44 protein-coding genes and 2 tRNA genes (1 of these 46 running past the window's edge) are annotated in these 57,671 nt (G+C 57.4%); 33 read left to right on the top strand and 13 right to left on the bottom strand.

The genetic code is table 11. The features are described 5' to 3' along the window. From CJ255_RS03530 to CJ255_RS03510, 5 genes are all read left to right on the top strand, one after another. Positions 1 to 1,224: part of an RNA polymerase sigma factor region1.1 domain-containing protein coding region (locus CJ255_RS03530; protein WP_281257174.1), annotated on the top strand (this coding region is incomplete at its 5' end). Its footprint begins 1,841 nt before the window's first position; the window shows 1,224 of its 3,065 annotated nt. A 74-nt stretch (positions 1,225 to 1,298) separates the two neighbouring features. Further along, on the top strand, positions 1,299 to 1,646 hold the full coding sequence (locus CJ255_RS03525; protein ID WP_097642716.1) for a roadblock/LC7 domain-containing protein: 348 nt from the start codon (positions 1,299 to 1,301) through the stop codon (positions 1,644 to 1,646). Positions 1,647 to 1,744: 98 nt separating this feature from the next. After that, the gene (ndk, locus tag CJ255_RS03520; protein WP_097642715.1) at positions 1,745 to 2,200 is read left to right on the top strand and encodes a nucleoside-diphosphate kinase; all 456 of its coding nucleotides are present in this window, start codon (positions 1,745 to 1,747) and stop codon (positions 2,198 to 2,200) included. A gap of 70 nt (positions 2,201 to 2,270) precedes the next feature. Then, on the top strand, positions 2,271 to 3,404 hold the full coding sequence (locus tag CJ255_RS03515; protein WP_097642714.1) for an FtsW/RodA/SpoVE family cell cycle protein: 1,134 nt from the start codon (positions 2,271 to 2,273) through the stop codon (positions 3,402 to 3,404). Positions 3,405 to 3,577: 173 nt separating this feature from the next. Beyond that, complete coding sequence (locus CJ255_RS03510) at positions 3,578 to 4,453, top strand: DNA-methyltransferase (protein ID WP_097642713.1); 876 nt, start codon at positions 3,578 to 3,580, stop codon at positions 4,451 to 4,453. Here the strand turns inward: CJ255_RS03510 and CJ255_RS24060 are convergent. Further along, complete coding sequence (locus tag CJ255_RS24060) at positions 4,442 to 5,593, bottom strand: BsaWI family type II restriction enzyme (protein ID WP_217352393.1); 1,152 nt, start codon at positions 5,591 to 5,593, stop codon at positions 4,442 to 4,444. The two genes, CJ255_RS03510 and CJ255_RS24060, sit on opposite strands and share 12 nt — an antisense overlap. 167 nt (positions 5,594 to 5,760) lie before the next feature. On the opposite strand from CJ255_RS24060, the gene CJ255_RS03500 reads away from it, so the two are divergent. From CJ255_RS03500 to CJ255_RS03475, 5 genes are all read left to right on the top strand, one after another. After that, positions 5,761 to 6,744 carry a PstS family phosphate ABC transporter substrate-binding protein gene (locus CJ255_RS03500; RefSeq protein WP_097642712.1) on the top strand — a complete coding sequence of 328 codons (984 nt, stop codon included), beginning with the start codon at positions 5,761 to 5,763 and terminating at the stop codon, positions 6,742 to 6,744. A gap of 526 nt (positions 6,745 to 7,270) precedes the next feature. Beyond that, positions 7,271 to 8,269, top strand: a complete 999-nt coding sequence (gene pstC, locus CJ255_RS03490) for a phosphate ABC transporter permease subunit PstC (RefSeq protein ID WP_217352392.1) — start codon at positions 7,271 to 7,273, stop codon at positions 8,267 to 8,269. After that, the gene (locus tag CJ255_RS03485; RefSeq protein ID WP_097642711.1) at positions 8,266 to 9,120 is read left to right on the top strand and encodes a PstA family ABC transporter permease; all 855 of its coding nucleotides are present in this window, start codon (positions 8,266 to 8,268) and stop codon (positions 9,118 to 9,120) included. Before pstC ends, CJ255_RS03485 begins: the two co-directional genes overlap by 4 nt. A 20-nt stretch (positions 9,121 to 9,140) precedes the next feature. Next, a complete protein-coding gene (locus tag CJ255_RS03480; protein WP_097642710.1) occupies positions 9,141 to 9,893 on the top strand; it encodes a phosphate ABC transporter ATP-binding protein in 753 nt (250 codons plus the stop codon). 20 nt (positions 9,894 to 9,913) lie between these two features. Then, positions 9,914 to 10,657 (top strand): prepilin peptidase, encoded by a 744-nt coding sequence (locus CJ255_RS03475; protein ID WP_097642709.1) that lies wholly within the window; start codon positions 9,914 to 9,916, stop codon positions 10,655 to 10,657. Between the two features lie 6 nt (positions 10,658 to 10,663). Here CJ255_RS03475 and CJ255_RS03470 read toward each other — a convergent pair whose 3' ends face one another. Then, the gene (locus CJ255_RS03470; protein WP_097642708.1) at positions 10,664 to 11,824 is read right to left on the bottom strand and encodes an aminotransferase-like domain-containing protein; all 1,161 of its coding nucleotides are present in this window, start codon (positions 11,822 to 11,824) and stop codon (positions 10,664 to 10,666) included. Positions 11,825 to 12,050: 226 nt separating this feature from the next. On the opposite strand from CJ255_RS03470, the gene CJ255_RS03465 reads away from it, so the two are divergent. Further along, positions 12,051 to 13,445, top strand: coding sequence for a S41 family peptidase (locus CJ255_RS03465; RefSeq protein WP_097642735.1), 1,395 nt, complete (start codon positions 12,051 to 12,053; stop codon positions 13,443 to 13,445). A 102-nt stretch (positions 13,446 to 13,547) separates the two neighbouring features. Here the strand turns inward: CJ255_RS03465 and CJ255_RS03460 are convergent, their stop codons facing one another. The 4 genes from CJ255_RS03460 to CJ255_RS03440 form a co-directional block, all read right to left on the bottom strand. Beyond that, on the bottom strand, positions 13,548 to 14,513 hold the full coding sequence (locus tag CJ255_RS03460; protein WP_097642707.1) for a roadblock/LC7 domain-containing protein: 966 nt from the start codon (positions 14,511 to 14,513) through the stop codon (positions 13,548 to 13,550). A gap of 216 nt (positions 14,514 to 14,729) precedes the next feature. After that, positions 14,730 to 16,490 (bottom strand): aspartate--tRNA ligase, encoded by a 1,761-nt coding sequence (gene aspS, locus CJ255_RS03455; protein ID WP_097642706.1) that lies wholly within the window; start codon positions 16,488 to 16,490, stop codon positions 14,730 to 14,732. Positions 16,491 to 16,795: 305 nt separating this feature from the next. After that, a complete protein-coding gene (locus CJ255_RS03445) occupies positions 16,796 to 17,602 on the bottom strand; it encodes a sugar phosphate isomerase/epimerase family protein (RefSeq protein ID WP_097642704.1) in 807 nt (268 codons plus the stop codon). A gap of 213 nt (positions 17,603 to 17,815) precedes the next feature. Then, positions 17,816 to 18,880: a Gfo/Idh/MocA family protein gene (locus CJ255_RS03440; protein WP_097642703.1), complete on the bottom strand. Its 1,065-nt coding sequence runs from the start codon at positions 18,878 to 18,880 to the stop codon at positions 17,816 to 17,818. 291 nt (positions 18,881 to 19,171) lie between these two features. On the opposite strand from CJ255_RS03440, the gene CJ255_RS03435 reads away from it, so the two are divergent. The 4 genes from CJ255_RS03435 to CJ255_RS03420 all read left to right on the top strand — a co-directional run bounded on the left by CJ255_RS03435 (position 19,172) and on the right by CJ255_RS03420 (position 27,040). Continuing rightward, positions 19,172 to 20,407 carry an MFS transporter gene (locus CJ255_RS03435; RefSeq protein ID WP_165774550.1) on the top strand — a complete coding sequence of 412 codons (1,236 nt, stop codon included), beginning with the start codon at positions 19,172 to 19,174 and terminating at the stop codon, positions 20,405 to 20,407. Between the two features lie 66 nt (positions 20,408 to 20,473). Beyond that, positions 20,474 to 22,924, top strand: a complete 2,451-nt coding sequence (locus CJ255_RS03430; RefSeq protein WP_124681797.1) for a putative glycosyltransferase family protein — start codon at positions 20,474 to 20,476, stop codon at positions 22,922 to 22,924. A 239-nt stretch (positions 22,925 to 23,163) separates the two neighbouring features. Then, positions 23,164 to 24,792 (top strand): DUF2079 domain-containing protein, encoded by a 1,629-nt coding sequence (locus CJ255_RS03425; RefSeq protein ID WP_245863159.1) that lies wholly within the window; start codon positions 23,164 to 23,166, stop codon positions 24,790 to 24,792. 163 nt (positions 24,793 to 24,955) lie between these two features. Further along, a complete protein-coding gene (locus CJ255_RS03420; protein WP_097642699.1) occupies positions 24,956 to 27,040 on the top strand; it encodes a hypothetical protein in 2,085 nt (694 codons plus the stop codon). Between the two features lie 7 nt (positions 27,041 to 27,047). On the opposite strand, the gene CJ255_RS23300 is transcribed toward CJ255_RS03420, so the two are convergent. Beyond that, the gene (locus CJ255_RS23300; protein WP_165774548.1) at positions 27,048 to 27,221 is read right to left on the bottom strand and encodes a hypothetical protein; all 174 of its coding nucleotides are present in this window, start codon (positions 27,219 to 27,221) and stop codon (positions 27,048 to 27,050) included. A gap of 156 nt (positions 27,222 to 27,377) precedes the next feature. On the opposite strand from CJ255_RS23300, the gene CJ255_RS03415 reads away from it, so the two are divergent. The 3 genes from CJ255_RS03415 to CJ255_RS03405 all read left to right on the top strand — a co-directional run bounded on the left by CJ255_RS03415 (position 27,378) and on the right by CJ255_RS03405 (position 32,254). Then, on the top strand, positions 27,378 to 29,483 hold the full coding sequence (locus CJ255_RS03415) for a hypothetical protein (protein WP_097642698.1): 2,106 nt from the start codon (positions 27,378 to 27,380) through the stop codon (positions 29,481 to 29,483). Further along, positions 29,477 to 31,573 (top strand): hypothetical protein, encoded by a 2,097-nt coding sequence (locus CJ255_RS03410; protein ID WP_097642697.1) that lies wholly within the window; start codon positions 29,477 to 29,479, stop codon positions 31,571 to 31,573. Before CJ255_RS03415 ends, CJ255_RS03410 begins: the two co-directional genes overlap by 7 nt. Before the next feature lie 294 nt (positions 31,574 to 31,867). Further along, on the top strand, positions 31,868 to 32,254 hold the full coding sequence (locus CJ255_RS03405) for a hypothetical protein (protein WP_174714049.1): 387 nt from the start codon (positions 31,868 to 31,870) through the stop codon (positions 32,252 to 32,254). Between the two features lie 228 nt (positions 32,255 to 32,482). On the opposite strand, the gene gap is transcribed toward CJ255_RS03405, so the two are convergent. Beyond that, the gene (gap, locus tag CJ255_RS03400; protein WP_097642696.1) at positions 32,483 to 33,508 is read right to left on the bottom strand and encodes a type I glyceraldehyde-3-phosphate dehydrogenase; all 1,026 of its coding nucleotides are present in this window, start codon (positions 33,506 to 33,508) and stop codon (positions 32,483 to 32,485) included. 177 nt (positions 33,509 to 33,685) lie between these two features. Then, positions 33,686 to 35,047, bottom strand: a complete 1,362-nt coding sequence (locus tag CJ255_RS24300) for a hypothetical protein (RefSeq protein ID WP_097642695.1) — start codon at positions 35,045 to 35,047, stop codon at positions 33,686 to 33,688. Here CJ255_RS24300 and CJ255_RS03390 point away from each other — a divergent pair. Further along, positions 35,015 to 35,470: a hypothetical protein gene (locus tag CJ255_RS03390; protein ID WP_124681795.1), complete on the top strand. Its 456-nt coding sequence runs from the start codon at positions 35,015 to 35,017 to the stop codon at positions 35,468 to 35,470. The two genes, CJ255_RS24300 and CJ255_RS03390, sit on opposite strands and share 33 nt — an antisense overlap. Positions 35,471 to 35,586: 116 nt before the next feature. Here CJ255_RS03390 and CJ255_RS03385 read toward each other — a convergent pair whose 3' ends face one another. The 3 genes from CJ255_RS03385 to CJ255_RS03375 form a co-directional block, all read right to left on the bottom strand. Beyond that, positions 35,587 to 36,699, bottom strand: a complete 1,113-nt coding sequence (locus CJ255_RS03385; RefSeq protein ID WP_097642693.1) for a nucleotidyltransferase family protein — start codon at positions 36,697 to 36,699, stop codon at positions 35,587 to 35,589. A gap of 151 nt (positions 36,700 to 36,850) precedes the next feature. Next, complete coding sequence (locus CJ255_RS03380; protein ID WP_097642692.1) at positions 36,851 to 37,822, bottom strand: GDP-mannose 4,6-dehydratase; 972 nt, start codon at positions 37,820 to 37,822, stop codon at positions 36,851 to 36,853. Positions 37,823 to 37,963: 141 nt separating this feature from the next. Further along, positions 37,964 to 38,509, bottom strand: coding sequence for a DUF4351 domain-containing protein (locus CJ255_RS03375; RefSeq protein ID WP_124681794.1), 546 nt, complete (start codon positions 38,507 to 38,509; stop codon positions 37,964 to 37,966). Positions 38,510 to 38,822: 313 nt separating this feature from the next. On the opposite strand from CJ255_RS03375, the gene CJ255_RS03370 reads away from it, so the two are divergent. From CJ255_RS03370 to CJ255_RS03330, 9 genes are all read left to right on the top strand, one after another. Next, positions 38,823 to 39,770 (top strand): MerR family transcriptional regulator, encoded by a 948-nt coding sequence (locus tag CJ255_RS03370; RefSeq protein WP_097642690.1) that lies wholly within the window; start codon positions 38,823 to 38,825, stop codon positions 39,768 to 39,770. An 85-nt stretch (positions 39,771 to 39,855) separates the two neighbouring features. Further along, positions 39,856 to 40,854: a phytoene/squalene synthase family protein gene (locus CJ255_RS03365; protein WP_245863157.1), complete on the top strand. Its 999-nt coding sequence runs from the start codon at positions 39,856 to 39,858 to the stop codon at positions 40,852 to 40,854. A gap of 7 nt (positions 40,855 to 40,861) precedes the next feature. After that, entirely contained in the window at positions 40,862 to 42,133 is a 1,272-nt protein-coding gene (locus CJ255_RS03360; RefSeq protein WP_245863155.1) for a S1C family serine protease, read from the top strand. Between the two features lie 161 nt (positions 42,134 to 42,294). Beyond that, complete coding sequence (locus CJ255_RS03355) at positions 42,295 to 42,966, top strand: bifunctional nuclease domain-containing protein (protein ID WP_320410728.1); 672 nt, start codon at positions 42,295 to 42,297, stop codon at positions 42,964 to 42,966. A 566-nt stretch (positions 42,967 to 43,532) separates the two neighbouring features. Beyond that, positions 43,533 to 45,773: a 6-phosphofructokinase gene (locus CJ255_RS03350; RefSeq protein WP_097642687.1), complete on the top strand. Its 2,241-nt coding sequence runs from the start codon at positions 43,533 to 43,535 to the stop codon at positions 45,771 to 45,773. A 109-nt stretch (positions 45,774 to 45,882) separates the two neighbouring features. Beyond that, a tRNA-Ile gene (locus tag CJ255_RS03345) sits at positions 45,883 to 45,959 on the top strand. 61 nt (positions 45,960 to 46,020) lie between these two features. After that, a tRNA-Ala gene (locus tag CJ255_RS03340) sits at positions 46,021 to 46,096 on the top strand. A 300-nt stretch (positions 46,097 to 46,396) separates the two neighbouring features. Continuing rightward, entirely contained in the window at positions 46,397 to 46,615 is a 219-nt protein-coding gene (locus CJ255_RS03335) for a type II toxin-antitoxin system HicB family antitoxin (protein ID WP_097642686.1), read from the top strand. Continuing rightward, on the top strand, positions 46,615 to 46,800 hold the full coding sequence (locus CJ255_RS03330) for a type II toxin-antitoxin system HicA family toxin (RefSeq protein ID WP_097642685.1): 186 nt from the start codon (positions 46,615 to 46,617) through the stop codon (positions 46,798 to 46,800). Before CJ255_RS03335 ends, CJ255_RS03330 begins: the two co-directional genes overlap by 1 nt. Before the next feature lie 192 nt (positions 46,801 to 46,992). On the opposite strand, the gene CJ255_RS03325 is transcribed toward CJ255_RS03330, so the two are convergent. Further along, positions 46,993 to 48,174, bottom strand: coding sequence for a M23 family metallopeptidase (locus tag CJ255_RS03325; RefSeq protein ID WP_165774547.1), 1,182 nt, complete (start codon positions 48,172 to 48,174; stop codon positions 46,993 to 46,995). 556 nt (positions 48,175 to 48,730) lie between these two features. Here CJ255_RS03325 and CJ255_RS03320 point away from each other — a divergent pair. The 5 genes from CJ255_RS03320 to CJ255_RS03300 all read left to right on the top strand — a co-directional run bounded on the left by CJ255_RS03320 (position 48,731) and on the right by CJ255_RS03300 (position 57,482). Next, on the top strand, positions 48,731 to 51,577 hold the full coding sequence (locus CJ255_RS03320; RefSeq protein WP_097642684.1) for a glucosidase family protein: 2,847 nt from the start codon (positions 48,731 to 48,733) through the stop codon (positions 51,575 to 51,577). Between the two features lie 122 nt (positions 51,578 to 51,699). After that, positions 51,700 to 54,114 (top strand): glycosyl hydrolase, encoded by a 2,415-nt coding sequence (locus tag CJ255_RS03315; protein ID WP_097642683.1) that lies wholly within the window; start codon positions 51,700 to 51,702, stop codon positions 54,112 to 54,114. Between the two features lie 275 nt (positions 54,115 to 54,389). After that, positions 54,390 to 56,174 (top strand): hypothetical protein, encoded by a 1,785-nt coding sequence (locus CJ255_RS03310; protein ID WP_097642682.1) that lies wholly within the window; start codon positions 54,390 to 54,392, stop codon positions 56,172 to 56,174. A 99-nt stretch (positions 56,175 to 56,273) separates the two neighbouring features. Then, the gene (gene hisF, locus CJ255_RS03305) at positions 56,274 to 57,062 is read left to right on the top strand and encodes an imidazole glycerol phosphate synthase subunit HisF (RefSeq protein WP_097642681.1); all 789 of its coding nucleotides are present in this window, start codon (positions 56,274 to 56,276) and stop codon (positions 57,060 to 57,062) included. 15 nt (positions 57,063 to 57,077) lie between these two features. After that, positions 57,078 to 57,482 carry a MaoC family dehydratase gene (locus CJ255_RS03300; protein WP_174714048.1) on the top strand — a complete coding sequence of 135 codons (405 nt, stop codon included), beginning with the start codon at positions 57,078 to 57,080 and terminating at the stop codon, positions 57,480 to 57,482. Positions 57,483 to 57,671 lie beyond the last annotated feature (189 nt).

Here is a 57,671-nt window from a genome sequence, read left to right as displayed (position 1 = left end):
AGCGACGCAGAGCCAGAGTTGGCCCCCTTCTCGCTTGCCGACCTGGGGTTAACGCCGGAGGAGATCGCGCTGCTCGAACAGGCTCAAGCCGCGCCGCCCGATCTTCCGCCGCCTGCAGCGGAAGCGCCTGCGGATCCAGCGCCTGCTCCAGAGCAGCCCCAAGCCGCGCCACCCGCGCAAGCTGCGCCAAGCGAAGAGTCAGAGCTATCGCCCTTCTCGTTGAGCGACTTGGGCCTTTCGCCCGAAGAGATCGCCCTGCTCGAACAGGCCCAGTCGAGTGCTGATGAAGCGCCCAAGAGTGGCGAGAAGCAGACCATGAGCCCCTTCTCGCTCGCTGATCTCGGCCTTTCGGCCAACGAGATCGCGATGTTGGAGCAGGCAGCGCGGGCCGAAGCACAAGCGGAGGCTGAGGCGAAGGCTGCCCAGGGCAAGCCAGGGACTACGCCGTCAGTTGATGCGGCGGTGAGCGATGACATGTTCGACTTTGGCATGGCTGATGCTGCCCCGGTTGAGAAGGTGACGAAGCGCACTGCGCCGAAGATCGAGGAGCCAGCCCCCAAGGCTGATCCCGCCGATACGGGCTTCACCCCGGAGCCGCTCGACAACCTTGATGATATTTGGCACCTGCCGGATGTTGAGCCTGAGCCCGCCGGGCCGGCGCGGGTGGTCTTGCCCCCCTTGTCGGAGCGCAAAGCGGCGGTACGCTCACAGCCGCGTGATGCAATGGAACCGCCGCGCAATCGGGGCTTGAGCCGTGATGATGAGCGCTTTGCCCGCCGCGAGAGTTCCGGGCGGCGCGAACGCCCAGAGGGGCGTCCGCCCCGCAGTGAGCGCCGCGAGCGCCGCGAACGCCGTGGGGCCGGGGCTGCTGCACCCACCAGTTCGGTACAGGAGTTTATGAACTTCCTGCCAACCGGCGATAGTATGTTGGATGACTACTTAAACCAGTTGGATGCCGAACCCGATAACTACGGCCTGGCCTTAGCGATTGGCAACCTCTGCGCCCGCACCGGAAAGATTGAGATCATGAACCTCGCCTTCAAGCGCCTGATCCGTTCGGGCGAAGGGCTAGAGCATGTTGTGACAGCCCTGGAAGGGTTGACCAGTAACGTGAGTGAAGCCACCACCCGCACAGCCCTCTTCCGCTTGCTTGGTGATGCCTACTCGAAACAGGGACGCCTCAACGAGGCGATGAACGCCTACAATTCCACCTTCGCACAGTAATCGTACCGTGGTTGGGCCCAGGCCCGCGCCATGGGTACAGCAAGCCACTCTAGTCCTAATGAAGAGGTTAGCATATGCGCCGGATCGTCGAAGACCTGATTCGCGTTGAGGGGGTTATCGGCAGCCTCCTCGTGGGCAAAGACGGACTCGTCGTGGCTAGTACGTTGCTCGACGAGGAGGATGCCGAGATTCTCGGGGCCATGTCCGCCGCAGTCTTCGGCGAGATTGACAAGGCAACCAAGCGGATTGGCGTTGGCACACTGATCGACTCGATTATTGATGCTAAGGATGGCTCGATCCTGCTGCTTGAGGCGAAAGAGTTGATCCTTGTGGTGATCACGCAGCGTACCGTCAACTTGGGCCTGGTCAAGATGGAGATGCGCCGCGCTGCGAAACGCATCAGTGAGGCCGTGCCCATCTAGGCGGATGTGGTATACTGCCAGCGAAGTTACAGCAACCCATGCTAGGGGTGTCGCGGAGAGCCAAGCTCTCCGCGACACCCCTTCACAAAGAGGAGTTTATGGAGCGCGCATTGATCATTCTCAAGCCCGACGCAGTGCAGCGTGGCTTGATTGGCCCCATCCTCACCCGCATCGAGCAGCGTGGCCTGAAGTTGCAGGGGCTCAAGTTGATGCAGGTGGACGAGGCGCTGGCCCGCCGTCACTATGCCGAGCATGAGGGCAAAGGCTTCTTTGGGAGCCTCGTAGACTATATTACCTCTGCGCCGGTGGTGGTTGCGGTTGTGGGTGGTAAGACCGGCACAGTCGAAATGGTTCGCGCCATGGTAGGGGCCACCAACCCAGCCAAAGCTGCACCTGGCACCATCCGTGGCGACTTTGGGGTCGAGATTGGCCGCAACCTCATCCATGCCTCCGATTCACCTGAGAGTGGCGAGCGTGAGACAGCGATCTTCTTCCAGCCCGCTGAGTTGATTACCGATTGGCCACGGGTGAGCGATCCGTGGATTTATGAGTAGGCTGAATCTAAGCCTTCCGACGGGGATATGGGGGAGGCTGCGCCTCCCCCATATCCCTTTTTAGATTGATATGCAAAGTAGACTTTGGCGCGAATATAACTGGCCACTACTGATCTGTGTAGTGGTATTGCTGGTCTTTAGCGCCTTGGCGCTCTATAGTGCCACCCTCAACGCCATGGCGCGCACAGGCATACCGTTGAGTCGCATCTACCCGTGGCACCTGGTCTACATCGTTGCAGGCTTGGCCGCAATGATGGTGATGACCTTCTTCAACTACCAACTGCTCTCAAGCTTGGCCCGTCCGATCTACATTGGGGGCATCGTACTGCTGCTCTTGGTCTTAACGATTGGGCGGGTGAGTGAGGGAGCACGCAGTTGGCTTGAGATTGGGACGCGCACCTTTCAGCCGACTGAAGTGGTGAAACTTGGGGTGATTATTGCCTTAGCAGCCTACTGGCAACACTTTGAAGCTCAATCTGGACGTTGGTTGATCCAGTTGGGGGGGCTGCTGATTGCGGCTGTGCCCACCCTAATGGTACTCATTCAGCCTGATCTTGGCAGTGCGGTGGTGATTGTGGCAATATGGGCGGTGATGGCTTGGGGGGCCGGTATGCGCATGAGCCAGGTGCTTGCACTCTTTTTGCTGATCGCCCCGGTACTCTATGTAGGCTGGGCCACCGACCAACTACTCGATGATTACCAAAAGCGCCGCCTCTTCACCTTCTACTACCTGTTGGTCGATCCGTCGCAGGCCGATTTTAACGATAGCTACAATGTCGTGCAAGCCCTGAATGCAATTGGCCAAGGGGGGCTCTTTGGGGCCGGTTTAACCCACGGCCTCTTTAGTCAGGGCAATTATGTGCCGGTGCAGCATACCGACTTCATCTTTGCCGTGGTTGGCGAAGAGATGGGCTTTATTGGAGGGATGATGCTGATCATCTTCCAGGCCTTGCTGCTCTGGCAGACGCTCACAATTGCCCAGCAAGCACGCGACAAATTTGGACGCCTGATTGCCCTTGGCATCTTTGGGATGTTCTTCTGCCATATGGTGATCAACCTTGGCATGAACCTGAGCCTCTTGCCGGTTACGGGGCTGCCGTTGCCCTTGATTTCGGCTGGCGGAAGCTTCATGATCACGGTGTTGGCTGCGATTGGCATCTTGCAGAGCATTGCGCTGCGACGCCAGCGCTTGAGCTTGGCGTGAGGAGCGCTCATATTTCTGCTAGGTACGTGGGACTCCGGTCCGCATGCGAGCCTGAGTTTCACGTACCTCGTGTGTTGCTTACCCCCAACTCTGAACAATTACCTTGACGGGGTGGCTTGATTGTGATACCATTTTAACTCAAGAGTTCTTATTTTTGTTTCTAGAGGTCGCATATGCAGCTTGCTAATGATGACTTAAACCGTATACATAACATTGGATGCCTTGAAGGCATGATGAGGCTTCCTAATGATTGTGTGGATATTGTCGTTACTAGTCCACCATATTGGGGGCAGCGAGGAGATCATGGTATAGGGTTAGAGGAAGACCCTAGAGAATACATATCTAATCTAACCGATATATTTCTTGAAGTAAAGCGGGTATTGAAACCTGAAGGATTAATCTGGTTGAATATGGCGGATTCTTATAATACCCCGATTAATTGGAAATTCGAGGATTACAAATATAGTACTCTCGGTGCTGAAGGCACTGGACTCGCCCCTCACAACTCTGCTTACACTAAAAATCGAGGTAAAAGAAGAGCTTTTATTAGAAGGGAAACAGCTTGGTTACAGTACGGAAATTTATTAGGACTACCCTATAGGCTTATTCTTAATCTATGCGATGCTGGGATGCTTTTTCGTGGGGAAGTCATTTGGGCGAAGCGCAAATCCATGCCAGAAGGTCGCTGTCGTCGTCCTCACCGGAAGCATGAATCTATCTATATCCTCACAAAAAGCGAGAGTCATTCATTTCAAACTCATCCACCGATCTCTTCAGTGTGGGATCTACCAGCAGGGAACAATATGACATCACATACAAGTACGTTTCCGGTAGAGTTACCAATAACTTGTATTAAAGCTACTGGTATTCAGCAGGGGGTGGTATTAGATCCATTTATGGGAAGCGGTACAACTGCCTTAGCTGCTCTCAAGCTTGGATACAAATACATAGGTTTCGAGTTAAATCCATTAATACAAAACGAAGCAGAAGAAAGAATACGAAAACATCATGCTGCTACACTACGCTCCCAATTACAGCTAGAGCTTTGACTTAAAATTAAACCATCTTTCAATAACGTATTTCGGGAAAAGATCTACATCTCTCTCTAATGAAGAGACGTAGATTCTTTTTGAGCTTCTTGTTGGATGAATACTAGGATTCGTTCGTAAATTGTAGGAGAAGCAGGTATCAAAGTCTCCATGATCTTCAATGTACCTCCGCTTATCGGAGGGGAAATCGTGACTACCTAATTCTCCTCGATTGACTAAATCTCCGTGAGGAGGAGGAAATGATTTCGAGTCAAAGGTGTAAAGTATGCTAGCATACCCCTTTTGCATCATTGCGCGGCTACAAGGCACATCGTCCGATACTCTTTCAGCAAGAGAAGCCTTACTATGAACTCCTCCAAACACAATGTTTCTACCGTTATGATTACCCACTAAGACCAAATCAAGCTTTGAGTCACCTACTAGACCAGCCAATCCCATTTGTTGCAAAGCATCTGCTTTAGCTTCCCTTGAGAGCAAGGCTTTAAGACTAACATTGTTCTCTGCTAGTATATCCCTGTACCTTTGTTCGATAAATAACTCCATTGCTTCACCACCAGCACGAACCCAACTCTGCTCAGGTTTTGATTTCTTATACTCCCGCAAATATAGACGGTAGATTATGTGTTGATAAATATCACTAGGATTAAGGCGAGGCAGTTCATTAACTGCGTACTCTAGAGCTTGTGCAATGGCTTCACGATTTTTCATTGCTTTTGAGTGGTTTAATTTCCCAAACAGTTGCGATATTTTCTGCTCTACTTTATTATACTGTTCACTGGTAATACCTTCAAGGAATACTTTAAACTTTTGATCCTGCCAAGCGAGTATCAGAAAAATTCCTTTCTCAGCTTCTTCCACAACTCCTCGAATAGGAACGGGTGTATTAATATTTCTTTCCTTCAATTGGTCAATCCAGCCTAGTTCAAAGAAGAACTGTTGCCGATCATAATGTAGTGCGTCAAGCCAGTCGAGAAGTTCCAAGATGTCTAAGCGACGTTCTAGTCCTTCAACTTTTGCAATGTAAGATTGGTGTTGACCTAGCCGCTGTGCAAGTTCGCTCTGGGTTATATTCTGCCTGCGACGGATTTCTCGTAAGGACTCGATGATTTTTGTATAGCGTGAGTCATGCATGGTGTTCATAGAACGCATGTTGACATGATTTAAGAAATATCCCAAAATAGGATAATCATGGTTTTGTTGCGTGCCCACCAAGTGACAGTTGAACGTAGCCTGAAACCATATCCATCAAGCTGAGATTTTTCTTCTGAATTCTTCTCTGAAATCCTCCCAGAAGCAAGGCTCCTCTGATGATCCGCTGTTGCTCGCGTTTGCTCATGCTCTTTAGCCTATGTTTGTTGCTCTTGGTTGCCTGTAGCCAAGCGGCCCAACCAGCGCCGGGTGATGCGCTGGATGCAAAGCCACCTGTGACGCTGCGCGTCTCTGGGGCCTTTGCGCTCTTTCCGATGATGGCGGTCTGGGCTGAGGCGTATAGCCAGCAGTATCCCCATGTTACCTTTGATCTGCAGGGTGGTGGTGCCGGGAAGGGTATGGCGGATATGCTGACGGGTGTGGCTGATCTTGCGTTGCTTTCGCGGCCCGTGCGGCAGGAGGAGTTGCACCAAGGGGCTTTTCTGATGCCCGCTGCGGTTGATGCGGTTGTGGCTACGGTCAATGCCCATAATCCGCATTTGGAAGAGCTTTTGGCTACCGGGTTGACGCCTGAGCGGGCGGCAGCACTGTGGCTGCACGAGGAGTTTACGACGTGGGGGCAATTGCTTGGGAATGATGATCCCACGCGCATCACGGTCTATACCCGCTCCGATGCGAGTGGCGCTGCTGAGGTCTGGTCGCTCTTTCTTGGTGGTAGTAGCCAGGAGGAACTGTTGGGTATTGCGGTCAATGGTGACCCCGGGCTGGCTGAGGCGGTGCGCCAGGATGTGTATGGCATTGGGTTTAATAATATTGTCTTTGCCTACAATATGGCTACGAACCAACAGATTGAGGGGCTGCGGGTCGTTCCGCTTGATCTGAATGGCGATGGCACGATCACTGCTGATGAGGATTTCTACGCCGACCGCTTGGTATTGAATCAAGCGGTGGCTGCAGAACGCTACCCCTCCCCCCCAGCACGCCCGCTCTACTTGGTGACGAAAGGGCCACCTTCGGCGGAGATTGCGGCGTTCTACCGTTGGATGCTGACTGAGGGACAGACGTTGGTGGAAGCGGCTGGTTTTGTGCGCCTGAGTCCTGCCATGGTTGAGGAGGGGTTGGCGTTGCTGCCTGCACCGTAGGGGACGCGAAGACGCGAGGGCACGAAGACGCGAGGGCGCGAAGACGCGAAGACGCGAGGGCACGAAGACGCGAGGGCGCGAAGACGCGAAGACGCGAGGGCACGAAGACGCGAGGGCGCGAGGGCGCGAAGACGCGAGGGCACGAAGACGCGAAGACGCGAAGGCGCGAAGACGCGAGGGCGCGAAGACGCGAAGATGCGAAGGCGCGAGGGCACGAAGACGCGAGGGCACGAAGACGCGAGGGCGCGAAGACGCGAAGACGCGAGGGCACGAAGACGCGAGGGCGCAAGGGCGCGAAGACGCGAAGACGCGAAGACGCGAAGACGCGAAGACGCGAAGACGCGAGGGCACGAAGACGCGAGGGCGCGAAGACGCGAAGACGCGAAGGCGCGAGGGCACGAAGACGCGAAGGCGCGAAGCCAACGCCTCCCGCATCCTCGCCTCCCGCATCCTCGCCTCGCATCCTCGCCTCCCGCATCCTCGCCTCGCATCCCGCATCCTCGCAAGGTGGAAAGAGTCCAGGCGCATGGATCGCCAGCAAGAACCAAGGAACGCTTCACAACCTGCTGGGTTGCGGGTAGATAGCATGCATCATCGCATGCGCCGTTGGCAAGATCGGATCGGCCAAGCCATTATGGGGGCGTTGGCATGGTCGCTTTTGGGGCTGTTGCTTGCAATTGGGGGGGTGCTGCTGCTGCGGGCGCTGCCGATTCTGGAGCGTGCGAGTGTGCCCGAATTGCTCTTCTCAACCACTTGGCAGCCGATGCGCGGGTTGTTTGGCATGGCCCCCTTTATCGTTGGAACCATTGCGGTGACGCTGGTGGCGATGCTGGTGGCGGTGCCCTTGGCGATTCTCAGTGGGATCTATCTGGCCGAATATATGACCAGTCGCGCACGGCTATTCTTCAAGCCAGTGACCGATCTGCTGGCCGGGATTCCGCCAGTGGTTTATGGGCTCTGGGGGGTGCTGGTGGTGGTGCCGTTTGTACGCAATGAGCTTGCGCCTTGGGCGGATCGCAACTTGGCAGCATATTGCTCATGCTTTGCCAATACCAATCCATCGGGCTATAGTATTGCTGCCGCTGGGCTGGTATTGAGCCTTATGGTCTATCCCATTATTGTGACCATCACCGAAGAGGTGTTGCGGGCGGTGCCACGCGAATTGCGCGAGGCGCTCTTTGCCTTGGGTGCAACCCGCTGGGAGGTTACGAAGGTGACGCTGCTGCGTGCAGGTTTGCCTGGCGTCGTGGCTGCGGTTGTACTCGGCTTTTCGCGGGCCTTTGGTGAAACCCTCGCGGTCTTGATGGTGGTTGGCAATGTGCCGCGCATGCCAGGTTCGATCTTTGATGGCAGTTATACCTTGGCGGCCCTGATTGCCAACAATTATGGCGAAATGATGTCGGTGCCGCTCTACGAGAGTGCTTTGATGGGCGCTGGGTTGGTACTCTTGCTGGTGGTGGTAAGCTTTAATCTGGGGGCGTGGCTCTTTCTGACCCGGCGGCTCAAGCGAGGGGGCGAAGCATGAGGCGCAAACAGTGGCGCAAGTTGGAAGAGGGCTGTTTCATCTGGCTGATGCGCTTGGCATTATTGATCGCGGTGGTTGGTTTGGGATCGATCCTGTTTACGATCACCAGCCGTGGTTGGGCCGCGCTCAGTTGGGAGATGGTGAGCCAGCCACCCTCAGCGGGGTTTTATCTGGGCGGGGGTGGTGGGATTTTACATGCGCTGCTTGGTTCGCTCTATCTTGCTACGGGGGCTACGCTGCTGGCGCTGCTAATTGCGGTGCCGGTGGTTCTCTATATCAACACCTATGGGCGTGGCAGCAAGACGGCAGAAATGGTGCGCCTGGTCTTAAATATTCTCTGGGGCATGCCCAGTATCGTCTTTGGCGTCTTTATCTTGGGATTGCTGCTGGCCTTGGGGCTACGCACCTCATTGTTGGCTGGGACCATTGCCCTGGCCCTCGTCATTGTGCCCATTTTGGCCCGTACCTTCGATGAGGTCGTGCGCCTTGTGCCCCATGAACTGAGCGAGACGACGTTGGCTTTAGGCACAACGCGGCTTGAATTGAGCATTATGCTGCTGCGCCAAACCATGCCGGGGCTGTTGGCGGGCCTCTTTTTGGCCTTTGAGCGTGCGCTCGGCGATGGGGCGGCGGTACTCTTCACCGCAGGCTTTACCAGTTCGATGCCCAGTTCACTCTTCCAACCTGTCGCTTCGTTGCCACTTGTGATCTTCTTTCAACTGGCCACCCCCTTCCCGGAAGTTCAAGCGCGGGCCTATGCGGCGGCACTGATCCTGACCGCAATTGTGTTAACCTTTGGCATGCTAGGCTATTTCTTCCTGCACCATGTGGGCAAACATGTGATTCGTTGAGGTGCCAAAGGAGCACGTCTATGCCAGGCATCGCCATCCGCAAGCTAAACATCTGGTATGGCAATACCCATGCGTTGCGCGAGATTAACCTTGATCTGCCCGACGGTCAGATCACCGCGATCATTGGCCCTTCCGGGTGCGGTAAATCAACGCTACTGAAGAGTATCAATCGGCTGCTCGATTTGAACGAGCATGTACGGATTACTGGTCAAATCTTGATTGATGGTGCCGCGATCTACGGCAAGCAGGTAGATGTCACCGAAGTACGCACCCAAGTTGGCATGTTGGCACAGAAACCCTTCCCACTGCCAATGTCAATCTATGATAATGTCGCCTATGGGCCGCGGATCCACGGCCTGGCGCGTGGTAGGCAACTGGCCCAACTGGTCACCGACAGCCTGAAAGCAGCGCGGCTCTGGGATGAAGTCGGCCACCGGCTCAAAGAATCGGCCCACAAGCTCTCGGTAGGGCAGCAGCAGCGGCTCTGCCTGGCCCGTGCGCTGGCGATACAGCCGGCAGTGCTGCTCTGCGATGAATCTACCGCCTCGCTTGATCCGATTGCGGCACGGGGGATTGAGGAACTCCTGAGCAGCCTCCGCCAGCGGTATACCCTGGTGATGGTGACCCACGACATTGAGCAGGCGCGGCGCCTTGCGGACTATGTGGTCTTTATGTGGCTAGGCGAAGTGGTTGAACATGGGCCAGCAGCGGCCTTCTTCCAGCATCCGCAACACAGCTTGAGCCAAGCATATTTGGCGCGTGAAATTGGGTAAGATGGTACAATTAGGGAGCTATGCTAACCTCAACTGCTCTTTTCCTGATCGGTCTCGGCTTCGGGACGTTGCTCAACATCTTGATTGTGCGCCTGCCGCGTGAACGGAGGTTGCTCGGTTGGCCACGTTGTACCCGCACGGGTGAGGCGTTGCTCTGGTGGCAACTGTTGCCGCTGGTGGGCTGGTTGTTGCAGCGCGGGCGGGCGCGTGATGGGCGCAGTTTGCACTGGATTCACCCGCTGGTAGAACTCTTGAGTGGCCTGATGCTCCTGCGGCTCTACCAACTCTATGAATTTACGCCAGCTTTCTTCTATCTCAGCTTTGTCTGTGGGGTCTTGTTGCTCACTGGCGCGATTGACTGGATTCATCGCTACATCTACACCTTTGTCATCCTTGGTGCTGCGTTGTTGGCATTGATCATCGGGCCGCTGGTTGGCATGGATTGGCGCAATGTGCTGTTAGGGGCCCTCTTGGGCGGATTTATCTTCCTGCTCTTCTATCTGCTGGCGCGTGTCCTCTTTCCTTCCACCGCAGTGCCCTTTGGCTTGGGCGATGTCTACCTTGCGATCTTTATTGGCGCGGTGGTTGGCATGCTCAAACTTGGGACAGCGCTCTTCTATGGCATGGCCATGGCGGGCGTGGTCTCGGCGGGCATCCTGCTGGTACGCCGCACCGGACGGCCCACACCGACCTACATTGCGTATGGGAGCTATCTCTGTTTGGGGGTCTTGCTCTTCATTGCATTAGGGGGAATGGGAGTATAGGAATTGCTAACAAGCTTTACGAAGAACTGCCCCCAAGCGCTTCACACCAAGCTCAAGCGCTTGGGGGGGCAAGAGGCTAAAGGAGAGGCGCAGGTAGTGTTGGCCGCTGCCCTCAGCGAAGAAGCGTGCACCAGGTAGGTAGCTCACTCCAGCGGCTTCGGCGCGAGGCAGCAGGGCTTGGGTGTCGAGGTGGGGCGGGAGACGCACCCAGACGAAGAAGCCGCCGAGGATGGGGTTCCAGGTGCAGCCAGCGGGCAGTTGGCGTGCTAACACCGCGAGGATCGCATCGCGGCGCTCGCGCCAGTGGTTACGCACATTGGTGATATGCTGATCGAGTTGCCCTTGGGCGATAAAACTGGCCACCATGTGGGCGGTGAACTGATTGACACAGCCGCCACTATCGAGCATGCCGGAGCGCACACAGCGTTGCACGAGGGCCGGGTCGGCAAGCATCCAGCCCAGGCGCAGGCCAGGGGCCAAGACCTTCGCAAAACTGCCGAGGCGCACAATGGGGCCAGCGGGCATAAGATTGTAGATGGTCGGAGCGGGTGGCGCATCGTACCAGAGTTCGCCATAGGCATCATCTTCCAGCACCATCAGCGCTTCATGGCGGGCCATGGTAGCGAGGGCGTAGCGGCGGTCGGGCGCGAGGCTTGCGCCGGTCGGGTTGCCAAAATTACTCACGATATAGAGAAAGGCCACCCGTTCGCCACGCGAGCGCAGGATTTGCAAAAGGGTACGTGCGGTCTCGACATGCATACCTTGGGCATCGCCGGGCACTGCCACGACCCGCAGGCCATGATCGGCAAAGATGCGGAGCGCCAAATGGTAGGTTGGGGCTTCGACCAGCACCACATCACCGGGGCGACTCAGTTGGCCACAGAGCAGATTGAGCGCTTGTGAGGTGCCGCCGGTAATCATGAGTTGCTCGGTGGGTGGCGTAACCCCCTCAAGGCGGCCTAGGCGCTCAGAGAGGGCGGTAAGCAAGCGCCCCGGCCCCTGCTCGGCCCCATAGGCTAGGGCGGAATGTCCATGAGCGGCAAAGGTCAATGCTGCCGCCGCCGCTAATCCATCCGCCGGCAACAGGGCCGGATCAGGGTGGCCCCAGCCCAACTCGACGATACCAGGCCGAACCACGAGTTGGATGTCGGGGAGCGTGTTGGACATAGTGGGTACCTTTTAGAACTTGTACGCTGCACTCTAGAGATGGTATCATACTAAGGGAAGGATACAGGAAATAGGAAATAGGAAAGTAGTGCTGAGGCTTCAGAATGCCTTGGATGCCTCCAAACTGTAAAGTGCCATGAAACATTCCCCTTAGCGGGTTGGAAGAGCCTAGCTGATCCTAAGGCTATAGTTGTTGGGGCGTAGCCCCCAACCCCTGCCATGCATCATGAAAGCATTGCAACTCAGTGTCACATTGATAATTGGGGTCTTGCTCCTACTCGGCTGTGCTAGGCAGCCCGAGGTTATTGCGGTGTCACCCTTAGCGAGTGCTACGCCCGCACCGACGGTCACGCCGCGCCCAGCGCCGAGTCCGACACTGAGGGCCACAGCTACGCCGACGGTCACGCCGGAACCGCCGACAGCGACGGCGATCCCGTTGGAGCCAACCCCGACGCTTATGCCGCTAAGTGCGGAGCAGCGCCAGCAGATCTTTGAGCGTACATGGACAATCGTCCATGAACGCTATGTCTACGAGGATTTCCGTGGGGTTGATTGGGAGGAGATGCGCGAAATTTTTACGCCACGGGTTTTGGCTGCTGAGGCACCTGAGGCATTTTATGAACTGATGCGCGAATTGATCGCCAGTTTGGGCGACGATCATTCACGCTTTGAGTCGCCGCAGCAGGTGGCTAGTCAGCAGGCGGAATTTCGGGGTGAGTTGCGCTATGGAGGAATCGGGGCTTTGATCCGGACGGTGGAGGAGGGGGGGCTGATCTTGATGGTTGCGCCGGATGCTCCTGCCGAGCGGGCGGGCTTGATGGCGCGTGATCTGATCTTGGAGGTAAATGGTATTCCCTTCATCGAAGATGAGGCTTTTGGCCCCCAGGGGCCAATTGGGGCGGTGCGAGGCGAACCGGGCACCTTCGTGCATTTGACGGTACGCACAGGCAGTGATGCGCCGCGCGAGGTTGAAGTGGTACGCGAAGCGGTTGCGAGTGAGGCGTTCAACCGGGTGCGGGGGCGCTTGCTGCCTGGAGGCGAGATTGGCCTCATTGAAATCCCCAGCTTTTATGTAGACGCGCTCGATACGCGGACCCGCGAGACGGTGGAAGAACTTTTGGCTTCAGGTAGGTTGCGCGGCCTGATCATCGATGTACGTGGCAATTCCGGTGGTTATGTTCACCTTATGCGCAACACGATTGCACTGTTCCACGACGGTGGGAGCATTGGCAGCACGAGTGGGCGAGCAAGCTATGAAGAGCAGCGCATTCCCGAAGGACAGAGCATCCCTGGCATAGAAGATATGCCAATGGCCGTTCTGATTGGCCCAAGCACGGTCAGTGCTGGTGAGATGTTCGCGGCGGGTATGCAGGTTTTAGGGCGGGCACGGATCGTTGGTGAAGCGAGTGCGGGCAACACCGAGAATCTCTTTGGCTACAACTTTGATGATGGTTCGCGCCTCTTACTGGCCGAACTCGCCTACCACCTGCCGGACGGCACCATGATCGAAGATCGCGGTGTTATCCCTGATCGCCATGTGGGTGGCGAATGGTGGCGTCTGCACCCCGATGAGGATCCACAAATCCTCGCGGCGGTGGAGGAACTGGGGCTTGGGGAGTAGCGTGATTTCATAGCCACCGACGGAGTGCCGACTTTAGTCGGCTGAGGTCACAAGCTACCATTGGATGCAGACTAAAGTCGGCACTCCGAATGTAGAGAAGCACTATTTGGTGTACGCAATCTTCAGAATCTCTTCGCAGGCGCGCAGGGTAGCGATGCGAGCCCAACCAAGGGATGCGTTGGGGCCAATGGCAATGAGCAGCAGCAGATCGTTCATGGTAGCCATGAGGATGCTCTGGTCTTGGCCTTCATGGATCACGAGGTGACCAGGATTCTGTTGGCCTAGATTGCGCCCAATCTCAGCCAGGGCCATTGTGTTGCCCGCCGCAAGCGCAGCGACCACCGTGATATTGATGTCACGCCGACGGCTCCAGTGAGTTAACACGATACCACTGAGGTCGGCCAGCACGGCACAGTGTACATCAGGCTCAAGGGCCAATTCTTTGAGTGCCTGACGCATCGCTTCGATCTGTTGTTCTGAATAGCTGCGCCCGTAGAGTCCGGGGCTACGCGGAGTTAGACGCACAGCAATGGGGGCGCTCTGGGAATGGGGCGGCAGTGGCGTGGTGGCTTTACGCGAGCGCAGGGAAGCGAGACGTTGACCGAGCGGCCCTGCACCTGTGGTGGTGGGAGGGGGCTCGGTAGGGGGCGGCGCAGGTGGCAGTGGCGCTTGATCGCGGTGCGAAGGGCGGGGGAGCAACTTGATCGGATCGAGCAGCAGATCGACGGCGAGGCGCATGCGATCGGGCGAAACGGGCTTCTCGAGCAAGCAATCAATCTTGAGAAGCGCCGCACGATCAGGCGTCAGATCTTGGGGACTCACCGTAAAGACAATCACCGCAGTGGTGGGATCAAGTTCGCGCACACGCTGCACAAGCTCGAGGCCATTCATGCCGGGCATGCGAATATCAGTGAAGAGAAGATCAACCGGCTGGCGGGCAATGTGGAGCAGGGCAGCCTCAGCCGATGCGACCGCATGAACTTCGTAGGGCGAGTCGTCACTGAGGGCCAGACTAACGATCCGGCGAATATTGGGATCGTCATCTACAACCAAGATGCGCTTGACCATCGCTCAACTCCCTGGGGCGAGGGATTTCTAGCATATATATGTAGTATAACCGAAGCCCATTACAATATTTTGGGGTGCGGGGGCGGCTTCGCCGCCCCCGCACGTCTTTTTTTGTTGCTGTTTGGCGGCGAAGCCGCCAAACAGCAACAAAAAAAGTGGGTTTGGGGCGAAGCCCCAGCAACTTTGACGTAGCCAACCCCCTCCCCTCCCCTCCTCTTACCGAAGGGTAATGTGCAGTTCCTTAAGTTGGCGTTCGTCCACACTGGATGGTGCGGCGGTCATGAGGTCGGTGGCCTGTTGGGTCTTGGGGAAGGCCATGACTTCGCGGATGGTACTTTCGTCGGCGAGGAGCATGACGATGCGATCAATGCCGGGGGCAATCCCACCGTGGGGCGGGGCACCATACTCGAAGGCTTCGAGCATATGCCCAAATTGGGCTTGTGCGGTCTCACGGCTGATGTTCAGCAGGTCAAAGACCTGTTGCTGGACATCGCGCTGATGGATTCTGATGCTGCCGCCACCCACTTCATAGCCATTGAGTACAAGGTCGTAGGCTTTCGCACGCGCTGCGCCGGGATCGCTCGCTAACAGGTGCAAATCCTCGTCGAGGGGAGCAGTAAAGGGATGGTGGCGGGCATCCCAACGCTGTTCCTCTTCACTCCACTCAAACATGGGGAACTCGACGATCCATGAGAAGTGGAGGATATTGGGATCGGCGAGATTGAGGCGGGCGGCAAACTCACGACGGAGCTTATCGAGGCTGGCGGCCACCACGGAGGCTGTATCGGCAACAATGAGCAGCAGGTCGCCGGTTTGGGCCTGCATACGCTCAATGATCGCCTCCAGCTCGCCCGCGCCCAGATTCTTGCCGAAGGAGGAGCGTACAGCGCCACCAGCCGGGGGCAGCACAGCCCAGGCCAAGCCGCGTGCGCCACCAGTTTTAGCCAATTCAACCAACTCGTCCAATTGTTTGCGCGAATAGCCACCGCAGCCGGGAATGCGCAGCCCTTTGACCTGGCCACCGGCAGCGAGGGCGTTACGGAAGACCTGGAAGGGCGTCTGGGCAAGTAGGTCGCTCAACGAAATCAACTCAAGCTCATAGCGCAGATCGGGCTTATCGCTACCATAGCGATCCATTGCCTCTTGGAAGGTCAGGCGGCGGAAGGGGGTAAGCAGGCGTTTATGGGGGGCGACCGTCTGGCACAACTCAGTAAAGAGCCGTTCGAGCAGCACCAGCACATCTTCTTGGTCTACAAAACTGAGTTCCATATCGAGTTGTGTAAACTCAGGCTGGCGATCAGAGCGCAGGTCTTCATCACGGAAGCAGCGCGCAATCTGGAAATACTTATCGTAGCCCGCCACCATCAGCAACTGCTTAAGCTGTTGGGGGCTTTGGGGCAGGGCGTAGAACTTACCGGGATGCACGCGTGAAGGCACAAGGTAATCGCGGGCACCTTCGGGGGTAGACTTGATCATGATCGGCGTCTCGATCTCGAGGAAACCCTCTTGATCAAGGAAGTCACGCATAAATTTTACCACGCGATGGCGCAGAATGAGGTTGCGCTGCATACGTTCACGGCGCAGATCGAGGTAGCGATACTTGAGGCGTAGGGCTTCATCCTCACCGCCTTCTTGAGCGATATAGAGTGGCGGGGTGCGAGCGGCATTGAGAATGTGGGCATCAAGCGCTTCCATTTCAATCGCGCCGGTAGCAAGGTGGGGATTCACCGCCTCAGCGGGGCGTGGGCGCACCGTGCCGCGCACCTGCAGCACATACTCCGAGCGCGCCTGCTCGGCCACTTGGTGGGCTGTAGCGGTAATGCTGTCGAAAACGACCTGGGTGATGCCATAGCGATCACGCAGGTCAATGAAGATAAGCTCCCCGTGGTCGCGGCGGCGGTGAACCCAGCCCGCCAGCGTCACCTCTTGGCCGACGTGCTCCGGGCGCAGCTCGCCGCAGGTGTGCGAGCGAAACATAGTGACTCCTTATTGTGGTATGGACATTGAATTATATCATGTGTAAGGGTTTGTGGGGCGCAGCTTGGGCTACCACCCTATGGGGTTACGCCCCCATACGCATGACGTTAACCATCCGACGGGGGTTTGGGGGCGGCGAAGCTTCCCTAAAAAAACTCTTTTTGTTCCGTTTTGGCGGCTTCGCCGCCAAAGCGGAACAAAAAACGGGGGTTAGGGCGTAGCCCCAAAGCGGGTTTCAGGGCGGCAGCCCTAAACCTCATGCGAATGGGTTACGCCCCAAACCCTCGCCGGGGGCGTAGCCCCAACTAGGTGCGCCAATGATCGAGGATCAAGCGTCGGACGGCGGCAGCTTGGCTCAGTTCAGTCTGGCCGACAACGAAGGGAACGATGAGTTCGGCGGCACGCACGGCGCGCATGAGTTGGGGGTAGTTGAGCAGACCTTGGCCGGGGGCACAGAGATCGGCGTGGCCGTCACGCAGGCACATATCTTGGCACTGGAGCAAGCCAACATAGGGCGCGAGTTGAGCAACAGTTTGCCGCAAGGTCGCACTATGTTTGAGCCAGTGTGCGGGAGGCAGCAGGTTGGGTAGATCAAGGAGGATGCGTAGGTAGGGCGAATTGAGTTCAGCACAGAATTCAGCGATGGCAGTTGGGTTATGCAGAACATGGCGGTGGTGGGGGGCAAGTAGCAAAATGGCCTCAGCTTCATCGAGGAGGGGCAAGAGATCTTCGATCTGCTCGCGTAGCTGGGCGCGGGCCGCGAGACTCTGGTTTTCGGGGTGGGCTTCAAAGATGCCGGGGGCATAGGAGCCGCTCCAGCAGATGATGCGGCGCGTATTAAGTTGTGGTAACCATTCAATAAGATCGGCCAGTTGGTCGAAGTTCATACCCATTGGTGCATCAGCGGGGCGCAAGGGATTGGCATAGCCCGAGACCGCAACAATGGGCAACCCGCTCTCGGCGGAGGCAGAGGCGAGGCGGCGGGCGAGGGCGGGATCATAGCCAGCAGCGAAGTGAACGTGGAGGGCGTTGTAGCCCAATTCGGCCACTTGGTTGGCAAGTGGGCCTGGGTGATCATCAGGGCCGAGGGTTATGGAGAAGGCTAGTTGCATGGGGGGAGACCTTTGGGTAACACGTTCTTCAGGTAGAGCTTTTCTGGTGCAAGATTTGCAAACATACACATGATAGAGGTATAGAGATATTCACCACAGAGGCACCGAGAGCACAGAGGTTTGCATGGTATGTGTATGTGATGGTCGCTGCATAGGTATAGATCTTCCTCTGTGTTCTCTGTGTCTCTGTGGTGAAAACCCTCTGTTTCTCGCCTACCCTCTTCCAGGGCGGCGGGCACTCATGGGGCGAACGGGGCTCCAGCCAGCACTACGCATATGGGCATCAACATTGACAGGCTGGCCGGTACGGGCTGAGGCGACGGCGGCTGAGGTGAGGGCAAGGCTGTGGATATTATCTTCGGCATCGGGGTTGGGGGGCGTTTCGCCACGCACAGCTTGGGTGAAGTTTGCAAGCCCACGCAGCATGCCTTCTGGTTCGAGGGTGGGGAGTAGCAACTCGTGGGGCGTCTCGTCTTCATTGACATAGTGCCAGACGGTATCATCTTCGCGCAGCAGCAGGGCGCCATGTTCGCCGACGAGGCGCACTTCGCCGTCCAAGGAGCTACGGGGGCCACGGGCGACCCAACTGGCGAAGTAGTGAACGGGAAGCCCGCCGTCGAGCAGCAGGTCAACGCTGGCGCAGGAGTTACCGCGAAACCAACTCCAGGATGGGCGAAAGCTATGGGCATAGACCCGCTGACCGTTGCGTCCGGTAATGAAGCGCATGGTATCGAAGTGGTGAATGGCGAGGTCTTCGATCAGCACTTCAGGCATCATGGTACGCCAACCACCATAGCGTACCGGCAGATGGAACTGGCAGGTGACATAGCCCAACTCACCGATCAAGCCGCCCTTCACCGCTTCACGCAGAGCGACGATATGGGGCAACCAGCGTCGGCCTTGGTCAACCATAAGGGGCACAGCGTGCATGCGAGTGGCCCGCAGAATAGCGACCCCATCACGCAGACTAGTTGCGAGCGGTTTTTCGCTGAGGACGGCCATGCCACGTTCAATGGCAGCCACACTAATGACCCGATGGGTTTCGGGGGGGGTAGCAATGAGTACCGCATCGGCTTGCACCTGCGCGAAGGCGATCAGGGCATTAAAGTAGCGGTGTTCTTCGGGCAGATCATACTCTGAAGCGGCCTCATTCAAGGTTGCGGGCGAGCTATCCACGAGGGCCGCCAGAGACCATGCGGGATCATTGGCGAGCAATGCGAGCCATGTGCGCCCTTGGGCACCGGCACCAACGACAATTATTTTTAGGGGGTTAGCCATTGGGTATTCCTTACTGGCGGGGAGGCTTCGCCTCCCCAAAAAACTCTTTTTGTGCCGATTTGGCGGCTTCGCCGCCAAATCGGCACAAAAAAGGGGGGGGTGGGGCGTAGCCCCAAAGCAGGTTGTAGTGCGACAGTAGCCTTTAGCTTCAGACCCACCTCAAGCGATTGTAGCACACCACACGGACAGGTTACACATGCTTGCTCAGGCTATGCTATCATAGATATGCGACTCGAAAGACAGACATGCAGAGCCGCCATCTACATCTCTCCTGGCAAGGCGATCACATCTATGAGCGCACCGCTGCGCCGCAGCTCACCGCTGCTCATCGTGTTCCTGTGCGTGTTGATTGACATGCTGGGTTACAGCATGATCGTCCCGCTACTCCCATTCATCGTACACGAACAATCGGAAAGTGCCCTGATGGTGGGCATGCTCAGTGCGTTGTATGCGCTGATGCAACTGTTGGCGGCGCCGGTACTCGGTGCGCTCTCTGATCGTATTGGGCGGCGTCCGGTGCTGATTGGTTCATTGTTAGCTTCGAGTGGTGCCTATGCCCTCTTGGGCATTGCGGGCATGGTTGGTTCGTTGCCGCTGATTGGTTTAGCGGTCGCTTGGGGTGGCGCGGCGGGGGCGAGTATCCCGACGGTACAAGCGTACATCAGTGATCGTTGCAAACCCTGCGAGCGCACGCGCAGCTTGGGGCTCGTGGGCGCAGCCTTTGGGATTGGGCTGATGGTTGGCCCGGCAGCGGGCGGGCTGTTGAGTGTCTATGGGCTGAATGTGCCTGCGCTGGCGGCTGGGCTGCTTGCGCTCCTCAATACGCTCTTTGCCCTATTCATGCTGCCCGAGTCGCTGCCGCTTGAACGGCGCATGCGGCGTTCATTGAGCCCGCTGAGTATTGCAGGCCAGATTGGTTATGCGGTAGCTTTGCCCAACCTGCGACCACTGCTACTTGCAGTCTTTCTGCTCAATCTTGCCTTTGCGGGCCTCCAGAGCAACTTCCCGATCTTTAGTAGCGAGCGTTTTGGGTGGGATCCCCTCAACAATGGGGTCTTTTTCGCCTTTGTGGGCTTCTGTGGCGTCTTTACCCAGGCGTTCTTGGTGGGGCGCTTGCTGCCCCGTTTTGGCGAGCCGCTACTCATTGTGGGGGGCCTGAGCCTGATGAGCCTGAGCCTGAGCCTAACGGCCCTGGCAGCAAAGGCTTGGATGCTCTTCCCGTTGATCGGGCTGATGGCCTTGGGACTAGGATTGGCATTGCCGTCGCTAACGAGCCTGATTGCGGGCGGGGCGGGCGAGGGGCGGCAGGGGGCGGCCTTGGGGGGCATGCAAGCGCTGCTAAGTTTGGCGCTGATCTTTGGCCCACCGCTTGCGGGCATGCTCTTTGATCTGTACGGCCCGAGTGCGCCCTATCTGTCTGGGAGTTTCCTGACGGCTGGTTCACTCGCGGCGGCAGTGTTTGGGCTCTGGGCCGTATTGCGCCAGGGGCGTCCCAAGTGCCCGCTGCATGTGGATCAGCAACCGTAGCATCCCTTTGCACACAAGCGGCTGTTTCTGGTACAATCGCTGCGATTGTGTGCGGAAAGGGAGGTTATGGCAAGTTCGACATCAGGAAGGGCGTTGCCCCGTGCAGGTGGCGTGGCGTGGAGCCTGCCACGGGTGGGTGAGCTAGGGCCCTATCTGTTTTTGGCTATATTGACCGTGGTACTGATGCTTGCGGCGTATACGCCGCGTCCGACGGTGTTGGTTGATCTTGGAAATGACCGTGACGGGGCTTTTGTTCAAGGTTTTCATGGGCGCGAGATTGAGGCCGCAACAACGCTGCGTAGCTTTGATTGGCCTGCGGATGCAACGAGTCTGACGGTGCCGGGGGGCCAGCGGGGGGATCTGATCGCCGTCCTGCATGTGGCGCCGGATCAGCCATTCAACATTCTGCGTGAAGCGGCAGTGGCGGTGAATGATGTGCGGGTGGCGATGCCGCGCCGTACCTTTGATACGATTGTGGTGCGGATTACGCCTGAACTGGCCCAGGCCGAAACCCTGACCTTTACGTTGGTTTCGCCGTTGACAAATGATCCGCCGCCACCGCAGCATATTGTTGGACGGGTGGAGCTTGCGCCGGCGCGCACCTACCGCTGGACAGCGGCGGAGAGTAGCATTGCCTTGCCCCATTTGGGGCGCGGTGCTTGGATCGCCGATCTGGGGGTTATCACGCAACATCCCGATGGAGCGCCGCTGGGCGCTACGGTGACGGTGGGCCAGTTGCCGCCAATTGCGCTACCAGAGACAGGCGAGCCACGACGAGTACGTGTGCTCATCCCGCCCTCGGCGCTGCGTGATGGAAGCCTTGATTTCACCATTAACTCTAAGGTCTATACCGATCCACGTCCCTTGGGCGTACTCATGTCCAATGTGAAGGTTGCCCCTGCGGTTGGTACCAGTTTGGGCACGATGTTGCCGCCGCTAAGTGGTTTGGTGTTGGCGCTTGTGGGCATACTGGGGGCCTTTGCGACCCTACAGGTGCTGGTGGGTGGCCCGGTGGCCGTGCGCGAGCGTTGGCCTACGCCCAGCTTGTGGGCGCTGATGGGCATAAGCCTAGCTGCGCTGGTGGGCGCATGGTTTTTGGGTAGCTACCGCTTCCCTAGTAGCTTTATGCTGCTGCGGATCGCGTCGTTGGCGCTTGGGAGCCTGCTGTTGGCCTTGGTGCTGCAACGGCTGACCCGCTGGCTCTTCCGGGTGATGGGTGCGCCGCTGGAGCAGGCTGAGGATGCAGAGCAATTGCTCGATACGCCCAAGGCAACAAATCTGCTGACGGGCGAGCGCTTCCTGAGCATCCTGCTGCTGATTGTGATGGTCAGTTTCTGGCTCAAGGCGCTGGGGGTGATCTATCCCTTCTTTGTGGCCGTGGATGTCAACTGGCACATGACACGGGCGATGTGGATTCTTGATGGTAAATTGCCCTTGCTGTATGGCACCGATAGCCCCCTGAATGAGACGACGATGCCTGAGGCTGAGTGGGGTTCAGAGCGACCAGTGATCCCCTATTCGCCTTGGTTTCATATGGTGGCGACGGTTTTTGCCTTTGTGCCCTTTGTGGATATGGATCGAGCTGCGAACCTCGCCAGTATTCTGCTCGATAGCTCGCGTATCATTCTGATTGCCTTGATTGCAGTGCGGATTGGGCTGAGTCGGCGCACGGCTTTGTTGGCCGGGGCAACCTATGCGGTCATTCCGGTGGCCTTTTTGCTCCATGCCTGGGGGAACCTGCCCACTGCCTTTGGTCTTTGGTTTACGCTGGTTTGCAATACGATCATCATCTGCATGTGGGATCGCTTGCATGAACGCCGAGTCATGGTGACACTCTCGGTCTTTCTGCTGGCGGCCTTCTTGATCTATACGGTAACCGGCGTCTTCATGGGTGTCTTCTTGGTGCTTCTGACTGGCTTGGTCTGGTTGAATGGCATGCGCGGTGGTGCGTGGGCCGAACTGCGCGATCCGCTGCGTCCGCTCTGGATCGGTTCGGGCGTTGCGATTGCGCTGGCCATTCTGATCTACTATGGCCAGTATATCCCACCGATCATTGAGCAGACGGTGCCCTACATGAAGACGGTCTTTGTACAGGGGCCAGAGAGTGTAGGGGTCGAGCGCTTGCCCTTTGATCAATACCTCTGGTCGTATGTGCCCCATTTGGATTATCGCATCTGGCCGGGAGATTACCTCTACTACGGGATTGCCATCCCAGTACTCTTCACCATTCCGGGCTATCTGGCGCTCCGCAAACACCCACTGGCTTGGGTAGCTTTCTCGGCTTGGGGCACCCTGGCGCTACTCTTCACCTATGCGGGCTACCGCATTTCGATGGTGGACAAGCAACTCTTCTATTTGTTGCCGGTGATCTGCATCTGCTGGGCCATCTATGCCGAGCGCATCTGGGCACGTTGGACGTGGGGCCGCTGGCTGGTTGTGGCGGTGTTGCTCTATACGCTCTATACGGCGCTGGATCAGTGGTTGATGCGGATTGCGATTTCGGAAGTCATTGATTGAGGGTGGGAAAACCAGGTTTTCCCACGCCCAGCTTGGGGCGGTGTCTCAAGCTAGACATGGGAAAACGATGTTTTCCCATGTCTAGCTTGGGGCGACGCTTCCCTAAAACTTGCTTTTGGGGCGGTGCCCCAAACCCTCTTGTTCTTTCGTGTTGGCGGCGAAGCCGCCAACACGAAAGAACAAGAACTCTTCGGGGGAGGCAAAGCCTCCCAACAACCCCCATGGGAGGGATAGATTTGATGCATGTAAAGGCATGGCTTACACCGCTGCGCGCCCTGTGGGGGCTGATGGGAGCGGTGGCTGTGTTGTGGATTGGTGCGGGCAGTTATAAGTATTCCTATTGGGGCCACGGGTTTGATATGGTGGATTTCCATATGCCGATCTGGGGGACCCTGCAGGGCCGCTTTTTGCTGGTGTCGCGCTACAATTTCACCGATACGTTTATGGGTTTGGATGTGGCCTTGGGGTTCCTGCCGGCCATTCCGTTCTATGCGCTGGTACCCTCGGCCTATACGCTGGTGGTGGTACAGACGCTGCTGTTGGTCTCGGGGGCGCTGCCGGTCTACCTGATTGCGCGGGAGCGCATTGGTGCTGCGTGGGCAGGGGTGGCCTTTGCGGCGCTCTACCTCTTTTACCCGACAACGCAGTTTATGGCTATGGCTGCCCCCTTTCAGCCACGCATACCCGGCTTGGTGCTGCTGCTCTGGGCCTTTTGGATGCTGGAGCAGCGGCGTTTGTGGCCCTACCTGCTGCTGTTGGGCCTAGCGATGCTCACCCGTACCGATGCGGCCCTGGTGGTGGTGGCCTTTGGCATGTATGCGGCCTTGCGCCGTTTGCCCTGGGCCTTTGCGCTGGTGCCGTTTCTGGTTGGTTTGGTCTATTTTTATGTTGCGATCACCTATATTACCCCTCAGTTTTATAGTGACACCTTCACGCCTGAACGGGTTGAGGTGCCGTTTGATCTGAGCCGCGACTACAATGAGATGTGGCCTTGCGGAGTGAGCCCGCAGGCATGCTACTATATCCATTTGGGTGGCAGTATTCCAGAGATTATCAAGAATATTTTAACCCATCCGGTTGAGATTTTCTTCTTCATCTTTCAACCCGAAAAACTCTGGTATCTCTTCTTATTGCTGGCAGGTCTGCTCTTTCTGCCAATCTTTGCGCCACGCGAACTGCTCTTAGCGGCACCGATTGTGGGCATCAACCTGCTCTCCGACCGTATCTTTCAATATGTGATTACGGAGCAGTACCAGATTCTGGTGATTCCGGGGATGATCATTGCGGCGATCTATGGGGGAGCGTGGGTATTGGCTATGGAGAAGCGAGGAGCAGAGAGCAGGGAGCAGGGAGCAGGGAGCAGGGAGCAGGGAGCAGTTTCCGCTTCTCGCTTCTCGCTTCTCGCTTCTCGCTTCTCGCTTCTCGCTTCTCGCCTCCCGCTTCTCGCTTCTCGCCTCCCGCCTCCCGCTTCTCGCCTCCCGCCTCCCGCTTCTCGCTTCTACATCGGCATGATCATATTAGTCCTTTTGATCAACATCCCGCTAAGGAATCCGGTGGTGTCGGCGATCCGCAACCCAGAGTTGCCGGAGCGAGTGGCGATTATGGAGCGCATGAAGGCCCAAATTCCGCCCGATGCGGTGGTGGCGGCAACGTCGTTTTTGGCCCCCCATATGTTGCCCCGAGAACGCATCTTGTTTATCCCTGGGGGGCCGATGCACCACCCGCCCGATTTGGCCGACTATGCCTTTATTGATAGCCGGGCAGCGGCGTTGCAGGGCACCGGGATTGTGGAGGGTTTCCATGCCGATCCGCAATGGCGGTTGTTGGATGCCGAGCAAGATCTGTTGCTCTTTCAGCGGGTGGAGTGAGCGTGAGGCGGGGAGGCGGGGAGGCGGGGAGGCGGGGAGGCGAAGATGCGGGGAGGCGAAGATGCGGGGAGGCGGGGAGGCGGGGAGGCGAAGATGCGGGGAGGCGAAGCCTCCGCGAACGAGCAAGCGCGTTTTGGGAAATACTATGATTCAACGATCGCCCATGCTCAGCTATCTAGGTGTGCTGGGTGCTTATATCCTCTTGGCGCTCTGGATTACATGGCCGATGCCGCTGCAATTTGCGACCCACTACTACACGAGTGGTAACAATATCTTCTATTTTCCGACATCGCCCGATGCGCCCAAGAATATCTGGATGCTCTGGTGGGCGGGGCAGGCGCTGGCCACCGGGGCGAACCCGCTCTTCACGCCGATGATCTACCATCCGCAGGGGCTGGCGCTGCACCTCCAGACCTACGATACGGTTGCGGGGATCATGACCTTCCCGGCGAATCTTCTCTTTGGGCCGGTGGCGGCCTATAACTTCTCGGCGCTGCTGGGGTTCATCTTGACCGGCTGGTTTGGCTTTCTCTTGGTGCGCCCGTTTGTCCAGGGGGTTGCGCCGGCGCTATTGGTGGGCACGTTGCTCACAGCGACCCCCTACCATGTGGCGAAGTATGATGCAGGCCAGATGAATTTTGTCCACATGCAGTGGCTTGTGCTCTTTATGGCGGTGCTGATCCATATGACCATCAGCCGCCGTTGGTGGGGTGTGCCGGTGGCGGCGTTGGCCTTTCTGTTGCTCACCTTTTCGGACTGGTACTACACCTTGGTAGCGGTCTTTTTTGCACTGATGTGGGGCGGGCTGAACCTGGCTAGTCGGCCCCAACGGGACGAATTGTTCAAGCTCTATGGGCTGAGTGGTGGCTTGGCGGGGCTGCTGCTGCTACCGCGGCTTGGAGCCTTACGGGCAAGTTCAGGAGGCCAGGATGCAGAGGCGAGCCCAATGTGGGCCTACTATACCCAGGGCTACTCGGCGGATGCCTTTGGCTTCTTCTTTCCCAATGCGCTGCATCCGCTCTGGGCGGTGCCAGTGGAACGCTTTTTGATCAACGTCGCCCCCTATGGTATCTCGGAAGGCTCCTACACGGCAGCGGGTTGGACTTTGGCGGGCTTGGCGCTTTTAGGGGTAGCTTGGTACTGGCGGCAGCAGTGGCAGTTGTTGGTTGTAGCTTTGATCGCATGGCTTTTTGCACTAGGGCCAACGCTCTTTGTCTTGGGCTACGAGACCGGGATCGCCATGCCGTACCAGTTGTTACAACTGGTACCAGGGCTTGACACGGCCCGTCGCCCCAATCTCTTTGGCCTGATTACGATCATTAGTGCAGCAATCTTTGCCGCGTTAGCCTTGGCGCGGCTGCATGAGCAACTGAGGCCAGAGCGCTACCGGCTGGTCTTGGGCTTGGTGGCTCTGATTGCGCTGTTTGAGCTCTGGCCACCGCAGCGGGTGGCGAATGCCCTTGACCAAGCGCCGGTCTATCAGCGCATTGCCGCCGAGGGCGCGCCGGGGGCTGTCGTAGATGTACCGATTGAAGGGGGCACCGATAGCCGCACCCTGATCAACCAACTGGTGCATCAGCAGCCAATTTTGCGCGGCTACATTGCGCGCCCGCCCCACTACCCCACACTGCTCTACAGCCCGTTGCCAAAGCAACTTGCCACCTTCAAACTCTGGCCCGAAGCTGATGTATTCGCGCTTGATCAGGTCGCCTTGGAAGGTATGCAGTGCTACTATCAGTTTCGTTACCTCGTTTTCAAACCTGCCCTGCTCACGAAGCGACAACACGACGCACTGAGGAGCATCGTAGCGCAGCTTGGGGCCGATCCAGCGCAACCCTGGTACGCCGATGAGCGTCACCATGCCTTTAGGTTGCCCCTGCATACGGATACTTGTACCCCCTTTGTTTTTTTAGGTGAAGGTTGGGGCGAACCAGAGGTTCACAAGGCGCAGGTATGGCGCTGGAGCGAAGGCCAGAGTGAACTATACATCGTCAATCCAAAACCAGAACCAAAGCGGGTCAAATTGCAACTGCTTGCCTACACTCTGAAGCATGAACGCAGCGTCAACGTATACAGCGCCAACAAGTTGCTCACCACGCTCACACTGGATGAACGCAGGCGCTGGTACCGCCTCAATGTAGAGCTGGAGCCTGGCTACAACCAGTTCATGCTCGAGAGCGCCACAAGCATTGACCCAGTATCGGGGCGAGCCTTGGGCATAGCCCTCAAGCGGGTTGAGGTACACTAAATACCATTTACGATTGTAGATTGTAGATTGTAGATTGTAGATTGTAGATTGTAGATTGTAGATTGTAGATTGCCGAACATGGCGTCTCAATGGGCGTTGGCGTTCTTGATAATGCGGCATCTTCAAGGGTAATTGGTATACGGCCTTTCGGCGGGGGTACGGGGGATGCTTCGTCTCCCACGCAGAACCTTCTTGCTTACGTGTTGGCGGCTTCGCCGCCAACACGTAAGCAAGAAGAGGGTCTGGGGCATAGCCCCAGCAACAGGTTTTAGGGCGGCAGCCCTAAGCGTAGGGGAAGATGAAACCTCTTCTGCCCCTTCGTCGCAAGGCGTTATGTATGAGTAACAAACAAATTCATTTTAGTGCCTTGGGCCTCTACCTCATCGTAGCCCTTTGGCTGACATGGCCCATGGCGACCGATCTGACCGACATCCTCTACGTGAACCGAGGCGGCCCCTATTTCTTCCCCGGGACTGAGGATGCCATGCAGAACTCGTGGAACATGTGGTGGACGGGCTATGCTGTGCGTTATGGGCTCAACCCTTTTGTGACCCCCATGCTCTACTATCCCGAAGGGGTAGCCCTCTACCTCCAGACGGTCAATGTTGCAACCACCTTCAGTGTTCTGCCGGTAACGCTGCTGTTGGGTTCGGATGAAGCCTACAACGTTGCGGTCTTGATGGCCTACCAGCTTACTGGTTACGCGGGCTTTGTGTTGGCGCGGCGCTACGTGAATGGCTTTGCACCGAGTTTCATTGCTGGCCTTTTGCTGACCGCAACGCCGCACCATGTGGGCAAATTCGATGTCGGGCAATTGAATTTTGTCACGACACAATGGCTCTTCATGGCCATGGCGGCCCTGGTACTCTTAGGGCAGCGCGGTAGCCCGTTGCGGCTCGTTGGTGCAGCCCTAGCCTTGGTGCTAACCGTACTCACCGACTGGTACTTGGCGGTCGTAATCGCCTTTTTTGCCTGTGCGTGGGCGATTGTGACGAGCATAGGGGCACAACGTCCCTGGCGCAGCTTGGCTTGGTTTGCGGGCGCAGGGCTCTTGAGTGGGCTGTTGTTGATGCCGCTGCTCTATGCGATTGTGAACCTACCGCGATTTACGGGTGACATGGACGAGGGTCGGCTTCTCATCTGGGCAGCGGTGACACAGGGTAACTCGATGGATGGCCTTGGGCTCTTCTTCCCTGCCGCATTGCACCCGTGGTGGGGTGAGGCGGTGGGGCGCATCTTGATGCCCCTGGCCCCCTATAGCATTATGGAGGGATCGTACCATGCGCCGGGCTGGGTCTTGCTGGCGTTGGGTAGCTTAGGCATCTACTGGTACGGACGGCAGCAGTGGCAATGGTTGGTACTGTTGGGCTTGGCGTGGCTCTTTGCGGTTGGCCCGACGCTCTATCTGTTGGGCTACAACACCGGCATTCCGATGCCCTACCGGCTCATCCAGCACCTGCCGCTCATGGAGACCGCACGGCGTCCGGGGCTCTTCATCCTGATTGGCCATGGGGCGCTGGTGGTCTTTGCGGCGTTGGCATTGCAACGATTGGCAACCGCACTTGCACCGCGCAAGCGAACCTACCTTTGGGCGGGCGTGGTAGCGCTGGCGGTCTTTGAGCTTACCCCTGGGATGCGTCAAGCCATTCCGGTGGAGGTGTCGCCCGTCTTTGCCCAGATTCGTGAGCAGCGACCGGGGGTGGTAGTGGATCTGCCGGTGGAGATCTTTCCCGAAAGCCGCACAATCTTCAATCAGATTGAACACGAGCAGCCCATTTTGGCGGGCTATGTGGCGCGGGCACCGCAGCGTTACGATACGTTGACTTATGCGCCGCTGGTCAATAGTTTGGGGCGGATCAAAGCTTGGCCTGAGCATGACATTGTGCGTCTGGATCGGGCGGATTGGCAGGCCCAACAGTGCTTCTACCGCTTCCGCAATGTGGTGCTTGAAGAGCGTCTCTTGAGTGCCGAAGAGCGTGCCTTAGTTCTGCACAATATTGAGCGACTCACTGGTAACCTACCTACACCGTGGTATGCACAGGACGGCTTTACCGCCTACGAGTTGCCGCTCTATGCTGATCAGTGTCGGCCCTTTGTCTATTTAGGGCCAGCGTGGCATAGCCGTGAGGGGCAGGATGGTGATTACTGGCGTTGGACAAATGGGGTGAGCGAAATCTATGTGGTGAATCCCAGCGATGAGCCAATGAGTGTCGTGTTAGAGATAGCCGCAGCCAGCCTTGAGGAGCGCACGCTGCATCTTTGGCACGCCGAGCAACAAGAGGTTGCAACGCTTGATCTGACCTCTGCGCATCGTCGCTATCATGTCGTGTTGCCATTGCAACCTGGGATCAACCGCTTTGTCTTGCAAAGTGCTACAAATGCTGAGGCAGGTACGCCGCGCAGCTTGGGCGTCATTGTGCGGAGGCTTGAAGTGGTATGGTAAATTGGCGACTCCACTTGGGTGCGTTGGGCTTCTACCTTGCCCTCACACTTTGGCTGACCTGGCCGCTGACGGCTGGCTTTACAACCCACTACTACACGGGTGGTAACTACATTTTTTACTACCCCACCTCACCCGATGCGCCGCAGAACATCTGGAATTTTTGGATGAGCGAGCGGGCGCTACAGGCTGGGCAGAGTCCCTTGCGTACCGAGTTGCTCTACTACCCTGAGGGGGTGCAGATGATTTTGCAGACCCTCAATGTGGTCGCAGTGCTGATGGCTGCCCCGCTGACGGCAAGCTTCGGTCCGATTGCAGCCTACAATTTCACTGCCATCTTCGCGGTGATGCTCACGGGCTATGCGGGTTTTCTTTTGACACGGGCGTTTGTACCAAATTTGGTAGGGCCACCATTGTTGGCTGGAGCGTTATTAACCGCCTCGCCTTTCCATATCGCCAAGCTTGATGCGGGCCAACTCAACTTTGTGACGATGCAGTGGTTGGTCTTCTTTATACTGGCTTTTATTGTGTTACAACGGGGCCAATTGCGGCGGGCAGGTGGGGGTTTGGCGGCACTCGCCTTTGCGCTGGTACTCTACACCGATTGGTACTGGACACTGGTAGCGGTGCTGTTTGGGATGATGTGGGCAGCCTTGAGCTTACTTGGAGCGCAGCGCCCGTTGGCGCTCGTGGGCCGTTATGTAGGCTTCGGGGGCTTGGCGATCCTCGTTAGCTTACCACTGCTCTTGGCGCTGCGAGCCGCTCCAAGCAGCCCCTTGGAAAACAGCCCCAACCCGATCTGGGCGATCTATACCCAAGCCTACTCGGCTGATGCCCTGGGGTTCTTCTTTCCAGCGGCGCGCCACCCGCTCTGGGGCGTGCCCGTGGAGCATTTTCTGGTTGCTATGGCACCCTATAGTGTGACCGAGGGTTCGTACACGGCGGCGGGTTGGACCCTGGCGGCCCTGGCGTTGCTCGGCACCTTCTGGTTTTGGCGTGAACACTGGCGCTTGGTGGTCATCGGTGGTGTAGCATGGATCTTCGCGCTCGGCCCATCGCTCTATGTGTTGGGCTATGCGACCGGCATCACGATGCCGTACCGGCTGCTCCAATTGTTACCCTTCTTGGAGACAGCGCGCCGCCCCAATCTTTTTGGAGTGCTGACGATCATCATTGCGGCGATCTTTGCCGCCTTGGCCTTGGCGGAACTGCGTAGACGGCTTACGCCAAGCAACTATAAGCTGGCAATGGGTGTGCTGGTAATCGTGGCACTGATCGAACTCTGGCCCGCGCCACGGGTGGCCAATACATTGGAACGCGCCCCGGTCTATGCCCAGATTGCCAATGATCCAGGGGTGGTTGTAGATTTACCCTTGGAAATGGGCACCGACAGCCGCACCCTGATCAACCAGATGGTGCATGGCCAGCCAATCTTGCAGGGCTATGTGGCCCGTGCGCCCTTCTACGCGACCATACTCTATAGCCCGCTACCCAGGCAACTGGCGTTGATGCAGCGTTGGCCTGAAGAAGATATTGTCGCACTTGATGCGGCAAGTCTGAAGACAATGCAGTGCTACTACCAATTGCGCTATGTTGTCCTAGATAGGCCACTCTTGCAGCCAGAGCAGCAGCAGGTAGCGCTCGCATTGATTGACACCCTAGGTGGCAATGCGGCGCAACCCTGGTATGCTGATGAGCAGCGTTGGGCCTACGAATTGCCGTTGCACCAAGATCGCTGTGCGCCTTTTCTCTTTTTAGGGGCAGGTTGGCACGATCGTGAAGTTGATGAAACCCATGTCTGGCGTTGGACCATGGGCCACAGCGAGATCTATATCATCAACCCGGACTCTGAGCCACAACTGGTAAGCTTGGAGTTTATGGCGATGGCTACTGTGGATGGACAGCAGTTGGAACTTTGGAATAATGGTGTGTTGCTGAACGAATTTACCATAATTCAGGCCAGACGCCGCTATAAACTCCCACTCTGGTTGCCCCCGGGGCAACATCGTTTCGTGTTGCATACACCCACAACTTCCGAAGGGGTTGGGAAGCGTGAACTGGGTATGACCGTATTATGGTTAAGGGTGTACTAATACCAATACCTTATAATACCAATTACTGTTGAACATGCCGCATTATCAAGAACGCTAAAGCTCATTGAGACGCCATGTTCGGCAATCTGCAATCTACAATCTGAAATCTGCAATGGTATCAAGGCCGTTTGCATCTTGCATCCTTGCAGCGCTAGGCTTATACTACAAACCATAGCAACAAAGGTTGTGTAAGCGCACAGCGAAAGCCGCGCCTATTTGGTAAATTCCGCGTAATACTGCGTTTCTTTCAATGCAGGTTAGGGATTGAGTGGGCGCGATGCCAGGAGCGAAGGTATGACTATTTTGGAGTGCGGGGATGCGTGCTGTGCCACACCGCCAGCCCTGTCCGAGGCGGAGTTGATGGCAGCGGCTGATGGTGAAGCTGACGAGCGCATTCTGGCTCATCTGCGCCACTGCCCCACATGTACGGCACGTGTGGGCCACATTCGCAGCTTTCAGGCCCGGCTACGGCAACAACTCTACCGCGTTGATTGCCTTTCCACCGACATCCTGATTGACTATTGCCAAGGGCTACTCGATCCCTACCAGCGTGCGCTCGTACTGCACCATTTGGCGCTCTGCCCCCATTGCATGGCCGAAGTCGCGCTGTTAGAACGCGGCAATCTGCAAAGCGATACCCTGATCCAGACCTCGCGGCGCTGCTTTGCGCCCGCTCCGTAATGAGGAAATAGTTCTTCACACGAAGCAACGAAAAAGTGGGTGTGGGGCTACGCCCCACACCCACTTTTTCGTTGCTGTTTGGCGGCGAAGCCGCCCCATACGCATGACGTCAAGCCTTCGGCAGGGGTTTGGGGCGTAGCCCCAAAGCGGGTTCCAGGGCGGCAGCCCTAAACGTAATGCCTATGCGAAGCCGCCCCCGCACCCCCACCGGAGGTAACTTTGACGTACCTACTCAAAGTGATCGGCCAGATAGGCCACAAGGTCGGCAACCCGCACCGAGTAGCCCCACTCGTTATCGTACCAGCAGATGACCTTGAAGAGATCATCGCCCATATTGTGGGTGAGGGGTAGATCAACGACGGTGCTGTAGGTCGTGCCAATGAAGTCGCTGCTGACCAACTCCTGCTCGCTCACCCCCAAGATGCCCTCAAGCTCTTCGCTCTCGCTGGCTTCGCGGAAGGCGTTGTTGATCTCTTCGACCGTCGTGGGCCGATTGAGCATCACGGCGAAATCCACCACCGAGACAGTAACCGTCGGTACGCGGATGGCATAGCCGTGGAACTTGCCCTTCAGTTCAGGGATGACGAGGGCAACGGCTTTAGCGGCACCCGTAGTAGTGGGCACCATATTGACGGCAGCCGCACGGGCGCGACGCAAGTCTTTGTGGACATTATCCTGAATATTCTGATCCATCGTATAGGCATGGATCGTCGTCATCAGGCCACGCTGGATACCGAAGCGGTCATTGAGCACCTTAGCCACCGGCGCAAGGCAGTTGGTGGTGCAGGACGCATTCGAGATAATGTGGTGCTTCCCGTGGTCGTAGGAGTTCTCATTGACTCCAAGACAGATGGTGATGTCTTCGCCCTTGGCAGGTGCCGAGATGAGTACCTTCTTGGCCCCGGCCTCAATGTGAGCGCGAGCCTTTTCCGCATCGGTGAAGCGCCCGGTCGCCTCGATGACAATATCCACACCAAGATCGCCCCAGGGCAACTTGGCGGGATCACGCTCGGCGAGAGTCAAGATCTCGTAGTGAGCATCGTCATAATCAATGACGATCTTATTCTCATCAACGGTCACCTCACCCTCAAAGAGGCCATAGGTCGAATCGTAGCGCAGCAGGTGGGCGAGCGTTTCATTGTCTGTCAGATCGTTAACCGCCACGATCTCAAACTCATCGGGGTGGTACTCCAGCATCGCCTTCAAGCTCTGCCGACCGATCCGGCCAAAGCCGTTAATTCCAATACGCACCATTGGACGAGCCTCCTTCCCATTCGCGAACTTTCTCCGTACGCGAGTACCGCTGGCCCTACACTAGGGCTACGTCCAAGCCCACCAAGGGGCAAGCTTGGGCGGCGGCGCGTCAGTGAGCACGGGCGTCATTATAGCACGCTTTGGGTGCAATTGGCGGAGGGGCTTCCGCACCATGTTCTAGCGCCGCACCAGCGGCAGGTAGACGCGTTCGTTGAGCGCTGCGGCCGGCCCACAACTCCCGCTGAGGCAGGCTAGGGTGAGGGTGTAATTACCCACGCCCGTATTGTTCCTATCTTCGGCAATGATCGTATGCTGACCGTCCGTCTTCAGCGTACAGTTGAGCGTCAACTGCTCATTGAACGAGTAATCACCGCATAGCTTAAGGCCAGCCGAGTCGTAGACAGTCACTTGTGGTCTGAAACTGCCACTGGTGCGCAGCATCGTCAGGCGCACCTGCGCCCCGACCCGCCCTTCAAAACTGAAGGTGCCGAAGGCTGCGCTTGAAGCGATGGCGCTCTGCCGGGTCTGGTTAAAGGCGATGGCGGTCGGATTTCCCGGATTATTGCGCCGCTGCAGATGCAACTTGTACGTACCGATAGCCGCCAGGCTGCGATCATCAATCAGGATGCTATACTGACCGGTTGCCGGAATCGCACATGGTTCAAGCATGACTGGCGCGCCAAAGGAATAATCGGTGCAGATGGAGGCACCATTGCTATTGTAGACCCTAATCTGTGGGTTGAAGCTTCCCGCTTCTCTGACCAGGCGTACGATCAGTTGATCATTGGCTTCGGCGTTAAACCGGTAGGCATTCATAGCAGCGATCCGCTCCAGGCTGCCATTAGTGACGCTGCCGACGCTGATCGGGGTGGCATTGCCCGGATTGTTCAGGCGCTGAAAGTGCAGATCGTAGGTGCCGGTACGACTGGTACCGTTATCGTCTACCAGCAGACTATAGGTTCCCTCCGCCGTAATTGCACACGATTCGATGGTTGCCAAAGCGGTTACAAAGCGATATTCCTCGCACTGTTTAACCCCTGCCGCATTGTAGACGCGTATACGCGGGTAGATTGTGCCGCCGGTGGGGAACAGCCGCAAGCGGATTAAGTCATTTTGCGCCGCCGTAAACGTATACGTTTTGCTCTCAATCGGGGACGCGAGACTACCCTGGGTGACGCTGCCGACGCTGAGCGGGGTGGCATTGCCGACCCCATTGAGCCGCTGCATATAAACTTGATAGCCGCCGATGGTCGAACGACTTGAGCCCGACGATTGCACTTCTAACGTGTAGTTGCCGCTGCTGGTGGCAGTACATGTAACACCGAGTTTACTGCCAGAGGTAAAGTTTGAGCAGACTGCCACGCCATTCGCGTTCCGTACGGCGATACTCGGGGCAAACGTGCCCGAGGTACGTACGATGCTGAAGCAGCCTTCCACCAGGCCCTCGCCCTGGCTGCGCAACTTGGCCTGCCCGAGATTATTGCCGAGGCGCAGGATGAGTTGGGCATGCTCGCCTTGGCGCAGCGTAACTACACCCAAGCGAGCCAGTTGCTCACCCAGAGTCTCAACGCCTATGCAGCCCAGGGCTTAGTCTTTGCGATTGTCCGCGTACGCCGTAACCTGGGCTACCTAGCACTCGCGCAGGGCGATGCAGCCACAGCCGAGTATTGGTTCCGCGCCAGCATGCAGCAAGCCGACTTGCATGGCCTCGCCGACATTGCGCTTCACGCTATTGCGGGCCTAGCGTTGCTGCACGCACAGCGCGGCAACGTGTCCGAAGCTGCCCGCATGCTCGGGGCTGTCGAGCATCTGCAAAGCTTCTACGAACTGCGTAACGACCCCCACGACAATCAGGTACGGGAGCAGGTGCGCACCCTCATTGCCTTGTATCCAACGTGGTCGTCCGACTACGCCTTGGGCAGTACAATACCATTGGCACAGGTACTCGCCAAATATACGTAATACCATTTACGATTGTAGATTGCAGATTGCAGATTGCCGAACATGGCGTCCCAATGGGCGTTAGCGTTCTTGATAATGCGGCATGTTCAAGGGTAATTGGTATTAAGAGGTGTGCATTAAAACGAAACCGCCTTCTCGCCAAGTTGCGTACCGGGCCAGAGGCGAATGCCCCGTTCAAGGCGATTTTCGGGGCCAAGCACACAATCATCGCCAATAATTGCACCATCGGCGATAAAGCAGCGGGCGCCAATGGTGTTGTTGCGCCCCAAAACACTGTTGCGTAGCGTGACCCCTTCGGCAAGGCGGTTATCTTCCCAAAGTACCGCGCCCTCGATATTGCAATCGGGGCCAATTTGGCAGCGGGGGCCAAGCACCGTAGGCCCAATGATCCGGGCACCCTTCTCGATAATAGTGCCATCACCCATCACCACCGGGCCAACAATCTGGGCTGAGGGGTGAATGATTGCTTCACCTTCGATCCAGACCCGATTGGCGATCTGTTGGCCTTGAAAGTTGTAGCGTACTTTGCCAATCAGAATGTCGTGGTGGACATCAATGTAGGTCGGCGGCTTACCAATGTCGGTCCAGTAGGCCCGTGAAGGAAACCCATACATCGGGTCGCCCGTCTGCAACAGGACCGGGAAAAGGCCACGCTCAAACATATAGAACTGGTTGGGCGGTACATAGCGAAAGATGTCCGGTTCGATAATGTAGGTACCAGCGTTGATTAGATTACTGTTGAGATCCTCTACACGGGGCTTTTCCAAGAAACGCTTGACCCGCTGATCGGCATCCATCTCGACGAGGCCAAATTGGGTAGGATCCTCAACCGGCGTGAGCGAGATGGTCACCTTGCTCTGCTTCTCACGATGAAAATCGAGCATCGCCCGCAGATCGAGGTCGGTCATCACATCGCCATTAAAGACGAAGGTCGGCCCATCGAGCAGATATTCCACATTCTTGACCGCCCCAGCGGTGCCGCGTGGTTCCGGTTCTTCAACAATATGCAACTTCATCTCAAGGCGCGAACCATCACCCAGCGTCGCCCGGAAGCGATCTGCGAGGTATTGCACAGCCAGAATAACTTCGTTGATCCCTTGATCGCGCAGGCGCATGAGCATCCACTCAATGAAGGGCTGATTAACCAGCGGAATCATCGGCTTAGGAATATTGCAGGTCAGCGGGCGCAGGCGCGTGCCCTGGCCACCCACGAGGATCACAGCTTTCATAGAGAATTCCTTGATATGAAGGGCAGCAGAAGAGGAACAGAGGAACAGGGGAACAGCAAGAACAGAGGAACAGAGGAACAGGGGGACAGAGGAACAGAGGAACAGAGGAACAGCAAGAACAGGGGAACAGCAGAACAGAGGGCAAGCACACCTATGTGCTGCCAGCTTCCTCGTGGAGGACTCTGTCGCGCCAGTAGTTAAGAATATCGTTCAAGGTTTGGCTCAGGGGAAGATTGGGCACCCAGCCAGTAGCGTCACGCAAACGACGTGCATCACAAAGCACGAGAGGCATATCAATCGGGCGCATCAGTTCGGGATTGGGTTGCACCTCAACCGTAGTTGTGCTGGCGGCAACAAAATGGTCGAGGATGCTCTGCACCGTAACAGCTTGGCCGCTCCCCACGTTATACACCTGGCCAGCGTTGCCGTGCTGGGCAAGCAGAGCATAGGCCCGCACAATATCGCGCACATCGGTGAAATCACGCTGGGCGCTCAGATTGCCAACCTGAACCAAAGGAGGTTGCAAACCATGCTCAATGCGTGCAATCTGACGCGCAAAGGCCGCCGTAACAAAGCGGGCGCTCTGACCAGGCCCAATATGGGTGAAGGGGCGTACACAGAGCGCATCAAGCCCATGACTCATATGGTACTGCATTGCCAGCAGACTCTGAGCCGCTTTACTCACACCATAGGGATTGGTCGGACGCAGGGGGCAGGCTTCGCTAATTGGCAGATCATGAGGCGCTATGTTGCCATACTCTTCATAACTCCCCACAAGCAGCAAACGGGGCTTCAATTGCAAGGCAATGAGCGCCTGAATAATGTGCAACGTCCCAAGCAGATTGGTCTGCAAGGTAGCCCCTGGATCGCGAAAAGACTCAGGCACAAAAGGCTGGCCAGCCAGATGAAAGATCAACTCAGGCTGAGCCAACTCTAGCGCCCTACGCAGCGCCGCAGGGTCATCAAGATCGGCATACAACTCATTGACCCGACCGGCCAAGTTGGGGGGCAAGCGCCCCGGCCCACGAGTAAGGCCCCAAAGCTGATAATCAGCCTGGGTAAGCAGATAGTCGGCAAGGTAGCCACCGACAAAGCCAGTGATCCCGGTAATAAGTAGGCGCATGGCTGATACTATAGCCGATTCTTGCCGGTTGGCAAGCGCGGGTAGCTTCGAGCGCCTCAGCCACCACGTCACCAAGGCAAAGGAACGCTATGTAGGGGCAAGGCACGGCGCTGCCGTGGCCCTACCGTTGCACAGAGCTTTCTACCCCCCAACCTGCTCCCGCAACCACGCATCAAGCTCAGCCTGCGTCATGAAATCCAGAAGCGCCTCACTCAACGGTGCCAACAGCGAAGGAGGCAAGGCGGAAATCTGCGCTTCCAATGCCTCGTTGAGTTCACCAAACTTGCGCTTGAGTAATCGTAGCACCATGTTGCGTTCAGCTTGAGCATAGACAGACGGATCAAATGAGGGAACATCCCATCCCTCGCGCTGCCCTTGCAGCCATGCTTCAAGGTGCCCCTGAGCCGTGAAACTGAGCAGTGCCTCACTGAGTGCATCCAACTGGGGAGTGTCCAGCGTCGCAATCTGGACCTCTAATGCCTCGCTAAACGGCCCAAACTTGAGTTTCAACTGGCGCAGCACCATCTCATACTTAGCTTCAACACGAGCAAGCCGTTCAAAGCTCGTCACAAAGGTGGTCATACCTCGCTCCTCCTGTTCGATTTGATACATTGTAGCACGCGCAGGCGCATCGATACTAGGCGGCAAACGCATGAGTTGATCCAAGAGCCGGTAGAGGTGACGCAAGTCCTCAACCACTCCTCACGGTACAACAAGCTCCTAAGAGGGTGTCTGAAAAGTCAATGAACTGGCGTTGGAGTGCCGGCTTCAGCCGGCTAAAGCCGGCACCCCAACGCGTGCCCACTAGCTTTTCAGACAGCCTCTAATAGATATACCGCTGGAAGAGGCCAAAAGATACGCTTTTGGGCCAAGGCTGGCATGTTGTGCGCCTACGCCCCTAACACCATTGTGCATTTCATTGACAGGTTTTGTGCATAATGCTACAATAACGTCAAGAACAAACTGAGTTTGTACAAGTCCTCTGGGAAGGTGGGCAGCTATGGCGCAGCAACACTTCTTGTCACAATTTTCCGATAAGCCACGCTACAACACCAAAGCGGTAGCGCAAGAGACAGGGGTACCTGCGGACACCTTCCGTGCGTGGGAGCGACGCTACGGTGTGCCGCGCCCACAGCGCACCGAAGGGGGCCATCGCCTCTATTCGGAGCGTGATATTGCAACTATTCGCTGGCTGCGCGACCGCACGGCTGAGGGGTTGACGATTAGCCAAGCGATTGCGCTCATGACCGATGGCAACGAGTCGAGTCTCTCGTGGCTGAGTACCGCCGTTGATACCGAGCCCCATACATGGGAACGGCTCAATAGCCGCTTGATCACCGCGCTCACCGACTTTGATGCCACCCGCGCCGAGCAGATTCTTGGTGAAGCCTTTGCCCTCTACCCGATGGAAGAGGTCTTCCTCAAGATGGTGCAGCCAACCATGATCGAGATTGGCGAACAGTGGCACGCCGGGCGGATCACGGTTACAGCCGAGCATTTTGCGACCCAATTCATCCGGCGGAAGCTTTCGGGCCTCTTCAATACCTACAATATTACCGATGGGCGCGGCTTGGTGCTCGTCGCATGCGCCCCTAGCGAGCAGCACGATCTCGGTGTACTCATGCTCTCGGTCTTCCTGGTGCGCCACGGCTGGCAGGTGATCTACCTTGGGCCTGAAGTGCCGCTGCGCGACCTGATTGAGACGGTACGCCAATTGCAGCCCGACCTTGTCGCAGTGGCTGCTTCTACCACCGAGACGGCGACGCAACTGCTTGAGGCTGGACGGGCCATCCAAGCCTTGCCACCACCTACGCCCCACTTTGGCTACGGTGGGCGTGCCTTTAACATCAACCCTATGCTGATCCAGCGTATGCCTGGTACTTTCCTTGGCCACGATGCCCAAGAGGCAGTTGATCATGTCGCAGATCTGCTGAGTGGCAAGCGCTGAACTGCGCAACGTAAGTTGCCATCCATTCAGGATTAACGTATGATAGAAACGAAGAAACTTTCGCGCTATGCCCAAGGAGCGCCGCGTGTCGCTGAACCCAGTAACCTCGCTCGTGCTGGGGGCCACCCGAGGTTCAATCGCGCACCCCCTACCCGCTGATGAGCAGCTCGCGCTGCTGTTTCATCAGACCAACCTCTCGCCCCACCTCAATCACGCTGAGGGCTTGGCCCATCCCCCTCACGCTACCACGGAAGCCTATGCTGAGTGTGAGCGGATTATTCGCCACCACTCGAAGAGCTTCTTTTTCAGTTCTCAATTCCTCGCCCCTGACATCCGTCGTGCGGTGCGTGCCCTCTATGCCTTCTGTCGCAAAACCGACGATACGGTTGATCTGGCCACAAGCGATCCGGCCCACGCCCTCGCAATCTGGGTGCAACAGGCACGCGCCCCCTACCCAGCCACTGACGATCCCGTCCTCGTTGCGTGGCACGATACCCGCACCCGCTACAATCTGCATCCAAACTTGGTAGATGAACTGTTGGCTGGTGTCGCGATGGATCTTTCGATCAACCGCTATGCCACCTTTGCCGATCTCTGGCTCTATTGCTACCGCGTCGCCTCTGTTGTGGGCCTGCTAGTTATGGGTATCACCGGCCATCGCCCTGGTGCCGAACCCTATGCGATTAAACTAGGCGTTGCCCTGCAAATGACCAACATCCTGCGCGATGTTGGGGAAGATGCCCGCCGAGGCCGCGTCTACCTGCCCCATGAAGACCTAGAACGCTTTGGTTTGAGTAGCGATGACATCTTGGAGGGGGTCTACGACGAACGCTTCAAGGCGCTGATGCAGTTTGAAGTGGCCCGTACCCATCGGCTCTACGATGAGAGCTGGCCCGGGATTGCGCTACTGCCCGCCAATAGTCGCTTTGCCATCGGAGCAGCGAGCTGGGTCTATCGGGGCATCCTCGATAAACTAGCAGCCAATGGCTATGATGCCCATACGCGCCGCGCCTACCTGACGATGGGCGAGAAGATGGCCCGCTTGCCGCGCATCTGGCTTGCAACCCGGCGGGTGGGGAAGTGAGTTTGCATTGCACTACCTCTTTTGGCTGATTCTGAGCGCCCTGCTGCTGACGGGCTGTGGCTTTGAACGGCTACCGCTTGGCCAAACGGCTGAACCAACCATGAGCGCCTTTCAGACCCAGGTGGCGCTGATGGCGACAGCCCAGACTGCACCGCAGGCAACGGCTACCACGCGCCCCCCGATGACGCCTGGGCCGATTCTGCCCGCCATTGCGCCCCAACCCACCCTCGCGCCCGCGTTGACCGATGTGGTGGAGCGTCAAGAGCAGCTCTTGATCGAACTCTACCAGCGCGCCAGTCCAGCAGTGGTGAGTATTGATGTGGTGGGCGGACGCTTGCCCCCCAACCATCCGCCAATCCCTGGCTTGCCTGAACGACGGAGCGGCCAGGGCTCTGGCTTCCTCTTTGATGATCAGGGCCACATTGTAACCAACCACCATGTGGTTGAGGGCGCAACCCGCTTGCAAGTGCGCTTTTTTGATGGAACGACTGCGCTCGCTGATCTGATTGGTGTTGATCCCCATAGCGACCTAGCGGTGATCCGTGTGCTTGAGTTGCCCCCAGGCGTAGCGCCGCTCAACCTCAGCACTGCGGCTGAACTTGCCGTGGGCCAGACTGCCATCGCCATTGGGAGCCCCTTTGGCGAGCAGAACACGCTCACGGTGGGCGTCATCAGCGGGCTAGGGCGCACCCTACGCGGGCCGAGCCGCGCCTTCGGAAACTACAGCATTCCCAATATTGTCCAAACCGATGCCGCCATCAACCCCGGCAACTCCGGCGGCCCACTGCTCAATGTGCGCGGCGAAGTGGTGGGCGTCAATACGGCCATTGCGGTAAGCCAAGGCAGCAACTCATTTGAAGGGATTGGCTATGCTGTACCGGCCCACACGGTCGCCCGCGTAGTGCCCACACTGATCACCGCTGGACACTACGACCACCCCTGGATGGGGATCAGTATGTACTCAGTTGATGCCTTGAACGCCGATCTCTTGGAGCTTGCGGTAGGCCGTGGCGTACTGATCCTTGATGTTCACCCTGGCAGCCCAGCCTATCAAGCGGGGCTACGGGCTGGCGACATCCCCCGCGAACTAGACGGACGAACCATGAGGGTTGGCGGCGACATCATCATCGCCATGAACGGCCATCCGGTCGCCGACAGCGACCAGTTGGTCGGCTTGATTGAACGCTACCATAGCGTGGACGATACCATTACCTTAAGCCTTGTGCAGCCTGATGGTAGCCAGGCAGAGGTGGAACTCACCTTAGAGGCAAGGCCGTAAGAATTTCACCACAGAGACACAGAGAACACAGAGAAGTCTGTGGTAGGGCAATCGCCAGCACTATAAAAACTCTGTGCCCTCTGTGCCTCTGTGGTGAAATCCTCTGTACCTCTTTCTCGCAAGTGGTGAAATCCTCTCCACCTCTTCTCTCGCAGCATGTCATGCTTGACGTACCCTTTCAGAACGTGGTAAGATCAGGGCAGCAGTTTGGCCGGGCCAGCAAGGTGTTGGAAGGTTCGGTCGCATCACCCTTCACGAAAGGCCGACAAATGATCCGTGTTGTGGTAGACAGCATTCGTGTAAGCCTCTTGACCCAACACCGGGTCGTGGTTCTCCGCGAAACCGACAGTAAGCGCTACCTCCCGATCTGGATCGGGCCCTTTGAGGCCGACGCGATTGCGATGGCAATTCAAGGCCATGAACCGCAACGCCCCATGACTCACGATCTGCTTAAAGCCCTGATTGGCGAGATGGGTGGCCAAATTGTTCACATCCTGGTCAATGACATTCAAGACAACACCTTTTTTGCACGGATCGTCATTGAGCAACAAGGGCGTATTGTTGAAGTAGATGCGCGCCCAAGTGATGCCGTTGCCCTTGCTGTACGCACTGATGTGCCAATCTTTGTGGAAGCAGCCGTACTCGATCAAGCAGGCGTCCTCTTTGATGAAGACGAAGCAACGAGTCCTGATGAAGCCGGGCAACTTGAGCCAAGCGGTGATCAAGAACCTGAAGCGGAACTCAACGACGAATCGATGTCCATCTTCCGCAATTTTATTAACACACTTAACCTTGATGATCCGCCAAAAGGTGGTTCAGAGAAATCTTCGTAAGAGCATGTGTGGGAACTAGGTTCCCGCATGTTTCATGAACTAGACCACCCCAGTGGGGGTGGTCTAGTTCTAGTTGTCCCATAACGTTAGGGCTGCCGCATTTCCCACAAGATGTGGATAAGTTGTACGAAACTGTGGATAACTAGGAGGTATTGTGGATAACTTGGGTAATGTGTGGGGGAAGATTTGTGGATTAGCATGACTCGTTTGTCACCCAAACCATGGTTATCCCCATTTTCCCCAATTATCCCCACGGTTATCCCCAAGGCGTATTTGGCACTACAATGCCGTATAGAGCCTGTTCTCCCCACTATCCACATGCCTACTGTTCCGGCTGTGATCTTATCTTTTTTTTCAACATGATTCTTTATTTTGAATCATGACCTGATAAGAGCTGTTTTGCAAGCCTTTGAAATTTACCTGTGTTATGTTAACCAAATGAGCCAATTAAGCATAACGTGATCATATACAAAAAGGGGCTTTCGCCCCAAAAACGGAACAAAAAAGAGCGAGACACCATGCTATACTGTCTGCGGTGCAACTGTTGCAATTGAGAGCGAGGCAGCATGTTGGCTCAAGCAAAAATAAAACTTGGCGTACTCACCAGTGGCGGTGATGCACAAGGCATGAATGCTGCTGTGCGGGCCGTCGTTCGTACCGGGATTAGTCGTGGCTGTGAGGTCTATGCGATCTATGAGGGCTACGAGGGGATGATCCGTGGTGGCGATTTCATTCGACGCATGAAATGGGACAGTGTTGGTGGGATTCTCCATCTTGGTGGTACGGTGATTGGTACGGCACGCAGTGCCGATTTTCGTACTCGCGATGGGCGGCGTCAGGCGGTAGCCAACCTGTTGGCTCATGGTATTCATCGTCTTGTGGTCATTGGCGGTGATGGGAGCCTGACTGGCGCGGCTGAGTTTCGCAGTGAGTGGCCAGAGCTAGTACAAGAGCTGCGTGAGGCAGGAAAGATTGATGTGGATACGGCTGAGCGCTGTGCCTTTCTCGCTATTGTCGGGCTAGTTGGCTCGATTGATAATGATTTTTCTGGCACCGATATGACCATTGGGGCCGATTCGGCGCTCCATCGCATTACTGAGGCGCTTGATGCGATTACTTCGACTGCGGCGAGCCATCAACGAACCTTTGTGGTTGAGGTGATGGGCCGTAATTGTGGCTACCTTGCCTTGATGGGGGCTATTTCTGGCGGTGCCGATTGGATCTTTATCCCTGAGGCACCGCCTGAGGCCGATGATTGGCAGCGTGCCATGTGTGAGGCTCTGCGCGTCGGGCGGCAGAATGGCCGCCGTGATAGCCTTGTGGTCATTGCTGAGGGGGCGCACGACCGCCACGGTGTGCCGATTACGGCGCACCAAGTAAAGCAGGTTCTTGAAGAGAACCTTGGTGAGGATACTCGGGTGACCATTCTGGGCCATATCCAGCGCGGTGGCGTGCCGAGTGCCTTTGACCGCTGGATGAGCTCGTTGATTGGTTATACTGCCGTACAGCATCTGCTGGCTAGTCAGCCGCAGGATGAACCCCAGATTATTGGTATCCGCGAGAATCGCATTACCACTGCGCCCCTGATGCAGTGTGTGCAAGAGACCCGCGCTGTTGCGGAGGCGATTAAAGCCCATGACTATGAACGCGCACTGGCGATGCGTGGCGGGAGCTTTGGCGAGTCGCTGCGCACCCTGTATACTCTGATGCAATCCAATCCAAGCACGCCGCGTGGCAGTGGCAGCACACGACCGCTGCGTTTTGCGATTCTCCACGCGGGTGGCCCCTCACCCGGTATGAATACTGCGGTGCGTGTAGCAGTACGCCTTAGCGTAGACCAAGGCCACCAGGTCTATGGGGTTCGCAATGGCTTCCAGGGCTTGATTGATGGCGATCTGCACGAAATGGACTGGATGAGTGTGACAGGTTGGGCCACTGCTGGTGGTGCCGAGTTGGGGGTGAACCGTAAGATTCCCCAAGGTGCCGAGCTCTACCAGATTGCCCGTAACATCGAAAGCTTCGGGATTGATGGCCTGCTCATGATTGGCAACTTGGCTGGCTATCAAGCTTGTCACCGCCTCTTTAGCGAGCGTACCAACTTTCCGGCCTTTCGTATCCCGATCATGTGCCTACCGGCCACGATTGATAACAATCTGCCCGGTTCAGAGCTGAGTATTGGTGCAGATAGCGCCCTGAATAGTATTGTCGATTCGGTTGATCGGATCAAACAATCGGCGGTTGCGGCGCGCCGCTGCTTTGTTGTTGAGGTCATGGGGCGCGACTGTGGCTACCTCGCGCTGATGGGGGGGCTTGCCTCTGGTGCGGAGCGCGTCTATCTGCCTGAAGAGGGGGTGACCCTGCGCGATCTTCAGGCGGACGTTGATGAGATGACCTATTGGTTCAAGCGGGGGAAACGTTTGAGCCTAGTGGTACGCAACGAAAACGTCGACGCGGTCTATACCACCGGCTTTATGGTCGCGCTCTTTGAACAGGAAGGGGGGCCCGTCTTTGAGGTACGTCAAGCCATCCTTGGGCATATCCAACAGGGCGGTAGCCCGTCGCCCTTCGACCGCATCCAAGCTACCCGGTTAGCAGTGCGCTGCGTTGAATTCCTGATTGATCGCGCCACCCGTAAAAATCCTGATGCAGCCTTCATCGGCATCAGGGGCGGGCGGTTGCAGATTCGTGATCTCGAAGACCTCCCTCGGCTCATGCACCCCGATTTTGCACGCCCCCGGGATCAGTGGTGGATGGAATTGCGCGACATCTCGCGCATCCTGCGTCAACAACCTGCCGATGAAGGTTGATGAGGGCTGCTGTACCCCAACCCCGCTGTTTTCTTTCAACACGAAAGAAAACAGCGTTTTCCGCATTTGACAAGCAAAGGTACTAATGATACAATCGCAAGCGTTGAGAGGGCGTATAGCTCAGCCGGTTAGAGCGCGATCCTGATAAGATCGAGGTCGGTGGTTCGAGTCCACCTACGCCCACCAGTGCAATCCAGGATGTGGCACGCGGAATTGCGTTTCTGCATGCTGCATTCTTTCTTTTTGCGGGGCGATAGCTCAGTTGGGAGAGCGCCTGCTTTGCACGCAGGAGGTCAGGGGTTCGAATCCCCTTCGCTCCACCACGTTAGAACGCGGAATCTCACGAGTGAGGTTCCGCGTTTTTGTGTGCGGGGGAGTGATACCATTTACGATTGTAGATTGCCGATTGCCGAACATGGCGTCCCAATGGGTTTTCGCGTTCTTGATAATGCGGCATGTTCAAGGGTAATTGGTATGATTCCGCTAGAAAAGTGTGTTGGCGGCGATCGCTATTGCTTTGCGCTCGCCTGCTTCAAAGGAGTGGCTGTAGGTGCGGTCGGTGATAGACGGAGGGGTAGGGGCGGTGCTACAATGAAGGCAGCAAGCCAGTAAAGGAGCGCAGCATGAACCTCACAGCGGTCTATGTGCAAGATGGAGAGTGGATTGTCGCATGGTTAGCCGAAATGCCTCGCGTTCATACCCAGGGCAAGACGATAGAAGAGGCGCGTGAGAACTTACGGGATGCATTGGAACTCACCTTCGCTACGAAACGTGAAGAGAGTGAGCGCAATCTCGTGGGGAAGACGGTTCTGCAGCGTGAAACGCTGGCCGTGGGGGTGTAGTGAAACGTACCGATCTCATCCGCCATCTCAAGCGCCACGGTTGTACCCTGCTGCGTGAAGGGGGGAGGCATAGCATCTACACCAACCCTGCTAATGGTGAACAGACCCCCATTCCGCGCCACCGTGAGATTGCAGACATGTTAGCCCGCAAAATCTGCCAAGATCTCGAGATCCCACAGCCCTAAAAGTACCCTAGACACGCCAAACGCCCCTAGAAGCCGAAAAAGCGGCTTCTGGGGGCGTTTGGCGTGTACTTGGGGCAAAAGGGACTAGTACGGCGTGAGTAGATCATGCAGCATCAGGAGCGGTTCGATCTTTAAGTGGGCTGCGCGTCGGTTTGTCACTCAGATCGCAACTATGGCCGTACACCCTGCATATCACTCGTCACTATCTGGCGCAGCCACAATCACCTTGCCAATCGTGGCCCATTCGCTTTTGTTGTCCACGCGGTCAATCGCTTGCACGCGCACATAGTAGTCGCCGGGGCCGAGTAGCCCAGTTCGGACAAAGGGTTCCTCGGTGAACCACGTTGAGGTACCGGCGGGATCAGGGCCAACGTAGACGCGGTAGCCAGCTAGGCCGGAGTGTTCGTCTTCAACGGGCTGCCAGGGTACGATGACGACGCTGGGGCGTTGTATCCGCATGTCGGGGATAGACGCGGGAGTTGGGGGGGGCGTTGTATCGTAGCCAAACGGGCCAAAGCTAGCGACACTCTGGCGGCCATCGGGCCCCCAGACGCGCACATAGAGGGTGTGCATGCCCTCACCGGCATCGGCGAGATTGGCGTAGCCATCAAACGAGCCGGGGAATTGGGGCTGATCTGCGGCTGGTTCGCTGTTCCAAGCTTGGCTCAGACCACCGCCCGACCACTCGCTGGTAAACTCGATGCGCTGGTTGGTGTTGTACCAGACGCCGGTTTCGGCTTCGCTGCTGAAGTGAATTTCAGGATCGCGTAGCGAGGAGGCAACCACAATCCGTCCGCCGTGCTGGTTGCAGCCGCCGATCTCAGGGAAGTTGTAGCCCTCAGCAAAGCGCAAGGGGATCGACTGGCGACCACTCCAGCCGTCGCTGTTGGCCGTGTAGGCCGTAAAGTGCAGGTGGGGAATACCGGGCGAACCACGATCACCGGCGTAGCCAAGCACCTGACCCGCCTCGAAATAGGCACCACGCTGGGTTGTCACCGCACGCGACAGGTGGGTGTACATGGTAAAGAGGCGATTGCCGTGGCTGAGGATGAGCGTACCGCTACTCAGTTGCCAATGCCAGACAGTACCGCCCAGGGCGGCGCGGATGGGGGCATTGTAGGTAGGACCATCAACCTGAGCGAGATCGAGCGAATAGCGATCCCATGCATTGTGCGTACCACAGGCATAGCCTTGAATGATCCGCCAACGTTCACCAGGGACGGTAGGTAGCACAAAGGTGGGATGAGCAGCAACAGGCTGCGGCGTAAGTGCAAACAAGAGGGAGAGGACAAAGAGCATGAGCGCACAGGCGCTGAACTTGCGGTGGCGACGAAATGGGTTGCCACACGACGACCGAGTCAAACTGGGACTCATCACGATGAGACACCTCCTTGGGTGATTTGTGGGGGGCCAAAGCCCCCCTGATCGTGCCTGGATCAGGTCGGCGCAGACAGGGCGCACGACCGCAGGTGATCAGGGCCATAGCAGGCCCCGGAGTGTGCGGGCAGACAGGGGCCGCAACACGATGCAAAGGGGGGTGACTGGATTATTCCGGCCACATAGTGAGTGTAAAGTAGCACATGCTGAGAAAATGGTCAAATTTTTCTGAAAATGAAACTCTTGTTGTTCGGCTTTGGCGGCTTCGCTGCTTACGTTAAGCCTCCCGGCGGGGGGGTGGGGGAGGCTTCGCCTCCTCCAAAAAAACTCTTGTTGTTCCGTGTTGGCGGCTTTGCCGCCAACACGAAAGAACAAAATTGAGTTTGGGGCTCACCCCAACAGCGGGTTGTAGGGCTGGCCCTATGGTTGTAAAGCTTTAACCATGGATAGTAAGCAAGAATCTAAGGCGAAAGCTATAATAGCAACTAAACACTATGACCAACAGAGAAATTAGGTATGCGCATACGCATCCATACAAATCGGAGCCAACCCCATGCCCTTTCGTCCAAGTCCTGGTGAAACCCTGACGATTGATGGGGGCACCTATCGTTTTATGGCCCACCCTGCTGCACCCGGGACTGTCTATAGCCAGGAGGGGCGTCAGGGGGTTGTTTTTCAGCTTCAGGCATCTGATGGCCAGTTGTGGGCGTTGAAGAGTTTTAAGGTGCCCTTTGGCGGGCCCGCTTTGGTGTCGCAGGCGCAACAGCTTGCTCCCTTGGCTTCCATTGCGGGCCTTGAGGTCTGTGCGCGCCGTGTGCTTGAGCCGGGCCAGCACGATCATGTGTTGCAGCAGCATCCTGAGTTGAAGTATGCTGCGTTGATGCCGTGGATGCCTGGGCCAACCTGGCAGGTTGTGATTGCCCAGAGCCAGACGCTCACCCATGAGCAGAGCCTCTACTTTGCCTATCATCTGGCGTTGCTGCTGACCACACTTGAAGAGCAGCATCTGGCCCATTGTGATCTGTCAGGGGCTAATCTGCTCTTGCCGGGGTTGTTGGCCCCGCCACTGGCCCCGCCGCTGGCGTTGGTGGATGTGGAGCAGCTCTATGGCCCGCATTTGGCCCAGCCTAAGCCCTTAGCCCCACTATCGCTTGGCTATAACCATCCGGCTGAGCCGCATGGCTTGTGGCATCCCTCTGCCGACCGTTTTGCTGGGGCGATGCTTTTGGCAGAGCTGTTGGGCTGGTGCGATGCGCCAATGCGAGCTTTGGCGAGCCAAACGAGCTATTTTGCGCCCGAAGAGTTGCAGCAGCCTGGTCAGCGCTACGACCAGTTGCACCATAGCCTGAGCCACCATTGGGGGCCGCAGGTGGCGCAACTCTTTGCGCTGGCATGGACGAGTGCTACGCCGAGTGACTGTCCTAGCTTGGCTGATTGGTTGGAAGCCTTGGCCAAAGCGACGCAGGGGAGTATGGCTGCGTCTACGGTTGTGAGTTCGGCTGGCCAGGCGACGAAGCTGACGGCAGCCAAAACTGTGCTGGGGTCAGCAGCCGGGGTGCCGACGGTTGTTGGTGGTGCCGCCCAGCCGCCAGTGCCGCCAGTGCCGTCTACCCAGGTGCAGCCAAACTCCGGCGCTGCACGCGCACCATGGCTCATGCTGGCGGGTGGTGCACTGCTGCTGCTGCTCATGCTCATTGCTGGTGCTGGCTTGGCGCTGCGGTTGCGGAATGGGGATGCTACCACCACGACCTCCAACCCAACGCTTACCGATAGCTCACCCAATCCTGTGGCAGTGGCCCTCGATCCAACTGCGACCCGTCGCCCGCGTATGACGCCCACTCCCGGTGCGATGGAGGAGCTTGAGTTGCCTACACCGAGCCCTACGCTCAGTCCGAGCGCAACGCCCACGCTGGAGGTAACGCCCACTCCCGTTGCGCCACCGGCGTTGTGTAGTGCGGCACGGACGCGCCTTGCGCCCAATGCGGTCAGTTGCTACAACACGACCTTGGAAGCTCAGTTTTTGCAGACAGGCTATGAGGCCAATGTTATTACCCTGCGCAATCGCGAGGTGCTCCAAGCTAATCGAGCTGATCCCATTTCTGGTGTCTGGACACGCGATATTGATTATGCAACCAGTGGCTATAGCTATGCCCTGAACGATCTCAGTGTGATCCGTAATAGCATTGAATTGCTGCTTGAGGGTGTTGGGGCCAATGGTGTCGTGCCTGAAGGTATTTTTGCCAACCAGAGTGATTATATCTATGGCCAGAGTTGGGATAGTATGCCCAACTTGATCCATGCGGTCTATACCTATGTGGCAAAAACGGGCGATATTGAGTTTTATTTGACTCATCGGAGTAAAGTACTCAGTATTGCCAATTGGATTGCTGATCTTGACACAACTGGCGATGGCATGCCTGATCGGGATATCTTTCCCTATGGGTATTATAATTCGGCTGAGAATGGGCCGCTGCATACCTATGCGATTGCCCGTTTCTATGCTGCCTACAACGAGGTTGCTGAGCTGGAGGCGCGGCTCACGATGGGTACGAACCAGTGGCATGAGCGGGCCGAACAGTTGCGCAGCGGGTTTCATCAGTCGGTGGCCGATGGCGGCTATTGGCTGGAGGGGCAGCCGTGGCCCATTGCCTGGAAGCGTGCCGATGGGCGCATCGTGTCTGTCCTGGAGACCTTCGGGGTCTTTGCGGCACTCAACAGTGGGCTGATTGGGCCCGAAGATGCGCGCTATGCTCCCTTGGTGGCCGCACTGCACGAGCGCCTGCCGGCGCTCTTGGATAGCTCGGTGCCGCTGCGCTTGGCCCTGGGTGGCTATGAGCTCGATGTGCGACGCACGATTACCCCGCCCCTGCCGCAGTGGAAGTTTGATGCCAGTGCCCCCTGGATTGTCGGGCGGGCCGTGCCTGCCTATGCCAGCGCCGGTTACCCCGATGATGCCCTACGCATCCTCAATGCCTACGAGCAGGTTGCCAGTGGCGGTACGATGCCGCGTCTCTATGCCGATAGCACGGCGCGCTACGGTGCGGGCCGTGAGGGGAGTGGCGGTTCATGGGAGTATGCGGCCTGGTTTATGGCTATCTATCAGGGTCATTATGGCCTCAAAATGACCCCCGCTGCCCTGATTGTGCAACCACAGCCCTTTTTGCAGGTTGAGGATGATGGTATCGGCAATGTTGTCTACCAAGATGCCGTGGTTCAACTGGCGCTCGATCCGGCCCGTTATGTCTACAGTGTACAGGCAAGTCAGCCAATTACGATCATCTTTCGCCCCATGGGGCGCAGTATGTTGCTACGGGTGAATGGTGGTGAAGCCTTGCCGGAGGTGGTGTTGGATGTGGAGCCGGGGTTGGATTATGTGGTGGAGAGTTTGGATGTAGGTTAAAAGTAAGGGGCTGTCTGAAAAGTCTATGAACTAGTGTTGGAGTGCCGGCTTCAGCCGGCTAAAGCCGGCACTCCAACGCGTGCCCACGAGCTTTTCAGACAGCTTCTAAGGAGCTTGCCGTCATGCGTTCTGCGATCCGTCTGTTGGTGTTGGGCTTGCTGATCGTTCCGTTGGTCGTTGCGCTCACGCCGATCCAAGCGGCGCCGGGGTCTTCTGCGTTTGGCATCAATAGCCACATTGCAACGCGCTACCCTGATCCAAGTAGTATGGCCGTACCTAGCGCTCCTTTGGGTGAGTTGGAGGTTGGATGGGTGCGTGAGGATTTCCAGTTTCATCGTATGAGCCCAGAACCAAATACCTACGATTGGCTCTTCCACGATGAGGCGGTGGATGAACTGACCTCGCGGGGCATCAATATCATTGGGGTGCTGAATGGGCCAACTCCCGCTTGGGCCACAGGTGGTAACCCAGGGGGCGCTTTCTTCCCGCCCGATCCCAATGCTTTTGCCAACTTCGCGGGTGCGGTGGTCAATCGCTATAAGGATCGCATTCGCTACTGGCAGGTCTGGAATGAGCCCGATAATCCGCTCTACTGGCAGCCCCAGCCGAGTGCGGCGGCCTATACGAACCTTTTGCGCACAACAGCCCAGGCGATCCGCGCTGCTGATCCCAATGCGCGCATCCTTGCTGCAGGAATAGTTTCGCCTGAACCAGCGGCCACATGGTTGCAAATGATTGCCGATCATGGTGGCTGGAATAGCTTCGATATTGTGGCCATCCATCCCTACACCGATCCGCTGGGCCCTGAAGAGGGGCAGATTGGCCCCGCTGGTGTGGGCCAGGTCAAGGCCCTCGTGGATCGCTTGGGTACGAAGCCGATCTGGGCCACTGAGTTTGGTTGGTCTACCGGCCCCGGTGGGCGCGGTGGGGTGGCCTTTAGTGATGCCGACCAGGCCAATTTCCTTGTGCGTGCCTCGGTGCTGCTGCGTGCCGCTGGAGTTGAGCGGGTGATCTGGTATAAACTCAAGGATGGCACCAATGGTGAAGACTATGGGCTCTTCCGCTATGCAAGTGGCCTCACCGATTACAATCAGGCCAAGCCTTCCTTCTTTGCGATGCGTACTTTGAACCAGCAGGTTGGTGGGGCCAATCCGGTGGGCCTGCTTGATCTGGTGCCGCCGCAGGTGATCTTCGATTTTGAACGCTTTGGAACCTGGCAGCGCGGGAATCAGCCCCATGGCACCTTTACCCAGAGTAGCGCCCAACAGCGTAGCGGTTCCTACTCAGGCCAGTTGAGCTACAACTTCCCCGCGACCGGCGATCGCTATGTGGTCTTTAATGCGGGCTCGCGCCCCAGCCTGCCCAACAATGCCACCAGCCTGGGCATCTGGGTCTATGGCGATGGCGGCGGCAACGCCCTGAAGGTCTGGTTGCGCGGCGCGGGCGGTGAGGTGTTGCAGTACCGCTTGGGCTATGTGGGCGCACCCGGCTGGCAGTTCCTCTCTACGTCCATCATCGGCAATGTGGAATCCTACAACCGCATCAGTGGCAACCGCAGTACCCTCAGCTTCCCGGCCAGCCTCCAGGCGATTGTGCTGGACAATGAGGGCAGTCCGGTGCGCTCAGGCACGATCTATCTGGATGATATTAGCGCCCTGAGTGGCCCCGAAGCCCACGGCGTGCGCTTCAATCGTCCCGATGGCCAGGTGGTGGATGTCCTCTGGGCACCCACCGTGACCCAAGTGAGTGTGCCGAGCGCGTCGGCCCAAGCGGTATTGGTGGATCTCTGGGGCAGCGAGAGTAGCCTGAGTGCTCAGGGTGGCATGCTAACCCTGGGGGTTGGGCCGAATCCCTTCTTCTTGACCCACCGGCCCGGCACGGCCCAACCCGCCCCGCAGCCCCCTGCGCCGCAGCCGACCGCGCCCCCAGCCCCGCAGCCTCCAGCGCCGCAGCCACCAAGCACGGTGGGTGAACGCTGCTTCCCCGAAACGGGCTACTGTATCTCTGGGCGTATCCGCGAATTCTGGGAGCAGAATGGCGGCCTGCCGGTCTTTGGCTACCCCAAGACGCCGCAGCGCGAAGAGGAGATCGAAGGGCGACGTCTTCAGGTACAATGGTTTGAGCGCAATCGCCTCGAGCTGCATCCCGCCAACCCCCGGCCCTACGATGTGCTGTTGGGCCGTCTGGGGGCCGACCGGCTAGAGCAGCAGCAGCGTGACTGGACGCAGTTCCCCAAGGTTGCTGGCGATGCCAGTTGTCTCTCCTTTGAGCAGACGGGCCAGAGTATCTGTGGCGATATTCTGACCATGTGGCGAGCCAATGGGCTTGAGCTTGACGGGCTGCCCGGCAAGACGATTGACGAAAACTTGGCCCTCTTTGGGCTACCCATCTCGCCCCCGCAGGTCGAACGGCTCAGCGACGGGCGCGAGTATACCGTCCAGTGGTTCGAGCGCGCCCGCTTCGAGCTGCACCCCCAGAACGAGCCCCCCTTCCATGTGCAGCTTGGCCTCTTGGGGAACGAGATTCTCGCTGAGTAGCTGCGTTCTTCTTCTTGTGTTGGCGGCGCGGTGGGCTTCGACAGGCTCAGCCACCGCGCTCCCCCTCCGTTGGAAGGGTTGTAGGGCACCGCCCTACAACCCTTCCAACGGAGGGGGAGCGCGAGGGAACCAGGTTCCCTCGCACACCCTAATCGTTGGGGGAGCGCGAGGGAACCAGGTTCCCTCACACACCCTAATGTTGGTCACACCCAAATCGTTTTTGTTGCGTGGTGGGCTTCGACAGGCTCAGCCACCACGCAACAAAAGACATAACCATGAATAGTTCAGCTTCAACTGGCGTCCGTTTCCGTCTGCTCTTGATTGTGGCGATCCTTGCCGTGCTGCTGCTGGTGGTCATGGCCTTCAATACGCGTGAAGGTAACATGCGGACAGCCACCCAAGAGCCTAGTGCGTTAGTGATTGCCCCGTTGCTTGCGACCGATTTCCCTAAGCCGACCATGACGGTGACGCCTCTGCCGACGGTGGATGTGACGGCGAGCGCAGTGGTGGAGCAGGCAACGGCGAGTGCGCTGGAGACGGCGACGGCGCAGCAGGTTGCGACCCAGGTGGCTTTGCAGGCGACGGCTACTGCGGTGGCGCCACTGGCTCCGACTTTGCAGGTGGGCCAAGGTGAGGCGCGGGCGAGCTACAATCCCGCCGTTGATCGCCTGCTGCTCGATAATGGCTACTATGCCAACATTATCCCTGTGGGCAGCTATCGCGGGCTGCGTGCGAGTCAGCGCAACTACAGCAACAGCGTCTGGACACGCGATCTGGACTATGCAATCAGTGGCTATAGCTATGCACTGGGCGATATGGCCCTCTTTGCCGATAATATTGCGCTCTTTATGGGCTATGTGAGTGCTGAGGGGGTTGCGCCAGAGACGATCTATCTGCGTGGGCAGCGCCTTGATTGGGAGAATCGCCAGAGTTGGGATAGTATGCCCAATCTGCTGCACGCGGCCTATGTCTATATTGCGAAGACGGGCGACCGCGAGTTCTACCTGCGCCACCGTACCAATTTGCTCCGCATTGGCGAATGGATTGCACGCCTCTCAAGCAGTGGCGATGGCTTTCCTGATCGTGACATCTTTCCCTTCGGCTACTATGATTCGGTTCGCAATGGCCCTCTGCACACCTATGCCATGGCGCGCTTCTACGGCGCCTATCTGGAACTGGCCGAACTTGAGGCCATGATAGGGCTCAACGACGCCATCTGGCGCGAGCGGGCGGCGGCCCTGCGGGCAGGCTTCAACCGGCCTCTGGCCGAAGGGGGCTACTGGCTGGAGGATCAGCCCTGGCCGATTGCCTGGAAGCATGACGATGGCCGCGTGGTGCCAATTTTGGAGACCTTTGGCGTCTTTGCGGCGCTGCAGAGTGGCCTGATTGCGCCCGAAGATGAACACTACCCCGCGTTGGTCGAGGTGCTGCACAGCAACCTCCCGACTTTCATTGACGGCCCGACCCCCTTCAGGCTCACCCTGGGCGGCTATGAGCCAGAGGTGCGCCGCGTTGTCGATCCGCCGGTGCCGGTCTGGATGCTCGACGCAAGTGCGCCCTGGATTGTTGGGCGCGCCGCGCCGACCTACAGTATGCTCGGCTTCCCAGGGGATGCCCAAGCGATCATGGATGCCTACGTGCGTATGGTTGAGAACACCAATCCGCCAGTGGTCGAATTCAGTGCCGGGCCCAACACCCGCTATGGCCCGGGCGACAGCAATGATCGCGGGCGTACCTGGGATAGTGCCGGGTGGTTTATGGCGATCTACGGCGGGCATTATGGCCTCACCATGACCCCCGCCGCCCTGATTGTGGCCCCACGGCCCTACCAAGCCATCCCCGATGATCATCTGACTGGCTTTAGCTACCAGGGCGCACGGATCAACCTGCGGCTCGATCAACCCAACGCCAGCTACAGCATCCAGACCGACAGTCCGATTGAGGTGCTATTGCGGCCAATGGGTACCGCCCAGACCATGCGCGTTGATGACGGCCCGCTCCAAGCCGAACAGCGTCTTTTGCTTGAGCCAGAACGGGAGTATACTATTTGGAGCGAATAGTAATGAGGATGCGTGAGGCGAAGAGGCGATGGCTTCGCATCCTCGCATCCTCGCATCCTCGCATCCTCGCGTCCTCGCGTCCTCGCAAAAGGAACCCATATGCTCACACGCAGAATCATCCCTTGTCTTGACGTAAAAGCTGGCCGGGTCGTGAAGGGGGTTTCATTTGTGAACCACCGCGACGCAGGCGATCCGGTGGTGCTGGCGGCAGCCTATGATGCAGCAGGTGCCGATGAGTTGGTCTTTTACGATATTACCGCATCGAGCGATGAGCGTTCGATTATGGTTGAAGTGGTGGAACAGACAGCGGCCCAGGTCTTTATTCCGCTGACGGTTGGGGGCGGGTTGCGTAGCACCGAGGACATGTACCGCATGCTGCGCGCCGGAGCCGACAAGGTCTCAATCAACACCGCAGCCGTCCTCAATCCCCAATTGATCGAAGAGGGGGCCAAACGTTTTGGCAGCCAATGCATCATGCTTTCAGTAGATGCACGGCGGGTCAACGGCCCCAACGAGCCGCCGCGTTGGGCCGTCTTTACCCACACAGGTGCCAATGCACGGCCCACCGGCCTCGACGCGCTTGAATGGATGCGGCGGGGCGTCGAACTGGGCGCAGGCGAAATCTGCATCAACAGCATGGATGCCGATGGCCAAAAGCAGGGCTACGACCTCGAACTGCTCCGAGCGGTCAGTGCCGCCGTCTCGGTGCCAGTGATCGCCTCGGGCGGTGCAGGTTCACCCGAAGACATGTTCCGGGGTTTAGCGGAAGGCAACGCCGATGCCGTTCTCGCCGCCTCAATCTTCCACTTTGGCGAATACACCATCGCGCAAGTCAAAGCCTTTCTGCGCGAACGTGGCATACCCGTGCGTGCGGGAACGATAGCCTGAAAAGGAATACACTCCATGATCAACAAGCTCACCATTGGCCAGAGTGCCAGCATGCGCAAAACCATCACCGAGGCCGATGTCGTTCTCTACGCGGCAATTAGTGGCGACCAGAACCCGGTGCATATTGACGAACTAGCCGCCCAAGAATCGCGCTTTGGCCGTCGCATTGCCCACGGCATGCTCGCCGCCGGTCTGATCTCAGCGGTACTTGGCATGCGTCTACCCGGCCCCGGCACAGTCTATTTGAAGCAAACGCTCTCGTTTCGCAAGCCGATCTACATCAACGACACCGTAACCACCACGGTTGAAGTTATCCATATGCGCGAGGATAAACCGATTGTGACCTTGGCAACGCAGGTGGTCAATCAGGATGGTGAGGTTGTGGTAGAGGGCGAGTCGTTGGTCTTTTGTGGGGAGTGATACCATTTGTAGGGGGAGGATATAGAAATGAGAAAATAGAAAATATGTTCATTGCTACAAAAGAGCGCAAAGAAACGCAAAAAAACAGTGTTGCCTTCGCCCCTCTCCCGCCACGCGGGAGAGGCGGTGCCCGGTTGGTGAGCCTGTCGAACCAGAGCTTGCCGAAGGGGGTAGGGGGTGAGGGCCATC

Origin of the sequence: Candidatus Viridilinea mediisalina, from assembly GCF_002532535.1 — a bacterium.
Taxonomy (GTDB): domain Bacteria; phylum Chloroflexota; class Chloroflexia; order Chloroflexales; family Chloroflexaceae; genus Viridilinea; species Viridilinea mediisalina.
The sequence above is the reverse complement of the archived record's forward strand: the minus strand, read 5'-3'. Positions and strand labels throughout refer to the sequence as shown.

Coding starts and splice junctions, on each gene's coding strand:
- CJ255_RS03500 (WP_097642712.1), top strand. CDS start 5,761: ATGATCCGCTGTTGCTCGCGTTTGCTCATGCTCTTTAGCCTATGTTTG.
- CJ255_RS03460 (WP_097642707.1), bottom strand. CDS start 14,513: ATGGTCAAGCGCATCTTGGTTGTAGATGACGATCCCAATATTCGCCGG.
- CJ255_RS03485 (WP_097642711.1), top strand. CDS start 8,266: ATGAGGCGCAAACAGTGGCGCAAGTTGGAAGAGGGCTGTTTCATCTGG.
- CJ255_RS03335 (WP_097642686.1), top strand. CDS start 46,397: ATGAACCTCACAGCGGTCTATGTGCAAGATGGAGAGTGGATTGTCGCA.
- CJ255_RS03390 (WP_124681795.1), top strand. CDS start 35,015: ATGCTCGCCTTGGCGCAGCGTAACTACACCCAAGCGAGCCAGTTGCTC.
- CJ255_RS03380 (WP_097642692.1), bottom strand. CDS start 37,822: ATGCGCCTACTTATTACCGGGATCACTGGCTTTGTCGGTGGCTACCTT.
- CJ255_RS03300 (WP_174714048.1), top strand. CDS start 57,078: ATGATCAACAAGCTCACCATTGGCCAGAGTGCCAGCATGCGCAAAACC.
- CJ255_RS03325 (WP_165774547.1), bottom strand. CDS start 48,174: ATGAGTCCCAGTTTGACTCGGTCGTCGTGTGGCAACCCATTTCGTCGC.
- aspS (WP_097642706.1), bottom strand. CDS start 16,490: ATGTTTCGCTCGCACACCTGCGGCGAGCTGCGCCCGGAGCACGTCGGC.
- CJ255_RS03355 (WP_320410728.1), top strand. CDS start 42,295: ATGCTTGACGTACCCTTTCAGAACGTGGTAAGATCAGGGCAGCAGTTT.
- CJ255_RS03405 (WP_174714049.1), top strand. CDS start 31,868: ATGACTATTTTGGAGTGCGGGGATGCGTGCTGTGCCACACCGCCAGCC.
- CJ255_RS03440 (WP_097642703.1), bottom strand. CDS start 18,880: ATGGCTAACCCCCTAAAAATAATTGTCGTTGGTGCCGGTGCCCAAGGG.
- CJ255_RS03470 (WP_097642708.1), bottom strand. CDS start 11,824: ATGTCCAACACGCTCCCCGACATCCAACTCGTGGTTCGGCCTGGTATC.
- ndk (WP_097642715.1), top strand. CDS start 1,745: ATGGAGCGCGCATTGATCATTCTCAAGCCCGACGCAGTGCAGCGTGGC.
- CJ255_RS03385 (WP_097642693.1), bottom strand. CDS start 36,699: ATGAAAGCTGTGATCCTCGTGGGTGGCCAGGGCACGCGCCTGCGCCCG.
- CJ255_RS03370 (WP_097642690.1), top strand. CDS start 38,823: ATGGCGCAGCAACACTTCTTGTCACAATTTTCCGATAAGCCACGCTAC.
- CJ255_RS03315 (WP_097642683.1), top strand. CDS start 51,700: ATGCGTTCTGCGATCCGTCTGTTGGTGTTGGGCTTGCTGATCGTTCCG.
- CJ255_RS03350 (WP_097642687.1), top strand. CDS start 43,533: ATGTTGGCTCAAGCAAAAATAAAACTTGGCGTACTCACCAGTGGCGGT.
- CJ255_RS03430 (WP_124681797.1), top strand. CDS start 20,474: ATGGCAAGTTCGACATCAGGAAGGGCGTTGCCCCGTGCAGGTGGCGTG.
- CJ255_RS03465 (WP_097642735.1), top strand. CDS start 12,051: ATGAAAGCATTGCAACTCAGTGTCACATTGATAATTGGGGTCTTGCTC.
- pstC (WP_217352392.1), top strand. CDS start 7,271: ATGGATCGCCAGCAAGAACCAAGGAACGCTTCACAACCTGCTGGGTTG.
- CJ255_RS03415 (WP_097642698.1), top strand. CDS start 27,378: ATGAGTAACAAACAAATTCATTTTAGTGCCTTGGGCCTCTACCTCATC.
- CJ255_RS03445 (WP_097642704.1), bottom strand. CDS start 17,602: ATGCAACTAGCCTTCTCCATAACCCTCGGCCCTGATGATCACCCAGGC.
- CJ255_RS24060 (WP_217352393.1), bottom strand. CDS start 5,593: ATGAACACCATGCATGACTCACGCTATACAAAAATCATCGAGTCCTTA.
- CJ255_RS03320 (WP_097642684.1), top strand. CDS start 48,731: ATGCCCTTTCGTCCAAGTCCTGGTGAAACCCTGACGATTGATGGGGGC.
- CJ255_RS03480 (WP_097642710.1), top strand. CDS start 9,141: ATGCCAGGCATCGCCATCCGCAAGCTAAACATCTGGTATGGCAATACC.
- CJ255_RS03510 (WP_097642713.1), top strand. CDS start 3,578: ATGCAGCTTGCTAATGATGACTTAAACCGTATACATAACATTGGATGC.
- CJ255_RS03420 (WP_097642699.1), top strand. CDS start 24,956: ATGCTCAGCTATCTAGGTGTGCTGGGTGCTTATATCCTCTTGGCGCTC.
- hisF (WP_097642681.1), top strand. CDS start 56,274: ATGCTCACACGCAGAATCATCCCTTGTCTTGACGTAAAAGCTGGCCGG.
- CJ255_RS03410 (WP_097642697.1), top strand. CDS start 29,477: ATGGTAAATTGGCGACTCCACTTGGGTGCGTTGGGCTTCTACCTTGCC.
- CJ255_RS03525 (WP_097642716.1), top strand. CDS start 1,299: ATGCGCCGGATCGTCGAAGACCTGATTCGCGTTGAGGGGGTTATCGGC.
- CJ255_RS03475 (WP_097642709.1), top strand. CDS start 9,914: ATGCTAACCTCAACTGCTCTTTTCCTGATCGGTCTCGGCTTCGGGACG.
- CJ255_RS03435 (WP_165774550.1), top strand. CDS start 19,172: ATGAGCGCACCGCTGCGCCGCAGCTCACCGCTGCTCATCGTGTTCCTG.
- CJ255_RS03515 (WP_097642714.1), top strand. CDS start 2,271: ATGCAAAGTAGACTTTGGCGCGAATATAACTGGCCACTACTGATCTGT.
- CJ255_RS03425 (WP_245863159.1), top strand. CDS start 23,164: ATGCATGTAAAGGCATGGCTTACACCGCTGCGCGCCCTGTGGGGGCTG.
- CJ255_RS03310 (WP_097642682.1), top strand. CDS start 54,390: ATGAATAGTTCAGCTTCAACTGGCGTCCGTTTCCGTCTGCTCTTGATT.
- gap (WP_097642696.1), bottom strand. CDS start 33,508: ATGGTGCGTATTGGAATTAACGGCTTTGGCCGGATCGGTCGGCAGAGC.